The sequence below is a fragment of the Rhodococcus sp. GQ147 genome (assembly GCF_059759155.1).
The window spans coordinates 115,344-168,889 of sequence record NZ_JCAXDU010000013.1; the positions used below are offsets into that span (position 1 = coordinate 115,344).

The window sequence follows — 53,546 nt, forward strand, 5'->3', positions numbered from 1 at the left end:
GCGGATCGCGAGGTGTCGGAGACACTCGTCACCAACCCCGATGTCGACCACGTCACCTTCACCGGCAGCACCGCCGCAGGACGCCGCATCATGGCACTGGCGAGCGAACGCATCGCCCGCGTGTCGCTCGAACTCGGCGGCAAGTCCGCGGCGATCATCCTCGACGACGCCGACATCGACCACGTCCTGCAGACCCTGCCCATGGGCGGGTGTCTGCAGACCGGCCAGGCATGTATCGCGCTCACCCGGGTCCTCGTGTCGAGGACGCGGCACGACGAGGTGCTCGAGGCTCTGAAGGCCGCTTACGGCGCTCTGCCGCTGGGTAATCCGTGGGAGCCCACGAACTTCCTCGGCCCCCTCGCCACCGAGCACCACCAGCAGCGGGTGCTCGGCTACATCGACATCGCGAAGGAGGACGGCGCGAAGGTCGTGCTCGGCGGTGGCGTCCCCGAGGGCCTCGAGAAGGGCTTCTTCGTCGCGCCGACCCTGCTCGACGGTGTCGCCCCCGACTCGCGGATCGCACAGGAGGAGGTCTTCGGCCCGGTGATCTCGGTGATCACCTACGAGGACGAGGAGGACGCGATCGCGATCGCGAACAACTCGATCTACGGCCTCTCCGGCGCCGTCTACACCGAGGACATCGACCGCGGTTACGAGATCGCGCGCCGCATCCGCACCGGCACGATCAGCGTCAACACCTCGGCCATGGACTTCTCGTTGCCGTTCGGCGGCTACAAGCAGTCCGGCATCGGCCGTGAGGGTGGCCCCGAGGGACTCGAGGAGTTCTTCGAGATCAAGACCGTGCACATGCCCGCCTAGGGACTCCACTGGGGTGGAAGAGCAACGGGGCCTCGCGATTCGCGAGGCCCCGTTGTGCATGCGGGAAACGAATACGCAGCGCCGTCCTCAGGATTGCTCGGCGTCGTCCTCGTTGCGCATCACGCCGTACAGGAAGCTGCGGATCATCTCCTCGAACAGTTGCTTCGAGGTCATCGCGTTCTCAGCGAGGGCTCGCGCGAGCATCGGCCGGGACTCGGGATCGACGTTCGGGAAGATGGTCGACTTCGTGCTCGGGGGGCGCATCGCCTCGGTCAGCACCGCGCCGAGCGTCAGACGCTCCATGCCGTCCAGGATCTGCACGTGCAACCGGGCGGGTACCCCCGAGGCCTCCAGGAAGGCCGCGGTCTCCTCATAGGTGCCGATGAGCACGTCGCGCGGCAGGTACTGCAGCAGGATCGGGGCCGCGTTGCGGTGCTTGAGGATCGATCGGCGCAGGTTGAGACTGAGCGTCACGAAGTACTCGGGCCAGTCCGGGCCGGGCTTGCGGCGGGGCATCGGGCCCGCGCCGGCGATCTGTCGTGCAACCGCGGAGAGGATCTCCGACTTGTCGGAGAAGTGGTGGTAGAGCGAGGGCGCGCGCACCCCGAGATGCTTCGCGAGACGCGGGAGACTGAAGGCTTCGAGTCCTTCGGAGTCGATGATCTCGATGGACGCGGCCACCGCGGCCGCGCGACTGATGAGCGGTTTCGACGGTCGGGCCATGTCTCGCTTTCGGCTGGTACGTCGGGCATCGATGCCCGGTGGCTGCCTGGAATGGTATCGGCTCTCGTCGGCAGGCCTCACGACGTGAGGACGGACCCCTCGAGGAACTCGATCAGGCCCGTGCTCAGCACGTCGTTGTCGTCGCCACTCACCATGTGCCCGGCTCCGCTCACGTCGATGTGCCGGGCCCCCGGGATCAGGTCGAGCAGTTCGTTCGCACCCTCGTCGCTGACGACGTCGGACTGGGCACCGCGGATCAGGAGAGTGGGGACGGTGACGGCGCGGGCGGCGGCCCGGGCGCGTTCCTCCCGGGCGATCTCCGCCGCGATCAGCTTCTCGCGGTCGGAGAGCAGCCGCGGATCCCAGTGCCAGTACCACCGGCCGCCCCGGTGGCGCAGGTTCTTGCGCAGCCCGTCCTTGCGGGGCGGACGCCGACGGTTCGGGTTGTACGCAATGACCGCCTCGAGCGCGTCGTCGAGGCTGTCGAAGCCGTCGAGACCGGCACGCATGAACTCGGTGATCCGGGAGATGCCCTCGAGTTCGGCCCTGGGGGTGATGTCCACCAGGACCAGGGCGCGGACGAGCCCGGGATCTTCCCCCGCCGTGACGAGCGAGGCCAGCCCACCCATGGACGCACCCACCAGGACGGGACTCTCACCGAGGGAGTCGGCGACCGCCCGGATGTCGCGGGCGTGGGCGTCGGGGGAATAGTCGCCGTCGGCGGCCCACTCGCTGTCCCCGTGACCGCGCGCGTCGATCGTGTAGGCCCGCCAGCCGTGCTCGGCGAGCCGACGGCCGGTGCGTTGCCACGAGTGCCGGGTCTGGCCACCGCCGTGCAGGAGCAGCACGGCCCCCTTGTTGCCGTGGTTCCCGGAGGCGTCGGGTCGCCACAGATCGGCGCTCAGACGCAGTCCGTCGCCCCGCAGGTCCATGGTCTCGGTGGAGATGGTCACGAGTCGAGCCCCCTTCGTCGGCGCGGGCAGGTCAATGTCCGGACGTTCCGCCGTCCACCGCGAGCGTCGAGCCCGTGACGTACCCGGAGGCAGGACTCGCCAGGAAGATCACGGCGGCGTCGATCTCGCGCTGAGTGGCGGTGCGGCCCAGCGAACTACCACGCAGGAACTCTGCGAGCGTATCCGACGACATCTCGGAGATGAGGTCCGTCTCGACGAAGCCGGGTGCGACGGCATTGACCCGTATGCCCTTGCGTTGCGCCCACTGGTGTGAGAGGTCGCGGGTCAGTCCGATCAGTCCCGCTTTGCTCGCGGCGTACGCGGCCTGGGGGAGAACCGACTTGATCAATCCGAGCATGCTCGCGACGTTGACGATGCTCGAACCGGGTTCCATTACTCGTGCACACGACTGGGCGGCCCAGTAGCTGCCCATGAGATTGACGTCGAGCACCGAGCGGAAATCTTCGGGCCGTTCATGTGTGGCCGGTGCGGCATGGGTGACACCGGCATTGTTGACGAGAATGTCGAGTCGGCCGAACTCCTCGATCGTGGTGCGCGCGACCATCTCGCACTGTTCCGGGTCGGTGACGTCGGTGGGAACGACGAGGCAACGACGACCGGCGTCCTCGACGGTCTCGGCGACAGCTTCGAGCCGATCACGTCGTCGTGCTGCGACGACCACGTCGGCGCCCGCCTCGGCGAGTGCCCGCGCGAAGCCGGCTCCCAGCCCGCTGCCGGCTCCCGTGACGACGGCGACACGGCTGTCGAGCCGGAAGAGATCGAGTACCGAACCCGTCTCGGGGGCGATGTCTGTCGAGGTCATGGGCGTCTCCCTGGGCTGTTGCGGAACGGACTCCCGGCGGACTGTTGCGTCCCATAAAACTAATTACATAAGATTATATGGCACGTGAAGTCCAGGGAAGCGAGACGCCGATGACTGCAGACCCCGCTACCGGCAACCGCAAGTTGCAGGTGATCGGCAAGGACGTGCTCGCGGACGGTGTCGTCGCCGTGCGACTTGCCGATCCGGACGGCAATCCTGTCCCCGCGTGGGATCCCGGTTCGCATATAGACCTCGTCATCGACGAATCGACCGTGCGGCAGTACTCGTTGTGCGGTGACGTCGAGGATCGCACGTGTCTGACGGTCGCCGTGCTCCGCGAGGAGAACGGCCGAGGAGGGTCGCGCTGGGTGCACGATTCGTTGCAGATGGGCGACCTCGTCGGCATCGGTGGGCCGCGCAACAACTTCCGGTTCGACACCACCTCCGACTGTCTCTTCGTCGCAGGCGGAATCGGCATCACGCCGTTGCTCCCGATGCTCCGCGCCGCCGACGCGGCGGGAGTGAACTGGCGGTTGTTGTACGGCGGACGAACCCGCAGCAGCATGGCCTTCGCCGACGGTCTCGCCACCGGTCATCCGGATCGCGTGGAGATCAGGCCGCAGGACGAGTTCGGGCTCCTCGATCTCGCCGGCACGCTCGACGCACTGCCGGAAGGCTCCTCGGTCTACTGCTGTGGGCCGGAACCGCTCCTGCAAGCGATCGAGGACGCATGTCGTGCCCGGATCGGAATCACCCTTCATGTCGAACGTTTCGCAGCCAAGGAACGATCCGCCGACGCGGTCGACGGCACCTTCGAGGTCGAACTCGCGCGATCCGGCGTCGGCATCACGGTCGGGACCGACGAGTCCCTGCTCGATGCTGTGTTGCGGTCCGGGGTCGACGTGCCGTTCTCGTGCCGGGAGGGGACATGTGGCACGTGCGAGGTTACGGTGATGCACGGAGAGCCCGATCATCGGGATTCGGTCCTGACCGAGGGCGAGCAGGCCGCGAACGACTGCATGATGATCTGCGTGTCCCGGAGTCGGACACCGAAACTCGTCCTGGAGTTGTAGACATATAACACGTCCGACGATGATCCGTGCGGATTATTTCAGTTTACAAAATATGATTGACGTCTCATGTAATACCGGATAGCGTGTGCGTCACGGAGTCGGGGGCGGCCGCCGCTTCGGTGCATCCCCTCGAAGTTCTTGCCGAACAACTTTGTTCGGCAGAACTTGTGTACCGATTCCGAGACGCCGCCCCCGCCCGCATCAGCATTGCGCCGACATACCGGTGCGACTCACGAAAGGGAACCAGCATGGCTTCCACCGTCGGTTCGGCCCTGCATTGGTGGGCGAAGACCAAGGGAGAGCAGAACGCGATCGTCGTTGCGGACGAAGCACTCACCTACCGAGAACTCCAGGATTGGTCCAGCCGTGTCGCGCGCACCATCGTCGACCGGGGCGTCGAAGCCGGACAACGTGTCGGCGTACTCGGCCCGAACTCGTTGACGTGGCCCGTCGTCGCGCTGGGTGTGCTCAAGGCCGGCGCGGTGCTCGTACCGCTCAACCCGCGCTACAAGCCGGCCGAACTCCGCAAGGTCGCAGACGATTCGGGCCTGACCCTGGTGGTCACCCCGAGCGAGTTCACGACGGTCGTCGACGATGCCCGCGCTCTCGGCGATACCTTCGACATCCTCGAATTCTCCGACATCGTTCCCCTGCGCGAGGGTGGGCAGGACGACTTCCGCATCGACGTCGGGCCCGACGAACCGACGGCCGTGTTGTTCACCAGCGGCTCCACGGGTATGTCGAAGGGGGTCATCTGCACCAACCGGACATTGCTCAACATCGTCTTCGAAGCGACCCTCACCGAGGAGGGTTTCCGTCCCGGCTCGACCTCGCTCCTGGTCCTCCCGCTGGTCTTCACGCCGGGCCTTGTCTGGGGCCTGGTCATGACCACCGTGCTCGGCGGCACCCTCGTCGTGGAGAAGGAACTCGATCCGAACCGCGCCGCGAGGCTCCTCGGTGAGCACAACGTCCAGGCGATCTTCGGTGTACCGCTCATCTTCGACGCGATCTCGCGGTCTCCCGAGTTCGAGAAGGCAGACCTGTCGTCGTTGCGGACCGCCATCGTCGGGGGTGCCGCCGTCGCGCCGGTACTGCTGAAGCGATGGGCGGACAAGGGCGTTGCGCTGCGCCAGATCTACGGCATGACCGAGGCCGGTGGCGTCGCCACCGCCACTCTCGTGGCCGAAGCGTTCGATCATCCGGATTCGTGCGGCTCGGGCTCGATCTTCACCGAACTCAAGGTTGTGCGCGACGACGGCACCGAAGCGGCACCGGGGGAGGAGGGCGAGATTCTCCTGCGTGGTCCGGGCGTGACTCCCGGCTACTGGAACGACCCCGATTCCACCGCGACCGCTCTGCGTGACGGATGGCTGCACAGCGGTGACCTGGGTACCCGCGACGCGGAGGGCCGCGTCAAGTTCGTGGACCGGCTCAAGGACCTCATCATCACCGGCGGAATCAACGTCTCGCCCGTGGAGATCGAACGCGTCATCGGCGAGCTCCCGGGTGTCCAGGAAGTCGCTGTGATCGCTGCGTCCGACGAGCGTTTCGGCGAGACTCCCGCGGCCATCGTCACCGTCGAGAACGGTGTCGACGAAGCGACGATCATCGAACACTGCGACCGGCTCATGGCGGACTACAAGGTTCCGCGCTACGTCGTGATCCGCGACGAGCCCCTGCCGCGGCTCCCCAGTGGCAAGCTGTCGAAGACGGCGATCCGATCCGAGTACAAGGACGTCGCCGATCGATTCGACAAGGTCCGCTGAGCCTTCGCTCGGAGGACCCGGGAAAGGAGCCACCGTGTCCGAGACCGGTACCGAGAACTCGGTAGTTCTCGAACGTCACGGCGAGATTGCCGTGATACGACTGAACCGCCCCGATCGCCTCAACGCGTTCACCGACGAGATGGGTGAACGGCTCATCGCACTGTTCGACGAGACGGATGCCGACGACGACGTGCGCGCCGTCGTCGTCACCGGAACGGGGCGGGGGTTCTGCGCCGGTGCCGATCTCGCGGCCGGGGGAGACACGTTCGTCCTCGGCGACGACCCCGAGACGGGTGGGGCACCGCCGGATCTGGGCGGACGTGTCACTCTGCGGATCTACCGGTCGCTCAAGCCCGTGATCGCGGCGATCAACGGCCCGGCCGCAGGCGTGGGGGTGACGATGACGCTTCCGGCCGACGTCCGCATCGCCGCGGATACGGCGAAGTTCGGGTTCGTCTTCACCCGTCGAGGCCTGGTTCCGGAGGCATGCTCGACGTGGTTCCTGCCGCGGGCCGTCGGGATCTCGACCGCGGTCGAATGGACTGTGGGCGGAAAGATGGTGCCGGTCACCGAGGCTCTCGAGCGGGGCCTCGTCCGCGAAGTGCTGCCGGTCGGACAGCTCCTCGACCGAGCCATCGCGATCGCGCGGGAGATGGTGTCCGGTACGGCACCGGTCTCGGTAGCGCTGACCAGGCAGTTGATGTGGCGGATGCTCGGGGCGGCCGGCCCCGAGGTCGCACACCGCGCCGAGTCGATCGGTATTCACGTGCGAGGCACGTCCGACGACGTCAGGGAGGGTGTCGAGGCATTCCTCGACAAGCGCGAACCGAAATTCCCGAACCGCGTCTCGGACGGTCTGCCGGAGCTGTTCGATCTGTAACGACGGCCGGCTCGGCCGGTCGATGGATCCGCTCACTCGGCCCTCTCCCGGACTCGGGAGAGGGCCGAGTCGTGTCCGAGGCGGTTACCATGGGCGCAGCGAGCACTCGGTGACAACTGACGAATCTTGTAACATCTGCCGTGTACACGGCAACGACAAGGCAGGAGCTGCGGCATGGCGCGACGGCGGTCGAGTGTCCTCGGCGACGACGCGGAAACAGCGCGCGGCAAGATCCTGAAGGCCGCCGAGGCGATGTTCCTGCGTTACGGGGTCGTGAAGACGACCATGGACGACATCGCGAAGGAAGCCGGAGTCTCGCGACCGACGGTGTACCGCTATTTCGGAGATCGCGACTCGCTGATCATCGCGTTGATCGAGACGAGATCGCGCCGGCTCTTCGACAAGGCTCGCGACTATCTGCGCGAACGGTCGACGTTCGCCGAGCAGATCGTGGACGGTCTGATCTTCCTCGTCGACCGCGGACGCCAGGATCCCATCGTTCGGCTGATCGTCAGTCCCGAGCACATGGACATGGCCACTGCGCTGGTGGGCAGCAGTGGGCTCGCGGCGCGGTTGACCTACGAGATGTGGGCTCCTCTGCTGGAAGAGGCCCGTGCCCGCGGTGAGATCCGTGACGGACTCACCGACGAAGAGATCTGCCAGTGGATCGCTCTGGTGCAGCTCATCCTGGTGGGGCGCATGGACTTCAACTCCGACGACGATCCCGACAACCGTCGGATGCTCACCAATTTCCTGTTGCCGTGCATCGTCGACGATGCGCCGCCGGCGCGGCGTCCTCGTGCAGCGGCCGCCCGTCGCTCGCGCGGGTAGTTCACAAGTCCGACGCAGTCTTTCACGCGTCGACCCTTCGACCGGGTGCGTCCACCGCGCCCGGTCCTCCGCGTTTTCGCCGACTCTTTAGGGCTTGTCCGACAAGACGCGTCGCCACGACAGGGCGAATCAATTTACAAATTTCGATTGACGTAACATGGAACATGTGGGTAATCTGGGTCACATAGATCGGACGCCGACCGATCGAGTTCTCGAAAGGTCGGTAACGGTCGAACTGTGCCGAAGGATCACCCTGTCCGGCGGCACATCCCGATTCTCGCGTTTCATCCACCGGGCATAGGAGCCCGGCCGGAACCGGGTGTGCATCGGCACTGTCCGCCGAGGCGGCGCAAGTGATTTCGGTGCCGCTGCGTGCATCCGCTACTTTCCCGTGATCGTCTGTCGGGGAAGAGACTTCGGCCGGATTGCTAGGCAGGCAACGTTCGAAAGGACTGGACAGAACTATGTCCGATCTTCGTCAGCAGGTGCAGCGACTCGTGGTGGATATGTCGGTCTGTGCCGGGCACGGGCTGTGCTACTCCACCTCTCCGCAACTGATCGACTGTGACGACCAGGGTTACCCGGTTGTCCTGCACGACCTTTCGTCGGACGACGACGTGCGCGCAGCAGAAGCCGCCGTCATCGTCTGTCCCGAACGAGCACTCACCATCGAACCCCGCTGAGGGGCCGACCCAGAGGAAGATTCATGACAACTACAGAGAAGGCAGTACCCGAACACCTGGTGGTCGATTTCGACATCTACGACCAGTCCCTCGCGCAGCCGGTCGACAACGTTCAGCAGCGAGTTGCGGAGCTGTCAGCCAAGGGACCCGTCGTGTACTCCACGGCTCACGGCGGTCACTGGATTGTCACCCGCTACAAAGAGATCCACGAGGTCCTGCGCGACCCCGACACATTCTCCAGCTACCCCAACAACCTCGTCACGGGTCCGGCCGGCATGGGCAAGCTCGTTCCCATCGAGCTCGACCCGCCGGAGCACACGGGTTACCGGCTCGCTCTGCAACCGCTGTTCAGCCCCAACCGGATGAAGGCTCTGACGGATCAGATCCGCGATCTGGTCAACGAGCTGATCGACGGTTTCGCCGGAAAGGGTGAGGCCGAATTCATCTCGGAGTTCGCTCACGAGCTTCCGGCCCGGGTCTTCCTCGCTCTCATGGACTGGCCTCTCGAGGACGCTCCGCTCTTCACCGAGGCCACCGACATCATCCTCATGGGCAAGCCGGGTCTGAACGAGGAAGAGAATCAGCAGGCGCGCGCCACCGCCGGATTCGAGATGTTCGGCTACTTCCACAAGATGGTGCAGGAACGTCGCGAGAACCCGGGCGACGACGTCACGTCGACCCTCATACACACCGAGGTGGAACTCGAGGACGGCAAGCGGCTGCTCACCGACGAAGAGCTCTACCGCATGCTCTTCCTGCTGCTGATCGCCGGACTGCACACTGTGCAGGGCTCGCTCGCGTGGGCGATCATCCATCTCGTGAACAATCCCGAACAGCGTCGCGCGCTGATCGAGGACGAGTCGCTGATCCCGACGGCGGTGGAGGAGATTCTGCGTATCGAGGCAGCCGTGATCCCGGGACGCCGCGCGACCCGCGACGTCGAACTCGGCGGCGTACGGATCAAGGAGGGCGACCAGCTCATCCTTACGCTGTGCTCCGCGAACCGTGACTCGGACGAGTTCGACGATCCTGCCGAGCTGCAGCTCGATCGGCACCCCAACCGTCACCTCTCCTTCGGTGGTGGTCCGCATCGTTGCATCGGCTCGCACCTCGCACGCATCGAGTTGTCGCTGGCTCTCGAGGAACTTCATCGCCGGATTCCGGATTATCAGCTGGTCGAGAACGATCCGCCGATCCTGCACGCCAGCCAGGTCCGCGGGTGCATGCGCCTGCCGATCACGTTCACTCCGACGGCATGATCCGTCGCTCACGCGCCGGTGCCGAAAGGGTGCCGGCGGGTGGGTAGAACGTCCCTCCACTACAATCGTCAATCAAAGGTAAAGGTTTCGGTGAGGGAGGGTGCATGGCGCGACGTCAGAGCGTCCTCAGCGACAATGCCGAGACCGCTCGTGCCCAGATCCTCGCCGCCGCCGACAGCGCGGTCGAGCGTTTCGGGGTCGCCAAGACCACGATCGACGACGTGGCCCGCGAAACCGGTGTCTCCCGACCGACGATCTACCGTTACTTCCGAGACCGCGACACCCTCATCACCTCGCTGATCGAAACCCGTGCGCGTCGGCTCTTCGAGGATGCGCAGGCCTACGTCGCCGACCGCGAGTCCTTCGCCGACCAGGTGGTCGACGGCCTGCTCTACCTGGTCGACCGCGGCCGACGCGACCCGGCGATCCGTCTGATCGTCAGCCCCGAACATGTCGATCGCGGCACCGCCCTGGAAGGAAGTTCCGAACTCGCGGCGCGTCTCACTTTCGAGATGTGGGCGCCGCTGCTCGAGACGGCGCGCGAGCGTGGTGAGATCCGCGACGGAATCACCGATGCGGAGATCTGCAAGTGGATCACTCTGGTGGAGTTGATCCTCGTAGGTCGCATGGATTTCGACGATCCCGTCGGTGAGGCCAACCGGAGCCTGTTGACCAACCTGCTGCTGCCGGGCATCACCACCGGCGCCGCAAGCATCGTTTCGTAATACGACTGCAGTGCCGATCGGCCGCGACTCCTGCATCCGGCCGTTCGTGACGCATCGCGAGAACTCGCCGCACGCCGCGTAGTTCCGCACCTTCTCCTGCCGTTACGCGCATCTGCGCGAACGAAACCCTTTCCCCCGTAACAACGCAACCGATCGTGCGCGGGAGGAAATCGTCGTTCCGAAAGGTGAGCTGTCATGTCCGTGGATCCACCTTCACTCGTCGTCACGCTCGGAGCCGCCGTAGGGGCACTCGTCCTCGGTGTCGATCCCCAGATCGGAGCCGAGCAGGCCGCAGCCGTATCGCATGCCGTCGAACAGGGTGCGAGCCAGGTGATGGACGGGATAACCGCAGCAGTCGACGCCCTGCCGGAAGACGCCCGTGTACCGGCAGAGCAGATCGTCGCCGAGACCACCGAGCGGTTGCGGACCGATCTCGAAGCGCTGCTACCGGACGAGAGACGATCCGACCCCGGTGACACTCCGGAACCGGACGAACCAGTCGAAAACCACGAAACCATACAGCAATTCGCAGCCGGAGCCGCCGTATCGGCCACTCCCGTCGGGCCGGCAGTCCTCGTCCCGCCGTCGACCTTTCCGCTCGCGTCGAGCGCCGCCACCGCACCGATCGGTGCCATAGCCGTGTTCGCTCCGTGGCTGAAGAAGGCGGGTGCCATCTGTGACGGCATCACCGCGCCTGTGCTTGCCGCGCTGTACTCCGTCGAGAACGGTTTCCGATACGGTTCCACCGCGCCCGTCTCGCCTGCCGGCGCACTCGGACCGGGACAGTTCATGCCCGGTACCTGGGCGGTCTACGGCAAGGATGCGGACGGCGACGGCAAGGCCGACGTACGCGGGGTCGCCGACCCGGTCATGGCATCCGGTCGCCTGCTGTGCGACAACTGGAACAGGATCGAACAGTGGAAGAAGGACGGCCGGGTCGTCGGCGACACGCTGTCGCTGACACTTGCCGCCTACAACGCCGGCGTCGGAGCCGTACTGAGATCCGGGGGGATGCCCAGCGGTCTGCCCGATTACGAGAACCAGACCAAGCCGTACGTGGCGAAGATCCTGGCGGCGCGACCGGCTTTCGAACGCATGCTCTCACCGTTCCTGGCCCTCGAACTCCCGGCAGGCGACGACCTCGGCCGGCAGGTGCTCGAGCAGGCATTCCGCTATCTCGGCCTGCCGTACGTGTGGGGTGGTGGAAACATCCAAGGCCCTACGGGCGGTGGATTCGACTGTTCCGGGCTCACGTCGTTCGCACTGCACGCCGCCACCGGAACCGTGCTGCCCCGGACATCGGAGACCCAGTGGAAGGTCGGCGTCGAGGTCCCGATGGACCAGGCGCGGCCCGGTGACCTCGTCTTCGGCAACTGGCAGGTCGGTGGACCGGGCCACGTCGGCATCTACCTGGGTGAAGGTCTGATGGTGCACGCGCCGACCACAGGCGACGTGGTGCGCATCGGCGAGGTCTTCCCCGATATGCGAGCACGTCGCATCGTCTGATCGTCCGTCCACATCGAGGAGTGGTGAAACGATGGCCCACATAGTGACTCAACCGTGTTGCAAGGATGCCGGGTGCGTCGCCGTCTGCCCGGTCGATTGCATCCACCCGACGCCGACGGAACGGCTGTTCCGCCCGTCGGAGATGCTCTACATCGACCCGGAGAAATGCATCGACTGCGGTGCGTGCGTCGACGAGTGCCCGGTCGACGCGATCGTACCGCCGGAGGACATCACCCCCGGGATGCAGCCTTTCGTCGAGATCAACGCCGCGTACTACCAGGACAACCCGGTGCCCGGGCCGGACCCCGAGCCGCAACCGATCGAGGTGAAGGCGGCGCCCGGAGTCCTACGGGTCGCCATCGTGGGCAGTGGGCCGTCTGCGAGTTATCTCGCCGAGTCCCTCGTCGCGAATCGTCGCCTCCCGGTGGAGATCTCGATCCTGGAGAGGCTTCCGGTTCCGGGAGGGCTCGTACGGTTCGGTGTGGCACCCGATCACCCGTCCACCAAAGAGGTCGCGTCCGGCTTCCTGCGCACTATGGGACGGAAGAACGTCGACATCTTCCTCGGAGTGGAGGTCGGTACACACCTCACTCACGACGATCTGCTGCGCCACCACCATGCGGTGGTCTACGCCTCGGGGACGAGCGGCGACCGTGCCTTGAATGTGCCCGGCGAGGACATGCCGGGAAGTGTCTCGGCCCGCGAGTTCGTAGCCTGGTACAACGGTCATCCCGACCATGCGAACCAACGATTCGACCTGTCCTGTGAACGTGCGGTGATCGTCGGCAACGGAAATGTCGCGCTCGACGTGGCCCGCATCCTCAGTAGCGACGTTTCACGCCTCCTGAAGACGGACATCGCCGCCCACGCACTCGAAGCCCTTGCCGCGAGCCGTATCCGTGAAGTCGTGGTACTGGGACGCCGAGGGCCGGCACATGCGGCGTTCAGTACTCCCGAGTTGCTGGGCCTGACCGATCTGCCGGGGGTGAGCGTCACGGCGTCGCACGCGTTCGTGGCCTCCACCGCGCTGGACCGGATCCGAGCAGACATCCTCACCCGTTGTGCGGCGGAAGCGGCCGTGCCGGGGGATCGTCGTATCCATCTGCAGTTCCTCCGTTCGCCGGTGGAGGTCCTGGGAACGGAACGCGTGGAGGGCCTGCGTGTCTCGGTCGACGATCCCGAAACGGACGGAGGAGTCGAGGACGTCGCAGCCGGATTGGTACTGCGCTCGATCGGCTTCCGGGGTTCCCCGATCCCTTCCGTGCCCTTCGACGCGGAGCGCGGCACGATCCCACATCGGGCGGGAGCCGTCGTGGAATCGGGAACCGGTGCGCCGGTGTCCGGCGTCTACACCGCCGGCTGGATCAAGCGAGGTCCGAGCGGGGTCATCGGTTCGAACAAGTCGTGCTCCGCGGAGACCGCGGCGTCGATCGTCTCGGACTTCGTCGGTGGTCGACTCCGTGAGCCGCAGGGCGGCCGACAGTCGTTCTCGGACTTCGTTGATGCTGTCCGGCCCGGACGTATCGATCTGCAGGGTTGGCGCCGTATCGACTCGCACGAGAAGAGTGCAGGCCGTGCCGTCGGACGTCCGAGGGTCAAGCTTGTGGACCGTGACGAGATGGTCTCGGTCGCTCTGGGAGAGGCCGTCGCCGCGAGATGAACCGGTGATCGCACTGCTGTCGATATGTCCGCTTCGTTCCCGTTTTCCGAATCCTCTGTCGGAAGCAAGGATTCGGTCGACGCGAAAGCGTAGATACGATTGACAAATCCCGTACTTTGAATCACAGTTGTCGTGCGTAGGGACTTGGGTCACATCCGGTAACCACGTTCTGCTCTTGTCCACCAACGAGAGTCGCCGGCGCGGCCGGACCTGGACGCACTATCCGTTGAAAGCTGCCGTCGACGGCACATGCCGTTACGACGAGACACGTGGGAGGAACCGATGGGTGTCGAGGTTTCCGTCGAGGGGCTGACCAAGTCCTTCGGCTCGCAACGTATCTGGCAGGACGTGACGTTGACGTTGCCGGCCGGTGAGGTCAGTGCGCTGCTCGGTCCGTCGGGTACCGGCAAGTCGGTGTTCCTCAAGTCGTTGATCGGTCTGCTGCGCCCGGAGGAGGGCTCGATCGTCATCGACGGCACCGACATCCTGCAGTGCTCGAGCAAGGAGCTCTACGAGATCCGCAAGCTGTTCGGGGTGCTGTTCCAGGACGGGGCGTTGTTCGGGTCGATGAACCTCTACGACAATGTCGCCTTCCCGCTGCGCGAGCACACCAAGAAGACCGAGTCCGAGATCCGGCAGATCGTGATGAGCAAGCTCGAGCTCGTCGGTCTGCTCGGCGCCGAGGACAAGCTGCCCGGGGAGATCTCCGGGGGGATGCGCAAGCGCGCCGGCCTGGCCCGCGCGCTGGTGCTCGATCCGGAGATCATCCTGGTCGACGAGCCGGATTCGGGTCTCGATCCGGTGCGCACCACCTACATTTCGCAAACGTTGATCGATATCAACGCGGAGATCGATGCGACGATCCTGATCGTGTCGCACAACATCAATCTGGCGCGCACGGTGCCGGACAACATCGGGATGTTGTTCCGTCGGCAGTTGGTGATGTTCGGTCCGCGTGAGGTGTTGTTGACCTCGGACGAGCCGGTGGTCAAGCAGTTCCTCAACGGCACGATGATCGGTCCGATCGGGATGTCGGAGGAGAAGGACGAGGCGACGATGGCGCACGAGCAGGCGCTCGTCGATGCCGGTCATCATGCCGGGGGTGTCGACGATGTCGAGGGGATCGTGCCGCAGATGCAGGCGACGCCGGGGATGCCGGAGCGGCAGGCGGTGGCGCGTCGGCAGGAGCGGGTGCGGTCGATCCTGCACACTCTGCCCCCGGCCGCCCAGCAGGCCATCCTCGAAGACCTCGAGCACACACCGGTACCGTCCGCCCGCCACGCATTCGCGGGATCCGACGCGCCCACCGAACTCATTCCCGTGGTCTCGCGATAGTTCTCCCACCGCACGCGACCGGCGACGGACTCGTGGACGAGCATCCGCCGGCCACGGACGACCAGAAAGGTACAGACGAGTGAGAACTCGCAGTTGCAGGCTCGCGCCTCGACGCCGTGAGGTGATCGCGCGATGACCGCCGAAGCGGCACTCACCTCCCCGATGGCGGATTCCCGCCGTCGACCCATCGTCCCGGCAGGAATCCGCCGATACCTGATCGAGAAGCCTGCGGCTTCACTGGCCACCATCGGACGCTCGGCACGACTCGGAGGCAACGTCGTCCGCTACGCCGTCACCGACACCATCGCGTGGCGACTGCCGGTGCGAGAGGTCATCGAGCAGATGTGGGTCCTTCTCAAGGTTACCGCCCTTCCCGCTCTGCTCATGGCCGTCCCGATCGGTGCCGAGGTCTCGGTGCAGGTGGGCGGCATCATGAATCAGGTCGGCGCCAACTCGCTCGCCGGCGCCGCCAGCGGTCTCGGTGTCGTCGGACAGGGTGCACCGATGGCCGCCGGACTGTTGATGAGTGGGGCCGCAGCGTCCGCCATCGCCTCAGATCTCGGCGCACGATCGATCCGCGAGGAGATCGAAGCGATCCGTGTAATGGGTATCGACCCGGTCCAGCGGCTCGTGATGCCGAGATTCCTGGCCATGCTCGCGATCGCCCCGATGTTGTGCATCATCACCATCTCCGCGGGTGTTGCTGCAGGACTGACCATCTCGGCGAACGTCAACGACGTCGTGCCGGGCAGCTTCTGGCAGTCGTTCGGTGCCTTCGCCACCCCGACCGATCTCGTGTTCTCCGTGCTCAAGTCCGTCGTCTTCGCGGCCATCGTGGTGTTGATCGCCGGCCTGCGCGGACTCGAGGCCAAGGGCGGACCCACCGGTGTCGCGAACGCCGTCAACGCCTCGGTCGTCCTCAGCGTCTTCTGCATCTTCATCGCCAACCTCGTGGTGAGCCAGCTGCAGCTGATGTTCTTCCCGGCCCGGTTGGCGTGATGACGACCGGAACACCCGCGAATCGCGGGAACACCGGCTCGGCACTGTCCCAACTCGGTGCCAGGTTCGTGAAGCGAATCCGATCGGGAGTCGAGGAGGTCGGACAGGTCGTCCTGTTCACCGCCCGAACGGTCTACCTGCTGCCCAAGACCGTGAAGCACTACCGTAAGCAGACCGTCACCACCATGAACAACATGGCCTGGGGCAACGGATCGCTCGTCGTCGACGGTGGTGTGATCAGCCTGATGTTCTTCCTCGGCATCGCTGTCGGTGCCGTGGTCGCCATCCAGGCGTTCATGGCCTTCGACCTGCTGGGATTCGGTGCGCTGACAGGCATCATCGGTTCTTTCGGCAACGTGCGCGTCATCGCACCGATCATCACGGGCATCGGCTTCGCGGCCCAGGCCGGCTGCCGGATGACCGCCGAGATCGGCTCGATGCGCATTTCCGAAGAGATCGATGCGACGGAATCCATCGGACTGCAGGCGATTCCCTTCGTCGTGGGTCCCCGCCTGATCGGCAGCATGCTTGTGGTGCTGCCGGGTTACCTCATGGCTCTCGTCGTCGCGTTCGTCACCGGCGGTGTCGTCGTGAAGACCTTCCACGACCAGCCCAGCGGGACCTACGACCATTACTTCGCGCAGTTCCTCAACCTTCCCGACCTCGCAGCGTCGGTCGTCAAAGCCCTGATCTTCTGCGCAGTGGTCACGATGATCCACTGCTACTACGGCTATTTCGCCTCCGGTGGGCCGGCAGGAGTGGGTTCCGCGTCCGGTCGGGCCATCCGCGCCAGCCTCGTTGCGATCGTCGTACTGAACTTCGTAATGACCGTCATCATCTGGGGCCTGAGCCCGGAACTCGTCTTCAAGGGATGAGGAAGAATCCATGTCGAGAAGTCAGGACTTTCTCCGCGGCACGGCTGCAGAACAGTCCCGCCGGCTGGCTGCCGCCGGTGCTGCAGCGATCGTGTTCGTAGGGGTGGCCGGTCTCGCCGCCGCCACGCTGTACCCGAAGATCACCGCACCCGACGGGATCGAACTCGTCGTCGACGTGCCGTATCTCGGTCCGGGTGTCGCGGAGGGAACCAAGGTCGTACTGCACGGACAATCCGTGGGACGCGTGACCGCTCTCGAGCGCACACCGTCCGAGTCGGTGCAGGTACGCATGATGCTCGACGAATCCCAGATCGACGGTCTGACCGATCGATTCGAGATCGACTACCGCCCCGAGAACTACTTCGGTACCTCGGCGGTGAACATCCTTGCGCGCCCGGGCGGCGGCCCCCTCGAGTCCGGAATGGAGTTGGAAAGGACACCCGAAGGTGACTTCACGATGTCGACGATGATCGAACAGGGATCGCTCACCATCGACGGCACCCTGACCGACGACATGATCACGTCGCTCGACAAGACCGTCCACTATCTCGACGGCCTCACTCCCTGGGTCGACACCGGTGTGTTCCTCGCCGATCGGGTCGCCGAGACCCAGCAGGAGATGCCGAGCACGTTGCTCGCCCGTTTCAACGACATCCTCGAGGCATTCCCCGGCTTCGGCGACCAGGCGATCGAATCGCTCATGAACATCTATCACAGCAACTACAACACCCTTCCGGACGGTTCCGTCGGCGTCGACGACGCGGTCTTCGACGAGGCGAACGCCGGCCTCACCCTGGCGGCGAACCAGTTGTTCGGTCAGGCGGGTGCGCTGCTCGCTTCGCACGGGGAGGAGCTGACCCCGCTCATCCTCTCTGTCGCCGAGGCATCCGACGTATTCCCTCACCTGGTCAACGGCGGAATGACCCCGGCCGCTGCCCAGGACGTGGTGCGACGTCTCGACTCCGCCTTCGTCGACACCCCGGACGGACAACGCCTGCGCCTGCGGGTGCTGGTCGACGCCCTACCGGCCTTCACTGCACCGCTCGGCCTCGGGCCCGTCCCGGCCGCAGCGACAGAAGGAGGCGGACGATGACGACACGAGCCACGTACATCGCGACCATCATCAAACTCGTCGTTGCGGCGATCATCTCCGCGGTGCTGTTCGCACTGGTCATCAGCGCCATGCGCAGCCCGGTCAGCGGACCGACCCGCAATTACACTGCCGAGTTCTCGGACGTGTCGGGCCTCGGCGCCAACGGTGATATCCGCACACGCGGCGTCCGCATCGGGAAGGTGCGGTCCATCGAGTTGCGCGAACGCGACGGCAAGACGATCGCCGAGGTCGAGTTCACGATGGAAGAGCCCTACGAGTTGACCGACACCACCATTCTGGCGGTCAAGTATCAGAACCTCACCGGCGTGCGGTACATCGACGCGGACTTCGGCGAGAAGCCGGGCACGCCCGTCGAGCACCTCTCACTCGAGAGCACGAAACCGTCGTTCGACATCACGTCGCTCTTCAACGGCCTGCAACCGGTCCTGGCAACGATGAGCACCGAGGACATCAACCGATTCACCGAGAACGCCATCGCTCTTCTGCAAGGTGATGGTGGGGGATTGAAACCGATGCTGGACGACGCGCAGAGAATCGCGAACCTCGCGTCCGATCGCGAACAGGTGATCTCGACGCTCGCGGACAATCTGGCCCGCATCGCGGACAGCATGGGCGGGCGGTCGGACGGTGTCGTGGAGTTCCTCCGTTCCGTGAGCTTCCCGATAGCCAAGGCCATGACCGTCCTCGAGGAATTCCACAAGACCGCGACCTACGGGCCCGAATTCCTCACTCCCATCAAACGTCTGCTCGACGCCTACGGCCTCGCGCCGGGAGCGGACGTCGATGCGATGGTGACATCCGCATTCGCGTCCCTCGAGGACGCGGCCGAGGCCGTCAGGCTCCTCCCGCCGGCGGTGGCGGGTCTCCAGATACCGGCGAGTGCCCCGGCGGGTGGCGGTGCCGGATGCTCCAACGGCATCGCGCAACTGCCGACGGATGTGCAGATTCTTCTGAGCGGAAGCGAGGTCGTCGTATGCAACGCGGGATGAACAGGCCCCGTCGCCGGTTCGGGAAGGTTCTGTCTCTCGTCGACAACGACATTCGTATCGGGACCGTGGTCGCCGTGGTCGCCGTCCTCGCGCTCGTCGCGACCGCGGTCCTCTACACGAGACCGCCCGGCCGCACGACGGTGGCGTTCGAGACCACCGATGTCTCGGCGATCTCCACGGGTCAGGACGTACGCGTCGCCGGTGTCTCGGTCGGTAAGGTCTCGAAATTGGAACTCGGGGACACCTCCGTGAAGGTCTCCATGGAGATCGAGGACGACCTGATGGTCGGTACCGAGTCGCGGGTCGAGGTCAGGATGCTGACACCGGTCGGTGGTTACGCCGTGACCCTCTTCCCCGTAGGTCGAACTCCCCTGGGAGAGTCGGTCATTCCCACCGGCCAGGTGTCCGTTCCGTACTCGATCGGCGACGTGCTCCAAGCCGCACCGAATGTCACGGACAACGTCGACGGCACGGACATCGACGCCAACCTCATGCAGGTCGCAGATGCCTTGCAGAACAACCCGGGATCGATCGAGTCGATCGTCTCCGGCATGTCCGCCGTCGCTCGGGTCATGGACGAGCAGCGCCGGCAGGTCCACACGGTGGCAACGCTCGCCTCGGAGTACCTCACCACCTTCAATGCCAGCCGGGAGATGGTGTTCGACGTCCTTCGCGAGATCGACATCGTCTTCGAGACCTACGAGAACACGCATGCCGGCTTCAACGAGGCCTACCGACTCCTCGGGTATGTCCTCATGACCGTCGCCCCCTATTCGGAGTACTACCTCGACAATCGGGATGCACTGGAGAGCGGGATCACGCAGGTCCGCTCGATGATCGAGGAGTTCAACACGACCATGGGGCCGTCGATCGAGGCGCTGGCGGCCACCCGTGACGAGCTCGCCCAGTGGCTGACACCGGAAGGGATCGTCGCTGTCGGCGGGGGCACCCTCATGGCGTCCGACATCTGCATCCCGGTACCCGGACGGCAGTGCTGACCGATGAATGGCGAATCGAGAACTTCGATGCTGACAAGATTGGCAGGGCCGACTGTGAAGAGAACGAAGACGCTGGCGACCGTCGCCGTGGCCGTCACCACGATCATGGGTACGTGCGGAGCGGGAGTCACGGCCGCACAGCCACTGAAACGCGGTACCGAACCGGCGACCTACTGTGTCGAGATGCCGGACTCGGTCGGATTGTACCCGGGAAACCCCGTCACACAGATGGGGTTTCCGGTCGGTAAGGTCGATTCTGTCGAGCAGAGGAGCACCCACGTCGAGGTGCGTTTCACCACCGACGGCGGACGTGTCTTCCCCGCGGATGTCCGGGCCGTGACCCGCTCCAAGTCGATCCTCGCGGACCGCAGCCTCGAACTGGTGGGCAATTACGAATCCGGACCGCAGCTCGCCCCCGAGCCCTGCGTCCCGCTCGCCAACAGCTATACCCCCAAGACGATCTCCGAGGTGGTCGGCTCGGCGGCCGACTTCATCGAGGCGCTGTCACCGGAGGCCGGTGACGAGACCGTCGAAATGGCGATCACGGGGCTGAACGAGGCCTTGCGGGGCCAGGGTGAGAACGCCCGGCAGATGATGCTCCATGCAGCGAATGCAATGGAGAATCCCGACGGTTTCGTCGCCGACATCGGGTCGTCGATCTCGAACATGGCACCACTCACCGAGGAAGCACTCGTCCAGTGGGCGGCCGTCAAGAACATCGCCGACAACATGCCGAAGGTGGTATCCGACGCAATGGGCTTGTGGCCCGGCACGATCGACGTCTGTGTCGGCATCGGATGGCTCGTCGCGCTGCTCGACGACATACAGCGTAACTACGGCGACGACATTTGGCCGTTCGTACACGGGCAGGCCGTCGAAGCCGTCAAACTGGCTGCGCAGCAGTCCGGTTCGCTCGGCGATCTCGTGTCCACGATCCCGTCGATGTCGACGGCGGTCTCCACGCAGACGCGCGACGCGGGTGCACTGTCTGTCGAGTTCACACCCCCGCAGATCGCGCTGAGCGACGACGAGGCCGCCCGGTTGTGCGAGGTCCTGGAAAGCCTGAGCCCGGGAAGCTGCAAGGGCGCCGGCACGGGCTCGCGCGTCACACCAGAGGGTCTGATGAACCTGCTGAATCCGATCGGAGCGACGCGATGATCACCCGACGTATCACTCGGGCGGTCGCCGCTTTGTCCCTGATCCTCGTCGTGTCGTCGTGTTCACTGCGGCCGGAGGATCTTCCCTCCGTGCGCGGAGGCATCGGGGACGGATACGAGATCTCGGTCGAGTTCGCCAGCGTCATGAACCTGCCCTCCGGAGCCGACGTCATCATGGACGGCGTCCGTGTCGGTGAGGTGCGCAACCTCGAAGTGCAGAACGACGGCGTAGCAGTACGCGTCGGAGTACGTTCCGACACCAAGGTTCCGTCCGACGTCCGGGCAATCGTCCGACAGAACACCCTGCTCGGTGACACCTATGTGGCACTGCTGCGGAGCCCCGACGGCAGGAGCGGCGAGTACCTGGGGGAGGGCGCTACGGTACCCGTCGAGCGTACGACCTCACCTCCGCAACTCGAGGACACCATGGCGGTGCTCGCGACCTTCGTCAACGGCGGCAGCATCCGTCGCATCGAACAGGTGATGGGGCGTGTCAACGCGGTCATGCCCGACGTCGCCGAGATCGAACGGCTCGCCGGGACCGTCGCCGTCGACCTGAACGACCTGGGACAACGAACCGTCGAGATCGACCGGATGCTCGACGGGATGAACTCCTCCGCGGCAGCGTTGAACGACAACAGCGAGTCGCTCGTGACAATCTTCGACGGGTCGTCGGTGCACTACTGGCGCCGGCTCGCGGTGGACGTCGTGTCGCACATCGGGCAGATCCTCCCGTCCGTCGGCAGCCTGTACGTCGGTGGCTACTGGCTGGTGCCGATGTTCGAATCGCTCGCCGACACCACCGATATCTCCCGTGGAGCGCCGTCGGCGACGGTGGAACTGTCGAACTTCCTGAGGACGACGCTGATCCCGTTCGCGCAGAATCCGTCCGTCGACATCGTGTCGGTCGAGTCGGCCGGTGGAGACCAGCTCGTATCCGATGCCGAGAACATCCTTCGAATGTTGGGAGCTGTGCAGTGAGCCGGCGAACAGTACTGTCCCTCGCGGGAATGGGGATCATCGCGGCGCTGTCCTTCGTGTACATGGGTCAGGCCGGGCTGCGGACCGGACTCGGCGAGGACGTGTACACCGCCGAGGTCGAGGTGCCCGATACCAACGGCCTGGTCGTCGGGTCCCGTGTGCTCATGCGAGGTATCGAGATCGGAGAGGTCACCGACATCACGGCCTCGGCCGACGCCGTCCACGTGGCCTGGAAATACGATCGCAATTCACCGATCCCGGTGGACAGCACGATCCGGCTCGACAACCTGTCGGCGCTGGGTGAGCCCTTCCTCGCCGTGTGGCCGCAATCCGCATCCGCGCAGTATCTCGAGGACGGCGCCGTGGTCGGTGACGACAGGGTGGTCGTACCCACCACATTCGAGGAACTCTCGGAGCGTCTGACGAACCTGCTCACGCAGGTCGAGCCGGAAGGTGTCCGCGAAATCTTCCGGACACTCGATATCGCCCTGCCCGAGGACCCGCGGGTTCACGGCAACCTCGCACGTTCGGGTGAGCTCATGGCCGCCACGTTCACGCAGAACGCCGATACGTTCACCACGCTCCTGCGCACCGTGCAACCACTGCTCCTCGACAGCGGGAGCATCCCGAACGCGATGCGCGCCACCGAACCGGGTGTCGCAGAGTTCGGAAGCGGTTTCACCGATCTGCTCGCCGGTATCCGCTTCGCGTCCGACCGGGGTCCGCTCAACGCCGGTATCGCCTACGGCGCCAGTCCGTTCATCGGCGAACTGCAGAAGTTCCTCGACGAGACCGCGGCCGATCTCGAGGTGATCGGTGTGAATCTGCTGCCTGCCGTCTCGGAAGCGGCGAACAGTATCAGGGCCATGGACATCGGCACGCTGATGAACAACGTGCTCACCTCCACCGAATCCGGCGACGCTCTCACGCTGAAGGTCGAGATACCCGGCCCCTGACAAGCACCCATCCGCTACCAGCACACAACCGGAGGACGACGATGAAGACAACTCTCGAGGACATCACCGACACGCACGACCACGAGCACGACACGGTGCAGGATTCGACCCGCCGGCGTCTGCCGATGCAAGGCATCGTCGTCGCCGTCGGTGTACTGCTGGTCGCGGTGCTGGCAGTTGTCGGATGGCAGTGGAACGACGCACGGAACGAGCGGGACGCCCTCCTGTCGGACGCAGCGGCGCGGGCGGAGGCCGAACAGGTCGCCCTCGATTACGCACTCGGTGCCGCGGAGATGGACTTCCGCGACCTCGGTGCATGGCGGTCGCGATTGACGTCGGGCACCATCCCGGAACTGACCGATCGTCTGGATAAGGCCGCAACGTCCATGGAACAGATCATCGTTCCTTTGCAGTGGACGTCGATTGCCGAACCGATCACCGCCAAGGCCGTGAGTGGACCCGACGGAACGTTCACGGTGGACTGCTTCGTGAGTGTTCGCACCACGAACGCGCAGGCTCCCGAGGGTATCGTCTCGACTGCGACGTACCGGCTCGGTATGGACAACCGGGACGGCTGGACGATCACCGAGATCAGTGGCGTCGGTGCGGACGCCCTACCGGACGGTCCGCGGTAGAACCGCAGGTCACAGAGGTGGAGGGCATCGATCCTCCTGGAACTGGCAGACTCGATCCCGAAGAACATCGAGGAGGGATCGAGTGAAGACGACGGTGGACGAACCCGAACCGGGGCTACCGGCACCGGACGACGTGCAGGCACCGCTGGTCGCAGTGGAACACCTCGCACAGGATCTCCGACGCGCACTCATGGTGTACAAGTTCGGCATCGACGAGATGATGACGAAGATCAACATCCTGCGCGAGGAGTTCACCTACGCCCGCGAGTACAACCCGATCGAGCACGTGAAGTCGCGGCTGAAGAGCCCCGAGTCGATCCTCGCCAAGGCGGAACGGAAGGGTGCGCCCGCCTCGCTCGACGGCATCCGCGAGGCCGTCCGCGACATCGCCGGCATCCGCATCACGTGCAGCTTCACATCGGACGTCTACCGGATCATCGACATGATCACGAGCCAGCTCGACGTGACGGTCGTCGAGATCGAGGACTACATCGCGCGCCCGAAGCCCAACGGGTACAGCAGCGTGCACGTGATCGTCCAGATCCCGGTGTACATGTCCGACCGGGTCGAGCGCGTCTACGTCGAACTGCAGATCCGCACCGTCGCCATGGACTTCTGGGCGAGCCTGGAACACAAGATCTACTACAAGCACGACCGTGAGGTCCCGGACGAACTGCGCGAGGAACTCCGCCTCGCCGCGGAGACGGCGCGCGATCTGGACCTGCGGATGGAAGCACTGCACCGCCGCGTCCACGGCCCGAACAACGGGAACTGACCGAGGTACGCAACGTGGGGTGAAGGCTCGCAACGTGGCCGGTCGCTGTCGGCGTTGCGGACCCACCACCGGTGTTGCGTACCCCTCACCATTCCCACTGTTGACGCGGAATCTTCCGCGCGATGCGTAAGCGTTCCCGAACCGGGAGAGGACGAAGGAGTTCAGGGGCCTCGAGTGTCGTGATGAGTTGGCGATCTTCGGGACACCGATGGAGGCGGTCGATGAGCCCGAGCAGCGTGTTGGGTTCGCTCACGAGAACGTACGCCGGCACGGTGAACGAATCCGGCTTGTCGTGCGCCACGCGAGGCGGAGTCGGTTCGTAGCCGGGTACGTGGAGACGGATGAGTGGATTGTGCGTAGACGCCCCGCGGCCCGAGACGGTGTAGACATCGGCAGCCACTTCCTGGATCTCGTCCCATCGAATGAACACGTCCGAAACGCCATGCCGCACGAGCCATGTCGTGCGGCGGCGAATACCGTCGGCATGGAGACGGGTGGATCCCCGGGGGTGGATCAAGAAGGGTAGAGCGCACACCGCCACGGTTGCACATGTCGTCCATGCGATGAACGAGCCGGAGTAGGGGAGCTCGTGTCTCGCAAGAAGCATCGCTCCGTCCGGTCGGTTCGACGCACGAATCATGAAAGCGCCCAATATTGTGATGCAGGAGAACACGACGGACAGCTGAACGGGAAGTATCCTCACGTAAGGAATCTCGATGCCGGAGCCGTGAAGGTCGTCTCGGCACTGCCGGATCCTCGGATGCAAACCGAATCGGTGGAAGCCGGCTCGCTCGAATCCCCAGGCCGAACCTAACGCCGTCATCACAGCGAGACAGAACCCCAGGGCGATGGCTCCGAGGTCATCCGCTCGTCGAACATCCACGGTCTTCTGCAGCACAAGGGTTCCGGCCCCGGCCAGGAACACGCCGAGGCAGAGCGATCCCGTACGGAACCTTTGCGGCCAAGCAGGTTCGGATCGTTCTCCGTAGGGGTACGTCTCGATGGAATCGCTCACCGGATTCTCAGTCCCTCATGGATTGCATGCAGATGAGCGATAAGAGACTCGGCGCTGTCGAAACGTGCGGTTGCCGTCAGTTGCGTGAGGTAGCGATCGTACTCGTGGTCGATCACGAGATACCGCGTCACGGCGGTGTACTCGACGTCGTCCACTCGATAGGAGCCTTGGATGATCACCGATCGGTGCCCGCGGAAATCGGATGTGTCGCGGAGCGTCTCCCTCCACGCGGGCAGTTCGCGAGCTTCACGCGCCGCGACCTCCAGCAGTTCGTCCGTCGGCCGCCATTTCGACAGTGCGCAGTGGAGGAGGACGGCGTTGGGCACCCAATCGTCCGCGACGTGCTCGGGAGCCACGAGAACCGTATGTGCATGCGGAAAGACATCGCGAGGGAGAACTATCCAACCCTCCGGCGCCTGGAGTTCCGGTTGCGGGTGCCGCGGATCGTCCGGGTCGCAGGGGCTCAGTCCGACTTCGTGTGTTGCGAGGTAGTCGGAGAGCGTCGCCTGAATCGGAGCGTTCACCGAGACGCTTCCTGGTGGCGTACCATCCGGAATCGTTCTCGCAACGGCGGTGGTCTGAGAAGTTCGGCCGCGTCTTCCCGAGCGAGGAGCGTGCGGTCGTTCGGGCGTTCGCTCATCTGTCGGATCAGGGTCAAGAGGGCGTTGGGTTCGGCGATGAGCCAGGTGCAGACGATGGCGAGGGTGTGTTCTTCGTCGTGGGGGATGCGCGCTTCAGGGGGAAACCGCCCGGTCGTGTGGACGTGGATCATCGGAGTCCGGACGTCGCCGTATCCGGAACGGGTCACGATATCCGTTCCGGCGATGCCCTCGATATCGTTCCAATGCACAAATTGCACGGTGGCATTGTTTCGTCTGAGATTGCGAGAGCGTACGACTCTTTCGATTCCTTGCGGGTACAACCCCACTGTTGTCGGGAGCCGGAACCATACGAACACTGCCGACGCGATCAGGGCGACGACCCCACCCACGAGCATGAAGATTGCAGTGGCGTGAGGGTCGCGACCGTAAGGCAACTCGGATTTGTCGGTGATGTAGATGGTCAGCGCCGCTACGGCCAGGCATCCGAGGCCGACCACGACGAGCAGGACCATGAAAATGGTTAGAGGCGTAAGTCCTCCAGGAACAACGATGCCCGTGCCATATTCCGGATGCCTGTAACTTCTGATGCGTGGCGAATACAGGACATGTCGAATCCCGCCGAGTCTGACACACATCACGCCCATGAGCAGCATTGCTGCTCCGTACAACAGCGAACCGATCGTGGATACCAACTCCTCGTGGAGGATATTCGCAGAACTGTCAACCAGACTCCACGTAGCGAAGACCAGAACACATACCCCCGTTATGCACCATCCGATTCGAAGACGTTGCGGCCAACAGGGCGCGTCGGAGGAACTATCGGCGCGAACGTGATTCCGGTCTTCCGGCGTGCCTTCGGTCATTACCACAACTCCTGGATCCTCTTGGATGTGTACCACGTGGCAAAGCCCCCGAGCACAAGCCCGACAGCGAAGCCGGCGGCGGTGCCGACCCCTGGAACGACCGAGCCGGTCGCAGCGCCGATAGCCGCGGTAGTTCCCTTCGACGCCAGGAATGCACCGACCATGCCGACAACGGTTCCGGCGCTCTCGGACACCACCGCCTCGGTGGGATCCATGCCTCCCTTGATGTCGTTGACGATCGCAGGAACGGTGCCTACTGCAGCGGCAGCCGGGTTCATTCCACGTGCGATGTTGCGTGCGACATCGTCGCCCGAGGCCACTGCCGCGTCGGTCAGGAGTTCCTTGGTAGCTCCGGACATTGCGCCGATGGACGACGCTGCGATGGTCGATGGCCAGTCAGGCCACCAGGAGAACTCGCCGTTCTCGTTCTGCACGACCTTCCCCGGCGCCGCGGCATCCCTGGCTGCTTCGAGTACCGCAACGGCAGCGGTGAAGCGATCGGCAGTTTCCGTCGCGGCTCGCGACGCTTGTTCGAGAGCGCCGGTGACGGTGTGGGTCAGTTCCGTTGCTTCGTGTTCGAGGCGGACGCGGGCCTCTGTGACGGCTTCGCTCGGCAGCGTCGCCGAGAGGATGTGGATCTGGTCGGAGGGGTCGACGGTGCCGTCGTCGTGCACGGTGAACCCGGACTGTTCGGCGCCGCCCACGACCGACAGGAGGTGCAGGCGGGTGCCTTCGACGAGCCACGCGCCGGTGCGGTACGCCTCAGCGACCTGCAGGAGTGCTTCGGCGATGGCGCTGCCCAGCGAGCGTTCGCGGACCACTCGCGCGGCGGCGGCACGTGCGGCGTCGCCGGACCATCGCTCGGCGAGCACATCCTGCTCGGTGAGCAGACCTTTCATGCGGTCGTCGAGTGTGTCGACGAGCACGTCGAGGTGGTCGGCGGTGATTCGCAGCGCGTCGGGATTCCAGGACCGGACCGCAGCGACTCCCGGTCTCATCCGTGCTGATCCATCGCCGAGAGTGCAGCCACGAAGTCCGTCTCTGCGACGACGTAATCGTTCGCGGCGCCGTCGGTGATGTCGACGATCTCGCGCAGGCGACTGCACACGTTGCCGAGTGCTTGATCGGTGGCGGTGAAGGCTCGTGCGCAGACGGCCGCGAATTCTGTTCCGGGAAGTGCTGATTGCGACACGGCATACGGTTCGCCGACGTCCCAGTCGTTCATCGCGTCGGCGGTGTCCGCCACGAAGGCTGCGAATGTGCGCAGCACTTCAGGATCTACGTGCAATGTCACCACTGCCCCCCGACAGAATCCCCCGATACGTCCGGGTGGGGACGATAGCAGACGGCGCCCTCACGGAGCCGGAGCGGACCGTCGGGCGACTTCGAGCGGGGCATCGGTCGTACGCGAGGTACGCAACACGTAGTGAAGGTTCGCAACGCCGGCAGTTGCTGGCCGTGTTGCGAGCCCGGAACTGTTGTTGCGTACCTCCCGGCTGTCCGGATGCGCAGACGCCCCCGCCGTTCCGAGAAGGAACGGCAGGGGCGTCCGAGTGAGGCCTACTTGTAGCTGTAGAAGCCCTCGCCGGTCTTGCGACCCAGGCGACCCGCGTCGACCATGCGGCGCAGCAGTGCCGGGGGTGCGTAGTGCGGCTCGGCGAACTCGTCGTACAGCGACTGCGCGGCGTTGAGGGTGATGTCGAGGCCGACGGTGTCGATGAGGGTCAGCGGTCCCATCGGGTAGCCGCAGCCGCCCTTCATCGCGGCGTCGATGTCTTCCTTCGTCGCGTAGCCCGACTCGAGCATGCGCACTGCCGAGCACAGGTACGGGATGAGCAGGGCGTTGACGATGAAACCCGCACGGTCGCCTGCGCGCACGGCCGTCTTGCCGAGGGTGTTCTTCGCATAGTCGAACACCGTGTCGGCGGTGGCCTCGTCGGTGGTGAGCGCCGAAATGATCTCGACGAGCGGCATCACCGGCACCGGGTTGAAGAAGTGCACGCCCACGACCTTGCCGGGCCGCTGCGTCGCCTGCGCCATCTTGATGACGGGGATCGACGACGTGTTGGTGGCGAGGATGCCTTCGGGCTTCACGATCTTGTCGAGCTCGGAGAAGATCTCCACCTTGAGAGACTCGATCTCGGGGGCGGCCTCGACGACAAGGTCGCGGTCGGCGAACTCCTTCAGGTCGAGGGTGACGCGGATCCGTCCGAGGACCGCGTCGGCGTCCTCCTGCGTGATCTTGCCGGACTTGACGCCACGTCCGATCGACTTCTTCAGACGCTCGCGTGCCGCGGCGGCGAACTCCTCGGTGGTCTCCTTGACGAGGACGTCGCTACCGGCCTTGGCGCACACCTCGGCGATACCGGCACCCATGGTGCCGCCACCGATCACGCCTACCTTTTCCACTGCCACTGCGGTAACTCCTGATCGCTTCGATGTTCCGGGGGTAACCTACGCGACCGGTGTCAGCGCAGCAGCGCGCGCGACATGACGACGCGTTGGATCTGGTTGGTGCCCTCGTAGATCTGCGTGATCTTCGCGTCGCGCATCATGCGCTCGACCGGGAAGTCGGTGGTGTAGCCGGCGCCACCGAACAACTGCACGGCGTCGGTGGTGACCTCCATGGCGACGTCCGACGCGAAGCACTTCGCGGCGGCCGAGATGAAGCCGAGGTTGGGCTCGCCGCGCTCGGCGCGAGCGGCGGAGGTGTAGACCATCAGGCGTGCGGCCTCGACCTTCATCGCCATGTCGGCGAGCATGAACTGCACACCCTGGTTGTCGGAGATCGGGCGGCCGAACTGCTTGCGGTCCTTGACGTAGGCGGTCGCCGCGTCGAGGGCGCCCTGGGCGAGGCCGACGGCCTGCGCACCGATGGTGGGGCGGGTGTGGTCGAGGGTCGCGAGAGCGGTCTTGAAGCCGGTGCCCGGCTCGCCGACGATGCGGTCGCCGGGGATGCGGCAGTTCTCGAAGTACAGCTCGGCGGTGGGGGAGCCCTTGATGCCGAGCTTCTTCTCCTTCGGTCCGACGACGAAGCCCTCGTCGTCCTTGTGGACCATGAAGGAGGAGATGCCGTTGGCGCCCTTCTCGGGGTCGGTGACGGCCATGACGGTGTACCAGGTGGACTTACCACCGTTGGTGATCCAGCACTTGGAGCCGTTGAGGATCCAGTCGTCGCCGTCGGCCTTGGCGCGGGTGCGCATGGAGGCGGCGTCGGAGCCGGCTTCGCGCTCGGACAGCGCGTAGGAGGCCATCGCGCCGTTGACGATGTCGGGGAGGACCTTGGCCTTGAGTTCGTCGGAGCCGCGGAGGATCAGGCCCATGGTGCCGAGCTTGTTGACGGCGGGGATCAGCGAGGAGGAGCCGCATACTCGGGCGACCTCTTCGATGACGATGCAGGCGGCGATCGAGTCGGCGCCTTGGCCTTCGAACTGCTCGGGCACGTGGATGGCGTTGAAGCCCGACTTGTTGAGGGCGTCGAGGGCTTCCTGCGGGAAGCGGGAGTTCTCGTCGACGTCCTTGGCGTAGGGCGCGATCTCCTTCTCGGCGAGCGCGCGGATGGCCTCGCGCAGCGCGTCGTGCTCCTCGGAGAGCTTGAACAGATCGAAGTCGGGATTGAGGGCCATGACGGCGGACTCCTAACGGCACGCGGTGCCAGATTTGCGAACGTAGCTCCCTCGACGATATCGGGGCGAGGGTTCGCGACGTGACGGAATGAGTCGATTGTAACCACGGCACTCAGTGCCAGGTCAACGGCGCTGCTGTGCGCCTTCGAGTTGGAGCCGAACCTGCTCGGCGATCTCGGCCGGTGTCAGGTGGGCCGGATAGGTCACCACCGCGACCGCCGGCGGAGCCGGCGCGACCTTCCCGTTCGTCGCGCCTTCGGGCACCGGAACCACCCCGTACGTGCGGCGGAGCTCGAGCAGCTCCTGCTCGAGGCGTTCGGCAGTGGCGGTCTCGTCGCCGCGGATCATCGCGCGCAACACGAAATTGTGCGTGGCGGTCATCGCCGCCGCGAAGCTGACGGTGCGCACCGGCTTCTCCGTCGGGACGGCGGCGCGCAGGAAGTCGGTGAACAACCGCTCGTAGCGGTAGGTGGTGACGAGTTCGCGCTCCCGCAGCGCCGGCACCCGCTGCACCACCCGATACCGCCACACCGCCAGCTCGCGCCGGTCCCGGAAGTGCCCGAAGACGAGCTTGGCCCCCTCGCAGGCCGCCGCCCACGGATCGTCGAAATCCTGCGAGAGGTACTCGGCGACCTGCTCGAGCAGCGACTCGTGATCGGCGAAGATCACGTCCTCCTTCGACCGGAACTGCCGGAAGAAGGTCCGCCGCGACACCCCTGCGGCCGCGGCGATCTGCTCGACGGTGGTCGACTCGTAGCCGAACTCGGAGAACAAACGGATCGCCTGCGTGACGACATGCACCCGGAACTGGGCGGGATCGGGGCCCGTCGAATCGAGGCGACGGGTGCTGTTACCGGTACCGGATGTCATGGCGTCGAGTATCCAATGCAGTCGTGAGGGGTCGGCTCACCCCTCGGCGGCTTCGGCCGATCGCAGCTCGAACTTCAGGATCTTGCCGGTCGAGGTGCGGGGCAGCTCCAGCGGGAAGACGATGTCGCGCGGCACCTTGTACCCGGCGAGCAGCGTGCGCGTGTAGTCGATGATCTCCTCGGCCGTGACCGATTCGCCCTTCTTCAGGATCACGAACGCCTTGGGACGCTCACCCCACTTCTCGTCCGGAACGCCGACGACCGCGACGTCGAGCACCGCCGGGTGGCTGACGATCGCCTGCTCGACCTCCACGGTCGAGATGTTCTCGCCGCCGGAGATGATGATGTCCTTTGCGCGGTCCTTGAGCTGGATGTATCCGTCCGGGTACATCACGCCGAGGTCGCCGGTGTGGAACCAGCCGCCGCGGAACGCCTCCTCGGTCGCGTCCGGGTCCTTGTAGTAGCCGAGCATGACGTTGTTGCCGCGCAGCACGATCTCGCCCATGGTCTCGCCGTCGGCGGGCACGTCGTTCATGTCCTCGTCGACGACCCGCGCGGTCTCGGCCTGCAGCATGCCCACACCCTGACGGGAGAGCAGCGCGGCGCGTTCGTCGGCCGGCTTGTCGTCCCAGCTGTCCTGGTACTCGCAGATCGTGTACGGGCCGTACACCTCGGTGAGTCCGTAGACGTGGACAACCGTGATGCCGATCTGTTCGAGCTGGGCGATCACCGTCGGCGACGGCGGCGCGCCGGCCGTGGTGATCCGCAACGGACGGTCGAGTGGATGAGCCTGCTCGGCGTTCGCGATGGTCGAGCACACCGCGGGCGCACCGCACAGGTTGGTGACACCGAGGTTGTCGATGGCATCCCAGATCGCGTCGGCCCGCACCGCCCGCAGGCAGATGTGGGTGCCCGCCGCAGCGGTCACCGCCCAGGGCGTACACCAGCCGTTGCAGTGGAACATCGGCAGTGTCCACAGATACTTGCTCTGCCCGTCGAAGCTGTTGTGGAAGGTCTCGCCCAGCGAGTTCAGGTACGCGCCGCGATGGGTGTACATCACGCCCTTGGGTTTGCCGGTCGTGCCCGAGGTGTAGTTGAGGGTGATGACGCCGAGCTCGTCGTCGACGCTCCACGGCAGCGGCGTCGCATCGAGCGAGTCGGCCTGCGCGAGGAACTCGTCGTACCGAGCGGTAGCCACTCCGGCGGGGACATCCGGAGCCGGCACGGTGGAGTCGGGGACCTCGATGATCTCGGCGACGCCGGGAACGTTGTCGCGGACGTTCGCGACCGATCCGAGCAGTTCGGAGTCGACGAACAGCAGCTTCGTCTCGGAGTGGTCGAGGATGTACTCGAGTTCCGGCCCGGCCAGGCGCGAGTTCAGCGCGACCAGCACACCGCCCGCGAGCGGAACCGCGAAATGCGCGATGAGCATCTCGGGCACGTTCGGAGTCAGGTACGCGATCTTGTCGCCCGGCTCGATACGGCTGCGCAGCACGCGCGCGAGCCGCTGCGCCTCGTCGGCGAACTCGGCGTAGGTGTACGTGCGGTCGCCGTGGATGATCGCGGTGCGATCCGGGAACACCGCCGCGGACCGTTCGAGGAAGCGCAGCGGGCTCATCTGGCTGTAGTTCGCGGCTCCGGTCGAGCCGGGACGGACGGGGGCGATGGACACGGATACCTCCGGGGTGGCCTACTCGGATTCCGGCGTCTTCTGTGATCGTTGCAACACCGGGCGATGTGCAGGTTACAAATCGTGGAACTGGCCCCTCTACCCTCGAAAGTGGGTGTTCGGAGGGAAGAGTAGGAGCAATCGATGGATGTCGCCGTGCCGGATGTGTTGCGTCCCGACGATCTCGACACCCTCCGCGCCACGCTGCGCGACCTCGAGGCGACGACGGAACTACCGGTGCTCTTCGGTGGCGTGGTGCAGGGCTCGGACGTGGTCCTGTCCGGATTCGTCGGAACCCGCGGTCGTGCCCTGCGCAATCTGGTGATCGCCGCCGAACGCGGACTCGGCGGTCGGGTGGTCGTCGAACAACGTCCCGGCGCGGTCGCCGACTACTTCACCTCCCCGCACATCACCCACCACTACGACCGGCAGGTCGCGGGTGAGGGAATCGAGTCGTTGCTCGCCGTGCCGGTCGTGGTGCGCGGACGCACCCGGGCGGCGATCTACGGCGGGCTGAGGGTCAACCGGTCCATCGGCGACGTCGTGGCGGAGAAGGTCGTGCGGTCGGCCGCGGAGCTGGCGCGGGAGATCGAGATCCGCGACGAGGTCGATCGCCGCGTGTCGCTGATCGGGAACACGCGGGCCGCGCACGGCGCCACCGTACCTGCCTCCGTCTCCGAAGCGCTGACGGAAAGTCTCGTCGCGTTGCGGGCGATCGCGGCTCGGACCGATGATCCGTCGATCAGGGAACAGGTACGAACGGTCGAGGAGACCTTGACCCGGGCGCGCGACGGCGTATCGCACCCGCGGACGCATCTGACCGCGCGCGAGCACGACGTGCTGAGCCATGTGGCGCTGGGCTGCCGCAACGCGGAGATCGCCGACAGGTTGTCGCTGCGCGTGGAGACGGTGAAGACCTATCTGCGCAACGCCATGGACAAACTCGATGTGCGCAGTCGGCACGCGGCGGTCGTCGAGGCGCGGCGGCAGGGACTGCTGCCCTGATCGACCGCACTCCTGATCAGCGGCGGCGCAGTCGCCGGAAGAACTCGCGGATTGCGCTCAGCGCGCGCCGGAACTTCGTCTCGGTCGCGGGACGCTCGAGGACATCGGTACCCACCGGCGTGGGGAGCCGGACGGGCCAGCTGTCGTCGACGTCGACGACCTCGCGACCCAGCCCGCGCAGGTACTCGGCAAAGCTGCGTTGCCGTTCGGCGTGCCAGGCGGCCTGATCGGCCATGATGTCGAGTTCGGCGAGCTCGGGGAATCTCGCCACGAGCGCGCGGGTCAGGTGGCCGGCGGCGAGCGCGTCGGCCTCGGCCTCGTGCGGATTCGGCAGCGACACCCCGTACGCCTCGCACACCGCCTGCAGTGTGCGCCTGCCGGGCCGGCTGCGGTCCATCTCCCGGTCGATGACGTACGGGTCGACGACCGTGCCGATGTCGAGCCCCGTCAGGCCGAGCCGGCGTCCTTCGGCGTCGAGGACCGTCAGGTCGTAGCTGGCGTTGAATGCGACGACGATGTGGCCGCGCGCCCACGCGTCGCTCACGGCCTGCCGGATCTGCTTGTATCCCTCGAGATAGTCGAGTCCTTCGGCGCGGGCGTGGGCGGTGGTGATGCCGTGGATCGCGGTGGTCTCCTCGGGTATCGCGATACCCGGGTCGAGCAGCCACGAGCGTGTGTCGATGCGGTCGCCGTCGAAGGTCGCGACGCATGCCGTGACGATGCGGGCGTTGCGGGGATCCCGGTCGGTGGTCTCGAGATCGAACGCGCAGATCGGTCTGTCCGGCCAGTGCGTCATGTTCCGTCCTCGCGTCCGTCGGATGATGATCTGTCGAACGCATTGTTGCGGGAGGCACCGACATGCTCCGTCGCGGCCGCGACGGGCATCCGCACAAGGAGAGAACCTCAGATGGTGTCGGTGCAGACCACGAAGTTGCGTTCCCGGTACACGAACCCCCCCTCGGACGTGGAGCAGTCGTTCACGTCGGAGGTGTCGAGCAGGATCTCGGTGACCTCCTCGCCCTGGACCGCGGGCTCACCGCAGTCGATGCGCTGCGGATCCTCGCCGCCGAGGTCGATGCAGTCGCCCACCACCCAGTCGATGTCGAGACACAACGCGCCGACCTCGATGCCGCCGAAGGACTCGTAGTAGGTCTGGTCGATGTCGCCGGGGCACATGGCACTGGCATCGACGACGTCGACGACCTTGTAATTCGAGCTCGGGCTGCCGCACACCGCGTAGTCGATGGTCGCGTCGTCGACCGTGCCGCCGAGCGCGACGCATTCGCCGGCTGCGACGTCGACGCTCAACTCGGTCGACGACGACGCCGACGGGGTCGTGGTGGGTAGGGAGAAGGACGGCGCCGTGGACGTGTCCAGGGCGTTCGCGGCGGGCACGGCCTGCCCTTCGACCTGGGTCGCGCATCCTCCGAGCACCCCTGCTGCCGCCAACGCCATCGCGGCACCGGCCGCCCCTCGGAGAATGTTCATGGTCGAAGAGCCTACGGAAGTGCTGCCGGTACCCGTACAGGGTGGAACGATGTGCCGCATGGACCTGCCTGTGGTGCCGCCGCTCGCCCCGATGCTCGCCAAGGTCTCCTCCACCGTCCCCTCCCAACCCGAAGACGGTCCCGACGAGTGGTCCTACGAACCCAAATGGGACGGGTTCCGGGCGATCGTCTTCCGCGACGGTGACGAGGTGGTTCTCGGCTCGCGCGGAGGCAAGGACCTCGTGCGCTACTTCCCGGAACTCGCCGACGCCGCGCGCGCCGAACTGCCCCGCAGGTGCGTGGTCGACGGGGAGATCGTCGTCCCGCGCGAACACGACGGCCGCACCCGACTCGACTGGCAGGCGCTGTCCGAGCGGATCCATCCGGCCGCCAGCCGGGTCACGATGCTCGCCGAGCAGACACCGGCCGTGTTCGTCGGTTTCGATCTGCTCGCTCTCGCCGACGAGAATCTCATGGAGACCCCGTTCGCGGAGCGGCGCGCGCGGCTGCGGTCCGAGATCGGCGGGGGTAAGAGCTGTCATGTCACGGTGGCCACGACCGACACCGATACCGCCCGCCGCTGGTTCGAGGAGTTCGAAGGGGCCGGCCTCGACGGCGTGATCGCCAAGCGACTCGACGGGCTCTATGTGCCCGACAAGCGGGAGATGCTCAAGCTCAAACATGCCCGCACCGCCGACTGCGTCCTCATGGGCTACCGCATGCACAAGAGCGTCGAGGGCATCGGGTCGTTGCTGCTCGGGCTCTATCACGACGGCGAACTCGCGATGGTCGGCGGAGCCTCGGCGTTCACGCGGGAGCGGCGCGAGGAACTGCTCGCCGAACTGCAACCGCTGCGACTCGGGGACGACGTCGTCGAGCAGGGTGAACCGACGCGGTGGCGTTCGGCGGTGGACCGCAGCTGGGTGCCGTTGCGTCCCGAACGTGTCGTGGAGGTCGCGTACGACCAGATGGAAGGTGTGTCGGGAGCGGGGATGCGGTTCCGGCACGCAGCGAAGTTCCTGCGGTGGCGTCCCGACCGTGACCCCGAGAGCTGCACGTTCGACCAGCTGGAGGTGCCGGTGCGCTACGACCTGTCGGATGTGCTCGACCGGACGGAGGACTGATATGGCCACGAAGCGTTCGCCCGCGGAGGAGTTGGACGTCGACGGCACGCCCGTGCGGTTGTCGAACCCCGACAAGATCTACTTCCCGCAGCTCGGCGCCGCGGGTGGCACGAAGCGGCACCTCGTGGAGTACTACCGCAGGGTCGCCACCGAGTTCGACGCACCGATCCTGACGGCTCTGCGCGATCGGCCGACGCATCTGCAGCGCTTTCCCGACGGCATCGAGGGGGAGGAGATCTATCAGAAGCGGGCACCGGTCAAGCGACCCGACCACGTGGCGACCTGCGAGATCACGTTCCCGTCGGGGCGTACCGCCGATGCGCTGCGTGTGTGTTCGGCTGCCGACGTGGTGTGGGCGGCCAATCTCGGGTGCGTGACCTTCCATCCGTGGCCGGTGCGCTGCGGCGACACCGACCGTCCCGACGAATTGCGCATCGACCTCGACCCGCAACCGGGAACCGATTTCGGCGACGCGCGGGCCGTGGCGCTGGAGGTCGTGCGCCCGCTTCTCGACGAACTGGGACTCGCCGGATATCCCAAGACGTCCGGTGGGCGGGGACTCCACATCTATCTGCGGATCGTGCCCGAATGGGATTTCGTCGGAGTCCGTCGTGCGGGGATCGCGCTCATGCGTGAGATCGAGCGGCGCAGCGACGGGCGGGCGACGACGGCGTGGTGGAAGGAGGAGCGCGGAGAGCGGCTCTTCCTCGACTACAACCAGAACGCGCGCGACAAGACGATCGCCTCGGCCTACTCGGTCCGTCGCACCCCGATCGCGACCGTCTCGACTCCGCTGACCTGGGACGAGCTGGTCGACGCCGAACCTGACGACTTCACGATCGCCACGGTGCCGGATCTGCTGGCGAAGCGCGGCGATCCGATGGCGGATCTCGATGCGCATGCGCACTCGCTGGACGTTCTGCTCGAGATGGCCGAACGGGACGAGGCGAACGGTATCGGCGACCTGCCGTATCCGCCGAATCACCCGAAGATGCCGGGGGAGCGGAAGCGCGTCCAACCGTCCCGCGACACCGACCGGGCAAAGGACACGTGAACCGGAACGTTCGGGGAATCGCGTCCCTGTCGTGACCTCGAGTATGAGTCCTCCCGAGGTGCGAGTCCATAAACTGTCCGAGAGAACAGTCACTCGAGGTTCGGAAGGGTCGATGTCGTGATTCGCTCGTGGGCGTCCGGTCGGGTTCTCGGCGTCGGGGCAGTATTCGCTGCCGCCATCGGGGTCGGTTTCCTCATTCCTCAGACCGCGTCCGCGGCCACGACGTGCACGGCACCGCCGGGTGCCCCGGCCGAGATCGTGCAGATCGACGGGGGCGAAGCGTGTGGTGCGTCCACCGACGGCACCGCCGAGGCGTGGAGCTATGCCGAGCGGGGCGTGGGATTCGCCGATGCCCGCAGTGCCGCACAGGTGGTGGCCGCCGGATTCGACGGCGGTGTCGGCGCCGGGGAAAGCACGTCGGGACGGCTGTTCGCGATCGGCGTGGGGGAGGAGGCCCTGGCGCTCGGTGTGCTCGAAAGTCCGGGCACGGCGGTCGTCGCCGCGGGTCCGCAGTCGCAGGCCTATGTGGGCGACGCCGACGATCCGGTGTTGTGCGAGGGCACGGCGGCGGCCGCGTTCGAACTCGAGGCCGCACGCGGGTGTGTCGTGCTGGGCGACTTCCGGTACTTCACTCCTGGCGCGCAGACGCCGCCGTCGCCCCTGCCGTAGATTCGGCGCGTCTCGCCGGGATCCTCGACAGACAGACTGTACGTAAACCCTTCCTTTACGTTCCGTGTCGTCGTAGCCTGTCGCACATGCCGATGGAGGTGTCGCGATGACGACCGGAGCAGTCTTCGAACCTGCCGGGGCGACAGCGTCGTTCGCACCGGTGCACGTCCCGGGGCGGATCGACGCCCGGCCGGGCCCGGCGGCGCCGACCGAGATGGTCGTCGATGCGCGATTCCTGCGGCTGGCCGACGCGTTCTTCTCGCTGTACAAGCGGCCCCGGGACGGCGGCGGCGCACTCACCGCCTATCTCCACGGTGAGAAGGTCCTCGACATCTGGTCCGGCTGGTCGGCCCCCGACAAGCGGTGGAGCCGCGACACCATGGCGTTGTCGTTCTCGACCGGCAAGGGCGTGGCGTCGACCGTCGTGCACCGTCTGGCCGAGCGCGGAGTGATCGACTACTTCGCGCCCGTTGCGCAGTACTGGCCGGAGTTCGCCGCGAACGGCAAAGATGACATCACCGTCGCGGACGTCATGACCCACCGATCCGGCCTGCACCGGGTGCGCGGTCTGGTTCCGGGGACGCGCGGGATCCTCGACTACGAGACGACCGTCGCGGCACTCGAGCAGGCGGCACCGGATCGACGGCGGCGACGCGGCTCGGGCTACCACGCCGTCACCTACGGATGGCTCGTCGCCGAACTCGTGCAGCGGGTGACCGGTCTGCCCTTCGTGGAGGTCGTGGAGCAGGAGATCGCCCGGCCCCTCGGCGATCCCGATTTCTGGTACCGCGTGCCTCATGACGAACGGGGCCGTATCGCGAAGCTCTTCCCGCGGCTCGCCCCGGTCGGCCTGCACTGGGGTGCGAGCGCCGCGGTCCTGTCGCGACTCGAACCGACCCGCGGTCTCGCCGAGGCCGCGATGCCCGACGGCTTCGACAGGCTCGTCGGCGACCCGGCCGTGCACGACTCGGTGATGCCGGGCTGGAACGGTGTGTTCACCGCCCGCTCGCTCGCGCGTATGTACGGGGCGATAGCCGCCGGCGGGACGATCGACGGCGTGAAGTTCCTCGACGCCACCACGATCGACGAGATGTCGCGCGTGCGGGTGCGCAGCCGGGACTACGTGCTCGGTGTGCCGATGGCGTGGCGGCTCGGCTACCACCAGCCCATCTTCGCGAGCATCCAGCGTCCGCGTGGTGCGCTCGGGCACTACGGAGTGGGTGGCTCGGGGGCGTACGCTGATCTCGACACCGGTCTGTCGCTCGCCTTCGTCACCAACCGGCTCGGTGCCGGCGCGATCCCGCTCGGGGACCTGCGTCTGGCGCGGCTGGGCGAACTCGCCCGGTCGCTCGCGCGTCGTGCCTGAATCTTTCTGTCATTTTCGTGGTTCCGGGGACGGGGGTCCCTCGAGGGCGGGACGATCCGAATCGGAGCATCGTCGATTCGAGGAGTTCAGCCATGAGCCATGTCTACCGGGTGATCGAGGTCGTCGGATCGTCGACGACGGGAGTCGACGACGCGATCGCGAAAGCGGTGGCGCGAGCAGCGGAGACCACGCGGCATCTCGAGTGGTTCGAGACGGTCAACATCCGGGGCCACATCGACGACGGCCGGGTGGCCCACACGCAGGTCACTCTCAAAATCGGTTTCCGCATCGAATCGAGCGCCGAAACGGACATCTGAGGCACCTCGACAGCCGGAAATTCGATGATCTCGTTTCGAGAACGTGGTTCTCGACCGAAACTGGAACGTGTACTAGTCTGAGGCCCGTTCGTTGTCCGGAATCGGCACTGTAGGCAGGTACAACTGTGGCTTATGTAATCACCCAGGCGTGCTGCAACGACGCCTCGTGTGTCGAGGTCTGCCCGGTCAACTGCATCCACCCGACACCCGACGAAGCACCCTTCGCGACCACGGAGATGCTCTACATTGATCCCGACACGTGCATCGACTGCGGGGCCTGTGTCGACGAGTGCCCGGTGGATGCGATCGCCGCCGACAACGAACTCACGCCGGCGCAGGAGCCGTATCTCGAGATCAACGCCGAGTACTACCGTCGCTACCCGATCGGACCGGACTGGCCCGAGCTGCGCACGCGCCGCAAGCTGCCCGCCGAGCTGGGCACGCTGCGGGTGGCGATCGTCGGCTCGGGTCCTGCGGCGTGCTATGCCGCGATGGATCTGGTGACGCACTCGGCGGTGCAGGTCGACATCTTCGACCGCCTGCCTACCCCCTACGGGCTCGTGCGTGCCGGTGTGGCCCCCGATCATCAGAGCACCAAGGGAGTCGGCGACCTCTTCCGCAGCGCCATCGGCCACAAGAACACCCAGTGCTATTTCAACGTCGAGGTCGGCACCCACATCACCCACGAGGAACTGCTCGCGCACCATCACGCCGTGATCTACGCCGTCGGTGCCGCAGGCGACCGCACGCTGGGTATCCCGGGAGAGGACCTCGTGGGCAGCCGCGCCGCGACCGAGTTCGTCGCCTGGTACAACGGACACCCTGATTTCGCCGACCACACCTTCGATCTGTCGGCCGAACGCGCGGTGATCATCGGCAACGGCAACGTCGCCCTGGACGTCGCGCGAGCCCTGGTGATGGACCCCGACGAGCTCGCGCGCACCGACATCGCCGAGCACGCGCTCGAGGCGCTGCGGAAGTCGAACATCCGCGAGGTCGTGGTCGTGGGCCGGCGCGGCCCGGCGCAGGCCGCCTACACCAACCCGGAGCTGCTCGCGCTCGGCTCGCTGCCCGGTGTCGATGTGGTCGTCGACCCGGTCGAGGTCGAACTCGACCCGGTCAGCCGCGCGCTGATCGACGATCCGGAGGTCGAACCCCGCCTGACGCTCAAGGTGCGGCAGGTCGAGGGCTTCGCGCAGCGCACTCCCACCGAGGGCAACAAGCGGGTCGTGCTGCGCTATCTCGCCTCGCCGGTGGAGATCTCCGGCGACGGTGTTGTCGAATCGATCACCCTCGAGCGCAACGAACTGGTCGAGGTCGACGGCCGTCTCGAGGCCCGCCCGACCGGACAGACCGAAATCCTCGAGGCGGGATTGGTGCTGCGTTCGATCGGTTACCGCGGCACCGCGCCGGCCGGTCTGCCCTTCGACGAGCGGCGCGGGGTCATCCCGAACGAGGGCGGCCGGGTGACCGACGCCGAGGCCGGAGCACCGGTGCCCGGTGTCTACACCGCCGGTTGGATCAAGCGTGGTCCCAGCGGCGTGATCGGCACCAACAAGCAGTGCTCTGCCGAAACGGTCGAGAAGATCCTCGACGATTTCGTCGAGGGCAAGCTGCCCGAGCCGGTCGCCGATCGGGAGAAGTTGGCGGCGCTGGTGGCCGAGCGGCGTCCGGAGCACATCGATTACCGGGGCTGGCTGCAGATCGACAAGCAGGAGAAGGCCCGCGGATCGGCGGCGGGACGCTCGCGCCTGAAGTTCGTCTCGATCGAGGAGATGCTCGCAGCGTCGCGGATCGAGTAATCCCGTCCGGTGGCGGGAACCCGGACCCATGGCTCAGCACTCCCCCCCGGCGGTCGCTGCGTCGGGCCGATGGATCGATACCGACGGGACCCGCTACCCGTCCGGCGACACCCACGCATGGACGCCCGGCACCAATCAGACCCTGTGCGGGGTGCCGCTCTCCCGTGCCCGACTCGACCGCGTTCCGCACGTGCCGTGGAGCGACGCGCTGTACCTGGCGGAGCTGGGTGAACACGGAGTCGTCCCGTGTCGTCGCTGCACGGCGACCACCCGCAACGACCGGCCGCGGTGACAGGGGCGATCGGTACCGGGCGCGTACTCGCCGAGATGGCGATCCGAGCGGGTGATGCCCGCGACCAGGTCGTCGCGGTCGGAGACGCGATCGCCGATCTCCTGCTGTACCTCGCCGATGCACACGGTGTCGCCGCGGCGCAGAAGGCCTCGGAGCACGGGCAACTCCACTTCCACGGGGACTGGATCGCAGCCGGACGCCCTTGGGGTCCCGAAGATCCCTGACCTGCAGGGAAGATCCGGGACGGTCGCGGTGTTGAGACGACCGTGCAGGTGGCGTTGTCGTTGCTGGACCGCTCCCGGACCCGGGAGGGGCAGCGGGACGCTGCCGCATTGCAGCAGACCCTGCGTCGCGCCGAACTCGCCGAGGCGGCCGGCTACCACCGCTTCTGGGTGGCCGAGCACCACGCCGTCCCAGGCATCGCGTCGGGAGCTCCACCGCTGCTCATCGGCACGATCGCGGAGCGGACGAGCCGGATCCGGGTGGGATCCGGCGGCGTCATGCTGCCCAACCATCAACCGATCGTCGTCGCCGAACAGTTCGCGATGCTCGAAGCGATGCACCCCGGACGGATCGATCTGGGTGTCGGTCGTTCCCTCGGATTCACCGCGCCTGTGCGCGATGCGCTGCGGACCCACAAGGCCGACGCGGACGACTTCGCCGCCGACATCGAGGAACTGCGCGGTTATCTGCACGGCACCGCCGAAGTGACGGTGCGTCCTCGACTGTCCGAGCCGCCTCCGATCTTCGTCCTCGGCACCGGGCAGGGTATGCGGCTGGCGGCGCGTCTGGGCCTGCCCGTCGTCGTCGCCGGACCGCTTCTGCGGCAGGGATCGGAACCGTTCGACCGTTATCGCGCCGACTTCCGCCCGGCCACACCCGGCGCTGAGCCCTATGTTGTCGTCGGCCTGGACATCCTCATCGCCGACACCGAAGCCGAGGCTCGGGAGCTGCAGCTTCCGGAGGCCTGGGCGATGGCCGTCTCACGCGAAGAGGGGGCGTTCCCGCCGCTGTCCCCGATCGAGGAGATCCGCCGGCAGCCGATGACCGAGCGGCGCCGCCGCATCGTCGACGAGACCGCGAAGGGTTCGCTGGCCGGCACCGAGGATCAGGTGGCCGAAGGGCTCGAAAAACTGCTCGTCTCCACCGGGGCGAACGAGGTGCTCAGCTCCGCATCCACTTTCGACACCGACGCCCTGTACGACTCCGATGCGCGACTGGCGAGGATCTTCGGTCTCTGAACGGAGGGTGGAACAGATTGTCCCGCTCAACGATTCAGATCGATCAGGCGAGCACTGCCCTGCGCCGCCGCACACATCCTCTCCGTCCCGTCCTCGGTGACGGCGTAGATCTCGCAACGACACAGTGCCTGCCTGCGACTGGTGCTGACGATCGTGGCGACCGCGCGTAGGAGTGCGCCCCCGGCGGGCCGCAGGTAGTCGAGGCTCATGCCGGTCGTCACGATCGACGGCCCGAGGGCCGTGCCTGCGGCGAACGTGAGCGCATTGTCGGCCGCGTAGGCCAGAACACCTCCGTGCGCGAAGCCGAACTGCTGGAGCAGTTCCTCCCTGAGCGGTATTTCCAGGACTGCCCGGCCGCGCTCGTACTCGGTCAGACGGGCTCCGATCAGGACGCTGAACGGTTGCGATGCCAACACCTTACGGGCATCGGCGAGGGTACGGATCTCGGCGATCTCCTCCGACATGCACAGCAAGGTACTCCGCTCCTCGGTTCCCGACCGCCATATCGGAGCGGCCGGCAGTCACTGTGCGGAGGCGACGATCGAGCGGAACTGTTCGCGCAGGGCCTCCGTGAGGTCACGGTGTTCGGGGACGAGATCGGGGTCGACGACGACCGCCACGGTCAGCGTGCCGGCATAGGACAGGGCCGCGAAAGCGACCGCGACGTTGCCCGTGGTGACGATCATCGGCACCATCGACGCGACAGGCACTCCTGCAACGGTGAGCGTCGACGACGGTCCCGGCAGGTCGGACAGGAACGAGTTGACCCGGCGCTGCCGGTCCACGAACCGGCGGAACGCCCCGACGGCCGCAAGGGCGCGGAAGACCGGACCCAGTAGTTCGGCAGACAGGCCCCGCACGTTCGCCTTCTGCAGTCGGGTCGTGCGGGAGACGGATACCGACCGGTGCTCCGGGGTCCCGTCCAGCGGTACCCGGACGGGCATGACGCCGACGCGATTGCCCAGTTGCCCACCCGTGGCAGCGGTGCGGGCGGAGACCGGCACCGAGATCATCAGCTCGGACGGGAACTCGCCGCGCTTGTGCAGGATGGTGGCGAGGGCGCCCCCGACGGCGACCAGCAGCACATCGTTGATCGTTGCGTCCCACTGCCGTCCCGCCCGACGGAGCGTGTCCAGATCCACCTCGACGGTCTCGAGCGCCAGACGAGACCCGATGGGCGCGTTCAACGAACACCGCGGGGCACGTCCGCCGGCGCCCCTCCCGAGTTCTGTCCATGCTGCAGGAAGACGTGCGACGGCTCGCGGTGCCCGGCGGAGCGCCCGCAAGTGACCGATTGCATTGTCGTAGAACAACTCTCGTCTGGTTGGTTGCGTTGAAGCGCGCTGTTCGGGCATGGGCGGTGTGCTGTCCGTGCCGTCGACGAGATGCGCCAGGATCGACAGACCACCGATCCCGTCGGCCAGGACGTGGTGCAGCACCATCACCAACGCCGTGTGCCCGTTCGGGTCCGCGATGTCGGTGACGAGCAGCGCGCGCCACAACGGCTGCGATCGGGGCAGCGGCCGGGTAAGGGCGTCCGCGGCGAGCGTCAGTGCGGCGTCCCTGTGGCGGGGACCGGGGCACCGCAACTGGGAGAAGTGGGCATCGATGTCGAAGTGGGCGTGGTCGAGCCAGTAGGGACGCCCGAGTCCGAAGGCCGGCTCGATCAGGCATTGCCGCAGGCGTCGAATCCGGACGAGGCGTTCGGCGAGCACGGTCATCAGTGTCGTGGGGTTCGTCAGGTTCTCACCGGCGAAGAAGATCGCAGCACCGACATTCATGGGTACCCGTCCCACGTCCGAGACGAGTTCGATCAGGTCTCCGGGACCGATGCGGTCGATGCCGTTCGAGGCCGCCACCCTTCGAGGGTGACAGACACACGCTGTCCGTCTATTGCCTACGGCCGAGTAGGGGAGCAGTGTGAACACGGGTGGTTTCGGGTGGGGGGTCGCGCCGAAACGACCGGCGACGCCGCGTCGGCGCCGCCCTGAGGAGAGGGGTGCCGATCGTGTTTGCACGCTCCACCACAATTCATGCGCATCCGTCGTACATCGACGCCGGGATCAAGCACGTACGCGACATCGTGATGCCTGCCCTGGCGGACATGAACGGTTGCCTGGGGCTGTCCCTGCTGATCGACCGCGGCTCGGGCCGATGCATCGCCACCAGCTCCTGGCGGGACGAGGACGTGTTGCGCTCCAGCGAAGGCATGGCCCGCATGCTCCGGGACGAGGCGGCCCGGATGTTCCATGCCACCACGGACGTGGCCAACTGGGAGATCGCCGTCATGCACCGCGATCACCACTCGACCCGTGGGTCCTGCTGCAGTGTCACCTGGGTCGACATCGATCCCGCGCAGGTGGATCGCGGTGTGGACATGTGGAAGATGGCCGCGCTGCCGCGGATGGAGGAACTCGAGGGTTTCTGCAGCGCCAGTCTGATGCTCGACCGTGCCGGTGGTCGCGGGGTGACCTCGTTGACGTTCGACAGTGCCGAGGCGATGGACCGCACCAGAGCACATGTCGACGACATCCGCTCCGAGGTGACTCGGGCAGCAGGCGCCAGGGTGCTCGATACCGGTGAGTTCGAGCTCGTCATCGCCCACCTCGACGTCCCGGAAATGGTGTGACCGCGGGTCTGCGGCGCGGGTGATATCCGTTCACCCGCGCCGTGGCCGTCCGCATTCGTAATAGACCACTCGGTCCGCTGAACTGGGAAAACGCCGAGACCGTCCGCATTCGAATTGCCCGTCCGTAACCGTCCTGTGTCTAATGAATGGGTACGAGCACGCCGCGCAGGGGAAGTAAGGCGCGGCGCACCGCTGAACGATGGGTTGTGGAATGTTCGAAAAGCGAGCTTTGTCGAACGGTCGCCGCACGGGCCGCCGATCTGCGCGGATCGGTGCTGCACTCGTGGGCGCAGCCGCCGTGGCACTGGCCACCGCCGGTCCTGCGAGCGCGGCACCGCTGTGGCCCGGTGGGCCCGAGGTGCCGAGTGTCCAAGAGCTGATCGAAGGGCTCACGCCGCCCGGGGTGACGCCGCCGCAGCTTCCGCCCCAGCTCGCTCCCGAGCCGGCCGCCCCGTTCTCCGCTCCGTCCGTCAACCCGTCGAACGGGGAGACGGTGGGTGTCGCGCAGCCGATCATCATCCGCTTCAACGAGGCCGTCGGAGATCGTGCAGCCGCCGAACGCGCCATCCGCATCACCACGCAGCCGCCCGTCGACGGGCACTTCTACTGGGCGTCGAACACGCAGGTCCGCTGGAAGCCGTTCGAGTTCTGGCCCGCGAACACCGCGGTGACCGTGAAGGCCGGCGACACTCAGTCGTCGTTCACCATCGGTGACGCTCTGGTGACGGTCGCCGACAACAACACCAAGACCATCACCGTCACCCGCAACGGCGAGGTCGTCCGCACCATGCCGACGTCCTTCGGCAAGCCCGGCCACGACACCCCGAACGGCACGTACATCGTCGGTGAGAAGTACCGCGACATGTACATGGACTCGTCGACCTACGGGGTGCCCGTCGACAGCCCCGAGGGATATCGCACCTACGTCGAGTACGCGACGCGGATGTCCAACAGCGGCATCTTCCTCCACGCCGCACCGTGGTCGGTCGGCGCGCAGGGCAACACCAACGTCAGCCACGGCTGCCTCAACGTGAGCACCGAGGACGGCAAGTGGTTCTACGAGAACGCCAAGAAGGGCGATCCGGTGATCGTGCAGAACACGGCCGGTGGAACCCTCAACGGCTGGGACGGTCTCGGCGACTGGAATCTCTGACACCAACGCACATCTCCGACGCCCCCTGCTTCCGGTTCGTAACGTTCGTCCGGAATAGCAGGGGGCGTCGCCCTTTCGTAACCCATGGTTCGTTCTGTCGGCACACACTGCTCCGGTGTCACCGAATCCGGAACGAACCCTGCCGCAACACGAACGCGGCCTCCGCCACCGCCCGTGGCGCGATTACGCGCTCTTCGCGGCATTGGTCGGGCCCAATCTCGCGCTGTTGATCCTGTTCACCTACCGGCCTCTCGCCGACAACATCCGGCTCTCCTTCTTCGAGTGGAACATCGCGAGCCCGAACTCGACCTTCGTCGGACTCGCCAACTACCGAGAATGGTTCACGCGTCCCGACAGTTGGGAAATCGTCGGCAACACCATCGTGTTCACCGTGGCGACCGTTGCCGGTTCGATGGCACTGGGACTCGGGCTCGCACTGCTTCTGGACCGTAGGCTCCATGGACGCAATCTCGTCCGGTCGGCGCTGTTCGCACCGTTCGTCATCTCCGGTGCGGCCGTCGGAATCGCCTTCCAGTTCGTCTTCGATCCGAACTTCGGTCTGGTGCAGGACGTCCTGACCCGGGTGGGAATTCCGACGCCGGACTTCTACCAGGACTCCAACTGGGCGTTGGTGATGGTGACCCTGACGTACATGTGGAAGAATCTCGGCTACACATTCGTCATCTATCTCGCTGCACTGCAGGGACTCCGGCCCGAGTTGAGCGAAGCCGCTGCCATCGACGGTGCCTCCCGGGGAACGAGCTTCCGGCGCGTCGTCCTTCCGCAATTGCGGCCCACCACCTACTTCCTGTCGATCACCGTGCTGCTCAATTCGTTCCAGGTCTTCGACATCATCAACGTCATGACTCGTGGGGGTCCGTTGGGGACCGGCACGACCACGATGGTCTACCAGATCTACGACGAGTCGTTCCGCAACTTCCGTGCCGGCTACGGCGCCACCGTTGCCACCATCATGTTCCTGGTACTGCTCGCGGTGACCGTTTATCAGGTGCGCATCATGGACCGAGGAGGTCACTCGTGACCGCTGTCGCGGAGAAGTCTGTCGTGCACCTGGTCGCACCCGCGGACGAAACGCGTTCGCACCGAAGACGAGAGCGCGCCGTCACGGCTTTGGCCTATGTCGCCATGGTGCTCGTGCTGCTGGTGGTGGCTCTGCCCTTGTATTGGATTGTCGTGACATCGTTCAAGGAGCGGCCCGACATCTACACGCTGCCGGTGACCTGGTGGCCGAGCGTCTTCCATCCGCAGAACTACACGGAGGCAACCGAATCTGTGCCGTTCGGGTTGTTCCTGCGCAACTCGATCGTCATCACGACGATACTGGCGACGGTGAAGTTCGTCCTCGGAGTTGTCAGTGCGTTCGGTCTCGTGTTCCTGCGGTTCCCCGGCAAGAACATCGTCTTCCTCGGCATCATCGCCGCGCTGATGGTGCCGAACCAGATCACCGTCATCTCCAATTATGCGCTCGTCGCGGACTGGGGTTGGCGCAACACCTTCCAGGGCATCATCGTGCCGTTGGCAGGCGTGGCCTTCGGAACGTTCCTCATGCGCAACCATTTCCTGTCCATTCCGGCCGAGATCATCGAAGCCGCACGGATGGACGGAGCGGGCCCGTTCCGGCTGCTGTGGCGCGTGGTCCTCCCCGTATCCGGCCCGACCATGGTCGCGTTCGCGCTCATCACCGTCGTGAACGAGTGGAACGAGTATCTATGGCCGTTCCTGATGGCCGACGACGCATCCGTTGCGCCGTTACCGATCGGGCTGACACAACTCCAGAACAACGACGGTGTCACGAACTGGGGTCCGGTCATGGCCGGCACCGTGCTCGCGATGCTGCCGATTCTCGTGATTTTCCTTGTGCTGCAAAAGCACATGATCAAGGGCCTCACCTCCGGTGCGGTCAAGGGCTGAATCCTCAGGGAGTTGGGAATGGACATCAGGAACATCGACAGGCGTCGTTTCCTCGGGCTGACCGGTCTCGTGGCTGCGAGCGCTGCGCTGACCGCATGTGCAGGGACGGGCGGTGGCTCGTCCCAGACTTCGGGAACGGGATCGGTATCCGGCGATGCATCGCGGATCAGCTTCTGGTCCAACCACCCCGGCAAATCCCAGGACGTGGAGAAGGAGCTGATCCGGCGGTTCCAGGACGCGAACCCGGGCATCACGGTCGATCTCATCGACGGTGGCAAGAACTACGAGGAGGTCTCACAGAAGTTCAACGCCGCGCTCTCCGGCGGCGACCTGCCCGACGTGGTCGTGCTGTCGGACGTGTGGTGGTTCAACTATGCGATCACCGGTGCGATCACCCCGCTCGACGATCTGTTCCGCGAGGTGGGAGTGGACACCGGCGACTACGTCGATTCCCTGCTCGCGGACTATCTCTACGAGGGGAGTCACTTCGCTCTTCCGTACGCACGGTCGACTCCGCTGTTCTACTACAACAAGCAGGTGTGGCAGCAGGCCGGACTTCCCGATCGCGGACCCGACACCTGGGAGGAGTTCGACGAGTGGGGTCCCCGCATCCAGGGGGTGGTCGGCGACGGCAGGCTCGCGCACGGCTGGGGCAACGCCAAGGATTACCTCGGATGGACCTTCGAGGGCCCGATCTGGACTTTCGGTGGTGCCTATTCCGACGGATGGGACCTGAAGTTCACCGACGAGAAGACGATTGCGGCAGGTGAATTCCTGAAGCGCATGATCCACGACAAGAAGTACGCCGCGGTGACGACCGATATCGCGAACGACTTCTCCGCCGGTCTCATCGCCTCCACGATCGCGTCCACGGGAGACCTGTCGGGTATCACGCAGAACGCGTCCTTCGAATTCGGGACGGCCTTCCTGCCGGCTCCCGAAGGCGTCGCGGGATGCCCCACCGGTGGTGCGGGTCTGGCGATTCCGTCCGGTATCTCCGACGAACGCAAGCGCAATGCCCTGAAGTTCGTCGAGTTCGTCACCAACGGAGACAACACCGCGTACTTCTCACAGAACATCGGTTACATGCCGGTCCGGAAGTCCGCGGTGGACAACCCCGCCATGAAGGAGTACCTCGGGGACAACCCCAACGCACGGACCGCGGTCGACCAGCTGGCCGTCACGCGCTCCCAGGACTACGCCCGGGTGTTCGTCCCCGGTGGCGATCAGATCATCGGGACCGGCCTGGAACGGATCGCACTGCAGAACGCCGACGTCGCAACGACCTTCGCCGACGTGCAGCAGCAGCTGCAGGCGGTCGTCGACAGGCAGATCACCCCCAACCTGAAGTAGAAGGAACACCATTGGCTGCCATCGCCTTCCGCAACGTCACCCATCGGTATCCCGGTGCCGATCGTCCTGCCGTGGACCGACTGGACCTCGACATCGAGGACGGGGAATTCCTCGTCCTCGTCGGGCCCTCGGGATGCGGCAAGTCGACGAGCCTGCGCATGCTCGCCGGTCTCGAGGCGGTCGACTCCGGGCGCGTGGAGATCGGTGGTCGTGACGTCACAGGACTGCCACCGAAGGCCCGTGACGTCGCGATGGTTTTCCAGAACTATGCGCTCTACCCGAACATGACCGTGGCGGAGAACATGGCTTTCGCTCTGCAGAACGCGGGGATGAAGAAGGACGAGCGCACGGCCCGAGTGCTCGAAGCCGCCCGGATGCTCGAACTGGAATCACTGCTGGACCGCAAGCCCGGAAAGCTGTCGGGTGGTCAGCGTCAGCGTGTCGCGATGGGGCGCGCGATCGTCCGTCACCCGGCAGTGTTCTGCATGGACGAGCCGCTTTCGAATCTCGATGCGAAACTGCGGGTCAGCACCCGCGCGCAGATCGCCGAGTTGCAGCGGTCGCTCGGCACCACCACCGTGTACGTGACCCACGACCAGGTCGAGGCGATGACGATGGGAGATCGTGTCGCCGTCCTGGAGAACGGCCGCCTTCAGCAGGTCGCGTCGCCTCGGAAGTTGTACGACGAGCCGGTGAACACCTTCGTCGCCGGATTCGTGGGGTCGCCGGGGATGAACCTCGTCGAGGCAGCTGTACACGACGGGTACGCCGAACTCGGAGCGCTGCGAATCCGCGTTCCGCGTTCGGTGGATTCCGATCGCGTGGTGATCGGGGTCCGTCCGGAATCGTGGACGACCGTGGGGGCGTGGCGATCCGACTCCTGGTCGCTACGGACGGTCCTGGTCGAGGAACTCGGTGCCGAGTCGTTCGTGTACGCGGTGCCGAAGGACACCGTGGACGGAGATGCCGACAGGATCGTCGTCCGGTGGGATCGGCATGTGCCCGTCTCGTCGGGTTCCGAGATCCACGTGATCCCGAAACCCGACGAGGTGTACTTCTTCTCCGCACGGACCGGGGTTCGGCTCGGTGCTACTGCTCCGCTACCAATGCGTCGATCTGGTTGATGGCGGACGAGGCGCCCTCGACCACGCCCATGTCCAGAACCTGCTGGAGCGCTTCGGCGCTCTCGTAGGTGCTGACATAGGTTGCGCGCGTGCCGCCCTCGAACTCCTCGAAACTGTAGACGCACCGTGAGACGGGTAGTTCCGGTTTCGGGGTGAAGTCCGGCTCCGCGAAGCCGTCCAGGAACGAGAAGCCCGTCGGTTCGTCGACGGTCGTGATATCCCAGTAGCCGGCGTACTTCTCACCATCGGGGCCGGTCATGAAGTAGGTGGTACGGGTGCCGGGCTTCAGATTGTGGTCGACCACCGTCGCGGGGAAGGTCGGGGGTCCCCAGATCTTCTCCAGCTGACGGGGATCGGCGTAGACCTGCCAGATGCGGGACACCGGGGCGGCGAACTCCGCGGTGATGGTCAGGGTCGGCTGGTCGGAGTCGTGCCGGACGTCGGTTACAGGCATTTCTCAGCCTTCCTCGGAGGATTCGGATGCGATGAGTTCGTCGATGCGCGCGATGCGACCGCGCCAGAGCTGCTCCATCTCGGTGAGCATGGACGCCACCGACCGCACTGCCGCCACGTCACCACTGGCCAACTGCTCGCGACCGCTGCGTCGCTTCACGAGCAGACCGGCCTTCTCCAGCACGGCGACGTGTTTCTGTACTGCGGCGAAGGACATGTCGTAGTTCGCTGCGAGAGCGGACACCGAGTGCTCCCCGGCCAGGACGCGTCGCATGATGTCTCGTCGGGTCCGGTCGGAGAGCGCGTGGAACAGGGCATCGGCCCGGTCCTCGTCGTCTCCGCTCACATCCCAAATGTACAACCGAATGATTGTATGTCAAGAGTTCGAAGCGATCACGAGCCGGTCGCCGTAGGCTGCCCGCTTCTCCTCGTCGAAGCCGCCGTCGGTGACGATGCACGAGACCTCGTCGAGGCTCGCGACCCGGGCGAGCGCGCGCTCTCCGAACTTCGAACGATCCGCCACGACGATCGTCTTCTCGGCCGACCGGATCATCGCCCGCTTGATCGGGATCTCCAGCGTGTTGGTGTTGGTGATGCCGGCAGTGGGGTGCACGGCGTCGGCACCGAGGAACGCCCAGTCGGCCGAGTAGTCCGAGAGGAACTGCACGGCATGGTCGCCGACCAGGGTGTAGACCGAGCCGAGGAGCTCGCCTCCGGACACGAGAAGCCGGACATCGGGAAATGCCGCAACGTATTTCGCGATACGCAGGTCATTGGTGAGGACCGTCAGTGACGCCTTGTGTCGCAGTGCGACCGCTACCTCGTAGGTTGTGGATCCACTGTCGAGCACCACGCTGTCGCCATCGGACACCATGGCGGCCGCTACCGCCGCGATCGCCACCTTCTCCTCACGGCGTACGTCCTTCTTGAGGGCGTACGGCACCTCGAGGCCCGCGCCCTCGACCGCTCGGGCGCCCCCGTGCGTGCGCTCGACCTTCCCTTCACGGGCGAGCGAATCGAGGTCGCGACGGATCGTGGACGCGTCGACGCCGAGATCGGCCGAGAGGGTCTTCGCATCGACATATCCGTCGGCGAGGATTCGGTGGAAGATCTCACGTCGCCGTGCGGTCGCTGACACGATTGCTCCTAGGGCTCTGGGCACTCGAATTTCTGGGTACTCGGACGCCGTGGTCGGGGGTCGGTGCACGACCATAACGCACGGGCGACACACCTTTGCGTGGATATTGACACTGTCTGCGCTCAGTGTGCATGATTTCGTGCAGGATTTGCGCGATAGTGCGTGATCGTTTCGCTGGCACCACGTTGTTCGGAGGTTGCACGGTAATGCTGAAGTTGGGATACAAGGCGTCGGCAGAGCAGTTCGGC

At 65.8% G+C, this 53,546-nt stretch carries 56 protein-coding genes (1 of these 56 only partly in view); 37 read left to right on the forward strand and 19 right to left on the reverse strand.

Annotated elements, in window-relative coordinates; translation table 11 throughout:
- Positions 1-819 carry the 3' portion of an aldehyde dehydrogenase gene (locus tag AC6CID_RS16055; protein WP_064060848.1) on the forward strand. Its footprint begins 669 nt before the window's first position, so only the last 819 of its 1,488 coding nucleotides appear in the window; its start codon lies off the left edge, out of view; it ends in the stop codon at positions 817-819.
- Between the two features lie 87 nt (positions 820-906).
- Here AC6CID_RS16055 and AC6CID_RS16060 read toward each other — a convergent pair whose 3' ends face one another.
- The 3 genes from AC6CID_RS16060 to AC6CID_RS16070 form a co-directional block, all read right to left on the reverse strand.
- On the reverse strand, positions 907-1,542 hold the full coding sequence (locus tag AC6CID_RS16060) for a TetR family transcriptional regulator (protein ID WP_064060847.1): 636 nt from the start codon (positions 1,540-1,542) through the stop codon (positions 907-909).
- 77 nt (positions 1,543-1,619) lie between these two features.
- Positions 1,620-2,495, reverse strand: coding sequence for an alpha/beta fold hydrolase (locus tag AC6CID_RS16065; RefSeq protein WP_064060846.1), 876 nt, complete (start codon positions 2,493-2,495; stop codon positions 1,620-1,622).
- Positions 2,496-2,526: 31 nt separating this feature from the next.
- The gene (locus AC6CID_RS16070) at positions 2,527-3,318 is read right to left on the reverse strand and encodes an SDR family NAD(P)-dependent oxidoreductase (protein ID WP_064060845.1); all 792 of its coding nucleotides are present in this window, start codon (positions 3,316-3,318) and stop codon (positions 2,527-2,529) included.
- A gap of 110 nt (positions 3,319-3,428) precedes the next feature.
- On the opposite strand from AC6CID_RS16070, the gene AC6CID_RS16075 reads away from it, so the two are divergent.
- The 20 genes from AC6CID_RS16075 (at position 3,429) to AC6CID_RS16170 (ending at position 24,515) form a co-directional block, all read left to right on the forward strand.
- A complete protein-coding gene (locus tag AC6CID_RS16075; protein ID WP_064060844.1) occupies positions 3,429-4,391 on the forward strand; it encodes a PDR/VanB family oxidoreductase in 963 nt (320 codons plus the stop codon).
- Between the two features lie 248 nt (positions 4,392-4,639).
- Complete coding sequence (locus AC6CID_RS16080; RefSeq protein ID WP_064060843.1) at positions 4,640-6,157, forward strand: class I adenylate-forming enzyme family protein; 1,518 nt, start codon at positions 4,640-4,642, stop codon at positions 6,155-6,157.
- A gap of 34 nt (positions 6,158-6,191) precedes the next feature.
- On the forward strand, positions 6,192-7,037 hold the full coding sequence (locus AC6CID_RS16085) for an enoyl-CoA hydratase-related protein (protein ID WP_064060842.1): 846 nt from the start codon (positions 6,192-6,194) through the stop codon (positions 7,035-7,037).
- Positions 7,038-7,211: 174 nt separating this feature from the next.
- On the forward strand, positions 7,212-7,868 hold the full coding sequence (locus tag AC6CID_RS16090; RefSeq protein ID WP_064060841.1) for a TetR/AcrR family transcriptional regulator: 657 nt from the start codon (positions 7,212-7,214) through the stop codon (positions 7,866-7,868).
- 464 nt (positions 7,869-8,332) lie between these two features.
- Positions 8,333-8,551: a ferredoxin gene (locus tag AC6CID_RS16095; protein ID WP_064060840.1), complete on the forward strand. Its 219-nt coding sequence runs from the start codon at positions 8,333-8,335 to the stop codon at positions 8,549-8,551.
- A 23-nt stretch (positions 8,552-8,574) separates the two neighbouring features.
- A complete protein-coding gene (locus tag AC6CID_RS16100; RefSeq protein ID WP_064060839.1) occupies positions 8,575-9,810 on the forward strand; it encodes a cytochrome P450 in 1,236 nt (411 codons plus the stop codon).
- Between the two features lie 104 nt (positions 9,811-9,914).
- Complete coding sequence (locus AC6CID_RS16105) at positions 9,915-10,535, forward strand: TetR/AcrR family transcriptional regulator (RefSeq protein ID WP_064060838.1); 621 nt, start codon at positions 9,915-9,917, stop codon at positions 10,533-10,535.
- Positions 10,536-10,730: 195 nt separating this feature from the next.
- Complete coding sequence (locus AC6CID_RS16110; RefSeq protein WP_064060837.1) at positions 10,731-12,041, forward strand: C40 family peptidase; 1,311 nt, start codon at positions 10,731-10,733, stop codon at positions 12,039-12,041.
- Positions 12,042-12,072: 31 nt separating this feature from the next.
- Complete coding sequence (locus AC6CID_RS16115; RefSeq protein ID WP_064060836.1) at positions 12,073-13,701, forward strand: 4Fe-4S binding protein; 1,629 nt, start codon at positions 12,073-12,075, stop codon at positions 13,699-13,701.
- A gap of 282 nt (positions 13,702-13,983) precedes the next feature.
- A complete protein-coding gene (locus AC6CID_RS16120; protein ID WP_064060835.1) occupies positions 13,984-15,036 on the forward strand; it encodes an ABC transporter ATP-binding protein in 1,053 nt (350 codons plus the stop codon).
- Positions 15,037-15,168: 132 nt separating this feature from the next.
- Entirely contained in the window at positions 15,169-16,035 is an 867-nt protein-coding gene (locus AC6CID_RS16125; protein WP_498354193.1) for an MlaE family ABC transporter permease, read from the forward strand.
- Positions 16,035-16,910: an MlaE family ABC transporter permease gene (locus AC6CID_RS16130; RefSeq protein WP_081263426.1), complete on the forward strand. Its 876-nt coding sequence runs from the start codon at positions 16,035-16,037 to the stop codon at positions 16,908-16,910. The genes AC6CID_RS16125 and AC6CID_RS16130 overlap by 1 nt, the downstream gene beginning before the upstream one ends.
- 10 nt (positions 16,911-16,920) lie before the next feature.
- Positions 16,921-18,003 carry an MlaD family protein gene (locus AC6CID_RS16135; RefSeq protein ID WP_064060833.1) on the forward strand — a complete coding sequence of 361 codons (1,083 nt, stop codon included), beginning with the start codon at positions 16,921-16,923 and terminating at the stop codon, positions 18,001-18,003.
- Entirely contained in the window at positions 18,000-19,013 is a 1,014-nt protein-coding gene (locus tag AC6CID_RS16140) for an MlaD family protein (protein ID WP_064060832.1), read from the forward strand. Before AC6CID_RS16135 ends, AC6CID_RS16140 begins: the two co-directional genes overlap by 4 nt.
- Positions 19,010-20,011: an MlaD family protein gene (locus tag AC6CID_RS16145; protein WP_064060831.1), complete on the forward strand. Its 1,002-nt coding sequence runs from the start codon at positions 19,010-19,012 to the stop codon at positions 20,009-20,011. Before AC6CID_RS16140 ends, AC6CID_RS16145 begins: the two co-directional genes overlap by 4 nt.
- A 54-nt stretch (positions 20,012-20,065) precedes the next feature.
- Complete coding sequence (locus AC6CID_RS16150; protein WP_248846226.1) at positions 20,066-21,169, forward strand: MlaD family protein; 1,104 nt, start codon at positions 20,066-20,068, stop codon at positions 21,167-21,169.
- The gene (locus tag AC6CID_RS16155; RefSeq protein WP_064060829.1) at positions 21,166-22,149 is read left to right on the forward strand and encodes an MlaD family protein; all 984 of its coding nucleotides are present in this window, start codon (positions 21,166-21,168) and stop codon (positions 22,147-22,149) included. The genes AC6CID_RS16150 and AC6CID_RS16155 overlap by 4 nt, the downstream gene beginning before the upstream one ends.
- Positions 22,146-23,105, forward strand: a complete 960-nt coding sequence (locus tag AC6CID_RS16160; protein WP_081263425.1) for an MlaD family protein — start codon at positions 22,146-22,148, stop codon at positions 23,103-23,105. Before AC6CID_RS16155 ends, AC6CID_RS16160 begins: the two co-directional genes overlap by 4 nt.
- 41 nt (positions 23,106-23,146) lie before the next feature.
- Positions 23,147-23,740 carry a hypothetical protein gene (locus tag AC6CID_RS16165; protein ID WP_064060827.1) on the forward strand — a complete coding sequence of 198 codons (594 nt, stop codon included), beginning with the start codon at positions 23,147-23,149 and terminating at the stop codon, positions 23,738-23,740.
- An 82-nt stretch (positions 23,741-23,822) separates the two neighbouring features.
- Complete coding sequence (locus AC6CID_RS16170; RefSeq protein ID WP_064060826.1) at positions 23,823-24,515, forward strand: GTP pyrophosphokinase; 693 nt, start codon at positions 23,823-23,825, stop codon at positions 24,513-24,515.
- 85 nt (positions 24,516-24,600) lie between these two features.
- On the opposite strand, the gene AC6CID_RS16175 is transcribed toward AC6CID_RS16170, so the two are convergent.
- The 9 genes from AC6CID_RS16175 to AC6CID_RS16215 all read right to left on the reverse strand — a co-directional run bounded on the left by AC6CID_RS16175 (position 24,601) and on the right by AC6CID_RS16215 (position 33,108).
- Positions 24,601-25,530, reverse strand: a complete 930-nt coding sequence (locus AC6CID_RS16175; protein WP_248846225.1) for a hypothetical protein — start codon at positions 25,528-25,530, stop codon at positions 24,601-24,603.
- The gene (locus AC6CID_RS16180; protein ID WP_064060824.1) at positions 25,527-26,054 is read right to left on the reverse strand and encodes an LpqN/LpqT family lipoprotein; all 528 of its coding nucleotides are present in this window, start codon (positions 26,052-26,054) and stop codon (positions 25,527-25,529) included. Before AC6CID_RS16180 ends, AC6CID_RS16175 begins: the two co-directional genes overlap by 4 nt.
- On the reverse strand, positions 26,051-26,995 hold the full coding sequence (locus AC6CID_RS16185; RefSeq protein ID WP_231414086.1) for a hypothetical protein: 945 nt from the start codon (positions 26,993-26,995) through the stop codon (positions 26,051-26,053). The genes AC6CID_RS16180 and AC6CID_RS16185 overlap by 4 nt, the downstream gene beginning before the upstream one ends.
- The gene (locus AC6CID_RS16190; RefSeq protein ID WP_064060823.1) at positions 26,995-27,993 is read right to left on the reverse strand and encodes a hypothetical protein; all 999 of its coding nucleotides are present in this window, start codon (positions 27,991-27,993) and stop codon (positions 26,995-26,997) included. Before AC6CID_RS16190 ends, AC6CID_RS16185 begins: the two co-directional genes overlap by 1 nt.
- Positions 27,990-28,289 (reverse strand): hypothetical protein, encoded by a 300-nt coding sequence (locus tag AC6CID_RS16195; protein ID WP_232512540.1) that lies wholly within the window; start codon positions 28,287-28,289, stop codon positions 27,990-27,992. Before AC6CID_RS16195 ends, AC6CID_RS16190 begins: the two co-directional genes overlap by 4 nt.
- A gap of 266 nt (positions 28,290-28,555) precedes the next feature.
- The gene (locus AC6CID_RS16200; protein ID WP_006553692.1) at positions 28,556-29,404 is read right to left on the reverse strand and encodes a 3-hydroxybutyryl-CoA dehydrogenase; all 849 of its coding nucleotides are present in this window, start codon (positions 29,402-29,404) and stop codon (positions 28,556-28,558) included.
- A 59-nt stretch (positions 29,405-29,463) separates the two neighbouring features.
- Positions 29,464-30,621: an acyl-CoA dehydrogenase gene (locus tag AC6CID_RS16205; protein ID WP_006553691.1), complete on the reverse strand. Its 1,158-nt coding sequence runs from the start codon at positions 30,619-30,621 to the stop codon at positions 29,464-29,466.
- 123 nt (positions 30,622-30,744) lie between these two features.
- Positions 30,745-31,491 carry a TetR family transcriptional regulator gene (locus tag AC6CID_RS16210; RefSeq protein WP_006553690.1) on the reverse strand — a complete coding sequence of 249 codons (747 nt, stop codon included), beginning with the start codon at positions 31,489-31,491 and terminating at the stop codon, positions 30,745-30,747.
- Between the two features lie 36 nt (positions 31,492-31,527).
- Positions 31,528-33,108 (reverse strand): acyl--CoA ligase family protein, encoded by a 1,581-nt coding sequence (locus tag AC6CID_RS16215; RefSeq protein WP_235367112.1) that lies wholly within the window; start codon positions 33,106-33,108, stop codon positions 31,528-31,530.
- A 195-nt stretch (positions 33,109-33,303) separates the two neighbouring features.
- Here AC6CID_RS16215 and AC6CID_RS16220 point away from each other — a divergent pair, with 195 nt between their 5' ends.
- Positions 33,304-34,164 carry a LuxR C-terminal-related transcriptional regulator gene (locus AC6CID_RS16220; RefSeq protein WP_039585294.1) on the forward strand — a complete coding sequence of 287 codons (861 nt, stop codon included), beginning with the start codon at positions 33,304-33,306 and terminating at the stop codon, positions 34,162-34,164.
- A gap of 16 nt (positions 34,165-34,180) precedes the next feature.
- Here the strand turns inward: AC6CID_RS16220 and AC6CID_RS16225 are convergent, their stop codons facing one another.
- Entirely contained in the window at positions 34,181-34,960 is a 780-nt protein-coding gene (locus AC6CID_RS16225) for a 3'-5' exonuclease (RefSeq protein ID WP_039585293.1), read from the reverse strand.
- Between the two features lie 107 nt (positions 34,961-35,067).
- Positions 35,068-35,652: an LppU family putative lipoprotein gene (gene lppU, locus AC6CID_RS16230; protein ID WP_039585292.1), complete on the reverse strand. Its 585-nt coding sequence runs from the start codon at positions 35,650-35,652 to the stop codon at positions 35,068-35,070.
- Positions 35,653-35,710: 58 nt separating this feature from the next.
- Between lppU and AC6CID_RS16235 the strand changes: the two genes are divergently transcribed.
- The 9 genes from AC6CID_RS16235 to AC6CID_RS16275 all read left to right on the forward strand — a co-directional run bounded on the left by AC6CID_RS16235 (position 35,711) and on the right by AC6CID_RS16275 (position 43,516).
- On the forward strand, positions 35,711-36,775 hold the full coding sequence (locus AC6CID_RS16235) for an ATP-dependent DNA ligase (RefSeq protein ID WP_006553685.1): 1,065 nt from the start codon (positions 35,711-35,713) through the stop codon (positions 36,773-36,775).
- A gap of 1 nt (position 36,776) precedes the next feature.
- The gene (locus tag AC6CID_RS16240) at positions 36,777-37,829 is read left to right on the forward strand and encodes a DNA polymerase domain-containing protein (protein ID WP_498354194.1); all 1,053 of its coding nucleotides are present in this window, start codon (positions 36,777-36,779) and stop codon (positions 37,827-37,829) included.
- Positions 37,830-37,946: 117 nt separating this feature from the next.
- Positions 37,947-38,498, forward strand: coding sequence for a DUF6764 family protein (locus AC6CID_RS16245; protein WP_006553684.1), 552 nt, complete (start codon positions 37,947-37,949; stop codon positions 38,496-38,498).
- 106 nt (positions 38,499-38,604) lie between these two features.
- On the forward strand, positions 38,605-39,864 hold the full coding sequence (locus AC6CID_RS16250; protein WP_006553683.1) for a serine hydrolase domain-containing protein: 1,260 nt from the start codon (positions 38,605-38,607) through the stop codon (positions 39,862-39,864).
- 92 nt (positions 39,865-39,956) lie between these two features.
- Positions 39,957-40,181, forward strand: coding sequence for a dodecin (locus AC6CID_RS16255; RefSeq protein ID WP_006553682.1), 225 nt, complete (start codon positions 39,957-39,959; stop codon positions 40,179-40,181).
- Positions 40,182-40,306: 125 nt separating this feature from the next.
- On the forward strand, positions 40,307-41,983 hold the full coding sequence (locus AC6CID_RS16260) for an FAD-dependent oxidoreductase (RefSeq protein ID WP_039585286.1): 1,677 nt from the start codon (positions 40,307-40,309) through the stop codon (positions 41,981-41,983).
- Between the two features lie 28 nt (positions 41,984-42,011).
- Positions 42,012-42,275, forward strand: coding sequence for a hypothetical protein (locus tag AC6CID_RS16265; RefSeq protein WP_498354195.1), 264 nt, complete (start codon positions 42,012-42,014; stop codon positions 42,273-42,275).
- Positions 42,230-42,499 carry a hypothetical protein gene (locus AC6CID_RS16270; RefSeq protein WP_498354196.1) on the forward strand — a complete coding sequence of 90 codons (270 nt, stop codon included), beginning with the start codon at positions 42,230-42,232 and terminating at the stop codon, positions 42,497-42,499. The genes AC6CID_RS16265 and AC6CID_RS16270 overlap by 46 nt, the downstream gene beginning before the upstream one ends.
- A 48-nt stretch (positions 42,500-42,547) precedes the next feature.
- Positions 42,548-43,516: an MsnO8 family LLM class oxidoreductase gene (locus AC6CID_RS16275; RefSeq protein WP_220666982.1), complete on the forward strand. Its 969-nt coding sequence runs from the start codon at positions 42,548-42,550 to the stop codon at positions 43,514-43,516.
- 26 nt (positions 43,517-43,542) lie between these two features.
- Here AC6CID_RS16275 and AC6CID_RS16280 read toward each other — a convergent pair whose 3' ends face one another.
- Both AC6CID_RS16280 and AC6CID_RS16285 read right to left on the reverse strand, forming a co-directional pair.
- On the reverse strand, positions 43,543-43,980 hold the full coding sequence (locus AC6CID_RS16280) for a PaaI family thioesterase (protein WP_498354197.1): 438 nt from the start codon (positions 43,978-43,980) through the stop codon (positions 43,543-43,545).
- Positions 43,981-44,037: 57 nt separating this feature from the next.
- Complete coding sequence (locus AC6CID_RS16285; RefSeq protein WP_094979990.1) at positions 44,038-45,375, reverse strand: wax ester/triacylglycerol synthase domain-containing protein; 1,338 nt, start codon at positions 45,373-45,375, stop codon at positions 44,038-44,040.
- 140 nt (positions 45,376-45,515) lie between these two features.
- Here AC6CID_RS16285 and AC6CID_RS16290 point away from each other — a divergent pair, with 140 nt between their 5' ends.
- From AC6CID_RS16290 to AC6CID_RS16315, 6 genes are all read left to right on the forward strand, one after another.
- Positions 45,516-46,145, forward strand: coding sequence for a hypothetical protein (locus AC6CID_RS16290; protein ID WP_064060821.1), 630 nt, complete (start codon positions 45,516-45,518; stop codon positions 46,143-46,145).
- Positions 46,146-46,356: 211 nt separating this feature from the next.
- Positions 46,357-47,298, forward strand: coding sequence for a L,D-transpeptidase (locus tag AC6CID_RS16295; RefSeq protein ID WP_006553674.1), 942 nt, complete (start codon positions 46,357-46,359; stop codon positions 47,296-47,298).
- A gap of 115 nt (positions 47,299-47,413) precedes the next feature.
- Positions 47,414-48,340 carry a carbohydrate ABC transporter permease gene (locus AC6CID_RS16300; RefSeq protein ID WP_064060820.1) on the forward strand — a complete coding sequence of 309 codons (927 nt, stop codon included), beginning with the start codon at positions 47,414-47,416 and terminating at the stop codon, positions 48,338-48,340.
- Positions 48,337-49,230: a carbohydrate ABC transporter permease gene (locus AC6CID_RS16305; protein WP_039585281.1), complete on the forward strand. Its 894-nt coding sequence runs from the start codon at positions 48,337-48,339 to the stop codon at positions 49,228-49,230. The genes AC6CID_RS16300 and AC6CID_RS16305 overlap by 4 nt, the downstream gene beginning before the upstream one ends.
- Before the next feature lie 18 nt (positions 49,231-49,248).
- Entirely contained in the window at positions 49,249-50,583 is a 1,335-nt protein-coding gene (locus AC6CID_RS16310; protein WP_498354198.1) for an ABC transporter substrate-binding protein, read from the forward strand.
- An 11-nt stretch (positions 50,584-50,594) separates the two neighbouring features.
- Positions 50,595-51,707, forward strand: coding sequence for an ABC transporter ATP-binding protein (locus AC6CID_RS16315; protein WP_006553670.1), 1,113 nt, complete (start codon positions 50,595-50,597; stop codon positions 51,705-51,707).
- On the opposite strand, the gene AC6CID_RS16320 is transcribed toward AC6CID_RS16315, so the two are convergent.
- From AC6CID_RS16320 to AC6CID_RS16330, 3 genes are read right to left on the reverse strand one after another with little or no spacing between them, the layout of a single operon-like run.
- Positions 51,673-52,161, reverse strand: a complete 489-nt coding sequence (locus AC6CID_RS16320) for an SRPBCC family protein (protein ID WP_024102123.1) — start codon at positions 52,159-52,161, stop codon at positions 51,673-51,675. The two genes, AC6CID_RS16315 and AC6CID_RS16320, sit on opposite strands and share 35 nt — an antisense overlap.
- Positions 52,162-52,164: 3 nt before the next feature.
- Positions 52,165-52,506 carry an ArsR/SmtB family transcription factor gene (locus AC6CID_RS16325; protein WP_006553668.1) on the reverse strand — a complete coding sequence of 114 codons (342 nt, stop codon included), beginning with the start codon at positions 52,504-52,506 and terminating at the stop codon, positions 52,165-52,167.
- 30 nt (positions 52,507-52,536) lie between these two features.
- Positions 52,537-53,298, reverse strand: coding sequence for a DeoR/GlpR family DNA-binding transcription regulator (locus tag AC6CID_RS16330; RefSeq protein ID WP_024102122.1), 762 nt, complete (start codon positions 53,296-53,298; stop codon positions 52,537-52,539).
- Positions 53,299-53,546 lie beyond the last annotated feature (248 nt).

Excerpts from the sequence above, each read along its gene's own strand:
- AC6CID_RS16060 (WP_064060847.1), bottom strand. The coding sequence starts at position 1,542 with ATGGCCCGACCGTCGAAACCGCTCATCAGTCGCGCGGCCGCGGTGGCC.
- AC6CID_RS16070 (WP_064060845.1), bottom strand. The coding sequence starts at position 3,318 with ATGACCTCGACAGACATCGCCCCCGAGACGGGTTCGGTACTCGATCTC.
- AC6CID_RS16075 (WP_064060844.1), top strand. The coding sequence starts at position 3,429 with ATGACTGCAGACCCCGCTACCGGCAACCGCAAGTTGCAGGTGATCGGC.
- AC6CID_RS16080 (WP_064060843.1), top strand. The coding sequence starts at position 4,640 with ATGGCTTCCACCGTCGGTTCGGCCCTGCATTGGTGGGCGAAGACCAAG.
- AC6CID_RS16090 (WP_064060841.1), top strand. The coding sequence starts at position 7,212 with ATGGCGCGACGGCGGTCGAGTGTCCTCGGCGACGACGCGGAAACAGCG.
- AC6CID_RS16095 (WP_064060840.1), top strand. The coding sequence starts at position 8,333 with ATGTCCGATCTTCGTCAGCAGGTGCAGCGACTCGTGGTGGATATGTCG.
- AC6CID_RS16100 (WP_064060839.1), top strand. The coding sequence starts at position 8,575 with ATGACAACTACAGAGAAGGCAGTACCCGAACACCTGGTGGTCGATTTC.
- AC6CID_RS16105 (WP_064060838.1), top strand. The coding sequence starts at position 9,915 with ATGGCGCGACGTCAGAGCGTCCTCAGCGACAATGCCGAGACCGCTCGT.
- AC6CID_RS16110 (WP_064060837.1), top strand. The coding sequence starts at position 10,731 with ATGTCCGTGGATCCACCTTCACTCGTCGTCACGCTCGGAGCCGCCGTA.
- AC6CID_RS16115 (WP_064060836.1), top strand. The coding sequence starts at position 12,073 with ATGGCCCACATAGTGACTCAACCGTGTTGCAAGGATGCCGGGTGCGTC.
- AC6CID_RS16120 (WP_064060835.1), top strand. The coding sequence starts at position 13,984 with ATGGGTGTCGAGGTTTCCGTCGAGGGGCTGACCAAGTCCTTCGGCTCG.
- AC6CID_RS16125 (WP_498354193.1), top strand. The coding sequence starts at position 15,169 with ATGACCGCCGAAGCGGCACTCACCTCCCCGATGGCGGATTCCCGCCGT.
- AC6CID_RS16130 (WP_081263426.1), top strand. The coding sequence starts at position 16,035 with ATGACGACCGGAACACCCGCGAATCGCGGGAACACCGGCTCGGCACTG.
- AC6CID_RS16135 (WP_064060833.1), top strand. The coding sequence starts at position 16,921 with ATGTCGAGAAGTCAGGACTTTCTCCGCGGCACGGCTGCAGAACAGTCC.
- AC6CID_RS16140 (WP_064060832.1), top strand. The coding sequence starts at position 18,000 with ATGACGACACGAGCCACGTACATCGCGACCATCATCAAACTCGTCGTT.
- AC6CID_RS16145 (WP_064060831.1), top strand. The coding sequence starts at position 19,010 with ATGAACAGGCCCCGTCGCCGGTTCGGGAAGGTTCTGTCTCTCGTCGAC.
- AC6CID_RS16155 (WP_064060829.1), top strand. The coding sequence starts at position 21,166 with ATGATCACCCGACGTATCACTCGGGCGGTCGCCGCTTTGTCCCTGATC.
- AC6CID_RS16165 (WP_064060827.1), top strand. The coding sequence starts at position 23,147 with ATGAAGACAACTCTCGAGGACATCACCGACACGCACGACCACGAGCAC.
- AC6CID_RS16185 (WP_231414086.1), bottom strand. The coding sequence starts at position 26,995 with ATGACCGAAGGCACGCCGGAAGACCGGAATCACGTTCGCGCCGATAGT.
- AC6CID_RS16190 (WP_064060823.1), bottom strand. The coding sequence starts at position 27,993 with ATGAGACCGGGAGTCGCTGCGGTCCGGTCCTGGAATCCCGACGCGCTG.
- AC6CID_RS16205 (WP_006553691.1), bottom strand. The coding sequence starts at position 30,621 with ATGGCCCTCAATCCCGACTTCGATCTGTTCAAGCTCTCCGAGGAGCAC.
- AC6CID_RS16210 (WP_006553690.1), bottom strand. The coding sequence starts at position 31,491 with ATGACATCCGGTACCGGTAACAGCACCCGTCGCCTCGATTCGACGGGC.
- AC6CID_RS16215 (WP_235367112.1), bottom strand. The coding sequence starts at position 33,108 with ATGAGCCCGCTGCGCTTCCTCGAACGGTCCGCGGCGGTGTTCCCGGAT.
- AC6CID_RS16220 (WP_039585294.1), top strand. The coding sequence starts at position 33,304 with ATGGATGTCGCCGTGCCGGATGTGTTGCGTCCCGACGATCTCGACACC.
- AC6CID_RS16225 (WP_039585293.1), bottom strand. The coding sequence starts at position 34,960 with ATGACGCACTGGCCGGACAGACCGATCTGCGCGTTCGATCTCGAGACC.
- lppU (WP_039585292.1), bottom strand. The coding sequence starts at position 35,652 with ATGAACATTCTCCGAGGGGCGGCCGGTGCCGCGATGGCGTTGGCGGCA.
- AC6CID_RS16235 (WP_006553685.1), top strand. The coding sequence starts at position 35,711 with ATGGACCTGCCTGTGGTGCCGCCGCTCGCCCCGATGCTCGCCAAGGTC.
- AC6CID_RS16240 (WP_498354194.1), top strand. The coding sequence starts at position 36,777 with ATGGCCACGAAGCGTTCGCCCGCGGAGGAGTTGGACGTCGACGGCACG.
- AC6CID_RS16250 (WP_006553683.1), top strand. The coding sequence starts at position 38,605 with ATGACGACCGGAGCAGTCTTCGAACCTGCCGGGGCGACAGCGTCGTTC.
- AC6CID_RS16255 (WP_006553682.1), top strand. The coding sequence starts at position 39,957 with ATGAGCCATGTCTACCGGGTGATCGAGGTCGTCGGATCGTCGACGACG.
- AC6CID_RS16265 (WP_498354195.1), top strand. The coding sequence starts at position 42,012 with ATGGCTCAGCACTCCCCCCCGGCGGTCGCTGCGTCGGGCCGATGGATC.
- AC6CID_RS16280 (WP_498354197.1), bottom strand. The coding sequence starts at position 43,980 with ATGTCGGAGGAGATCGCCGAGATCCGTACCCTCGCCGATGCCCGTAAG.
- AC6CID_RS16295 (WP_006553674.1), top strand. The coding sequence starts at position 46,357 with ATGTTCGAAAAGCGAGCTTTGTCGAACGGTCGCCGCACGGGCCGCCGA.
- AC6CID_RS16310 (WP_498354198.1), top strand. The coding sequence starts at position 49,249 with ATGGACATCAGGAACATCGACAGGCGTCGTTTCCTCGGGCTGACCGGT.
- AC6CID_RS16320 (WP_024102123.1), bottom strand. The coding sequence starts at position 52,161 with ATGCCTGTAACCGACGTCCGGCACGACTCCGACCAGCCGACCCTGACC.